We start from the raw sequence: 57,671 nt of genomic DNA on the forward strand, positions 1-57,671 counted from the left end.
CCAGGAGAAGTTGTTAGTAGATATGAGGCACCGCGCGGAGAGAATATTCATTATATCAAATCAAATGGCACAGATAAACCAGAACGCTTGAAAGTTAGGGCGCCGACACTGGCGAATTATCCGGCGACAATTTATATGTTAAAAAATGGATTTATTGCGGATATTCCGCTCATATTTGCAGCGATAGACCCGTGTATCTGTTGTGCGGAGCGGGTGATTCAGATTGATGACATAAAGACAAAAAAGACAAAGATTATGACGATGGCGGAATTGCGCAAATGGTCAATTGAGTTTTATAAAAAGAATCCACCGAAGAAGGAAGTAATATGGCCATTGTGATTGCAAGTTCTAAACAATATCGTACCAAAGGTTTTTGGTTTAGGTTTAGAAATGTGATAGGGCTTGGTTTGTGGGTTTTGTTGACCAGACAATTCCCTAAACCTGTAAACAAAATCCTATCCTGTTTCTTAACCCAAACCTTTAAACCATTTTTAAAGATTTGTTTGGGATTTGTCACATTAGGGTGGTGATTATGGCAACTATAAAGACGGTGTTATACTTATTCATATATCCAGGTTTCCTATTTCTATTTTTGTATTCCACCTTTGCTGAATGGGTGGATAGGAAATTCTATGCACGATTGCAGAACAGGATTGGACCATTATATACCGGTCCGCGTGGTGTGTTACAGCCGATTGCGGATTTTATAAAACTGATGGCTAAGGAAGATATCATTCCAGAAAAGGCAGATAAAGGGATGTTTTCAGCACTGCCGGTATTTTCCCTTGCATGTGTGGCAACAGCGGCAATGTATCTACCGGTCTGGCATTATGAATCCTGGGCTACTTTCAATTCATTCCAGGGTGATTTGATTGTGGTATTATTTTTATTAAGTCTGCCGACCCTTGCCTTTTTCCTTGCCGGCTGGCATTCAACGAATCTATTTTCTATTGTTGGTGGTGTCCGTGTCTTGACGATGTTATTTGGTTATGAGGTACCTTTATTCTTGGCAGTATTGAGCCCGGCAATACTTGCTGGTTCCTGGCGGATCATAGAGATAACCTGGTTCTTTCAGGAGAAACCACTACTTCTATTGGTGAATATAATTGGTTTCTTTATTGCGTTAATTGCCCTTCAGGCAAAACTGGAGCGTGTACCATTTGATGTTCCCCATGCGGAGACTGAAATTGTTGGTGGCACATTTACCGAATATTCAGGGAAAAAACTCGCATTTTTCAGATTGCTTTCAGATATTGAAATGGTCGTTGGTGCAGGACTGATTGCCGCAGTATTTTTAGGCGGATTTCCAGGTGGATTGATACCGGGGTTTATATTATTTATTATTAAGACCTTGATTGTGATACTTTTACTCTCGGCGATTCGTGCGGTCTGTGCAAGGATTCGTATTGACCAGGTTGTATCATTCTCCTGGCGCTATCTTGCCCCGCTTGCGGTTTTGCAGTTATTGATTGTGATAATCGTTAAATATTTTGTTTTATGAATGGAGAAATGAGAATGCCCGTATTTATTAGAAAGTCAAAATCCGAAATGCGGAATTTAGAAAAATGGTTAAACGTTTTGCGGTTGCGAAATGCGATTCGGTTTCAAAAAACAGCTTCGTTTAACGAACAACGACAAACGATACGCTTTTCGCAACCAACTAACGATAGAGTGTCAGTTGAATTATTGAAATTTGGAATTTGTTTCGGATTTCGTGCTTCGAATTTCGGATTTGGAGGAGTGGTATTATGAAAATTGCAGCATTCTTACCTGAGTTAGTTCGCCATATTTTCAAAAAACCTGCAACGGTAAAATATCCCTTTGAAAAACTTGAGGTGCCTAAGGGATTCAGGGGGACGCCGATTTTAACACCGGAAAAATGTATTGTCTGTTATGCCTGCCAGCGCGACTGTCCGGCAGAGGCGATTGAGATAACAACGGTCAATGAGGCAGAAAAGAAATTCAAAATGGTGATTCACAATGACCGATGTGTCCATTGTGAGCAGTGTGCAGAGAGTTGCCCGGTGGATGCGATAAAATTAAATACCGAGTTTGAACTCGCAGCCTTGAGTCGGTGGGACTTAAAGGAAGAATATATCTACACAAAGGCAAGCCCCAAGGCAAAGACCGAAACGAAATAATCCTGTAAAAATCTCGTTTTTTTCGTTATACAGTTTAACTGCCCGTATCGGCAATCGTTTTTGTTATACGAAAATAATGCAGGACAAGTCTCTAAAGATTTGCCCTACATTTATGGGATTATAGTATGGTAGGAGCGGTTTCCAACCGCGATAAAATATAGTGGAATCTTTATCTTTTTCTCAACATGTCAATCAAAAATCTTGATGGTAATTGCTGTCGGCCCGAACGGTATTTGGGATATAAAAGATAGAGCCTTTTCTGGGCACGGGTGACTGCCACATAGCAGAGTCTTCTTTCTTCTTCAAGGTCTCTTGGCTCAGATAAACTCTTGGTCATTGGAAATATCTCTTCTACAAGGTCCACGACAAAGACCACAGGAAATTCCATTCCCTTGGCACTGTGCACGGTCATCAATTTCACGGTATCCTTTGCCCAGTCAGCAAGGTCCATTTCTTGATACAATTTCAAATCACTCAAGAATTTTCCAATCCCTGTTTCAGTATAATTCTGGGCGAAATTTAAAAATTCTTCAAGATTCTCGGATTTTAATTTCAATATTCCGACCAATTCATTGATAATGGTGTAGGGTGATAATACATTTAGATTCTGGATATGGTGCTCGACAATCTTTTCCAATTTATTTTGCACGCTCTTTGTGACTCTGAAAATAGAAACCCCCTGGGTGATAGATTCTTGAGATATTTCAGCAGATTTGCAGATATTTAAAAATTCAAGGTATTCTATGATTGACTTGAATTCTTCTTTCTCATAAAATGTTGTGCCACGAATAGTTGTAAAAGGAATACCTGCCTTTGATAAACCTTCTTCATAACTTTTACCGAGATAATTCATGCGATAGAGAATGACAATATCGCGATAAGCAAAATCCAGTTCTGCAAGGTCTTTTATTTCTTTAACAATATAATCAATTTCGTCGTTTATTGAGTCCGCTGCATAGAAAATTACATCACCGGTCTCTAAGTTGGGAATGGCGGTCGTTTCTCGCTGCATCAGGTTATTGGCAATTTCAAGGATTGATTGGGGAAGGCGGAAACTTCGATTGAGATGGAATATTTTGACATCTTTGAAATCCCGGGCGACCCGATAAATGATTTCTTTGCTTGCGCCCCGCCAGCCATATATTGCTTGATCTTCATCACCAGTAAAGAAAAAGTTATCTCTCAATAGCAGGGAGATAAATTTATACTGGGCGGGATTTATATCCTGGAGTTCGTCAACAAAGATATATTCAAACATACTTTGATAATGTTCCCGTAGATCTTGATATTCTTCTAATAACTTTGTGGCATAAATAATCAGGTCGTCATAATCAAGAATATTGTTATCTTTCAGGTACTGCTGATATTCTTTATAAATTTTGAGACAGACCTTCTGCCATTCATTTGCCGGTGCAAATTTTTCCGGGGTAATTCCTTTTGCCTTGAGTATTTCGATCGTTCTGATTATCGCATTCATTTTATACTTTCCGGTTTCAGTCTTCAATAATGGAAATATTTTTCTTGGTTCTTCAATAATGAAATCTTCACAGATATCAAGCCGTTCGCAATCGCGACGAAGAATTCTCAGGGCAACGGTGTGGAATGTGCCAATCCAAAAGTCATACTGGGGCGACGGAACAAACTGGCTCAGTCGTGTCTTTATATCATTTGCTGCTTTATTGGTAAATGCACAGACAAGGATACGCGATGGTGGAATACCTTTCTCAATGAGTTTTAAAATTCCATAGACAAGGCTTGTAGTCTTACCGCAACCCGCCTGTCCCAGAACAAGTATTTTGCCATCAAGGTTGTTTATTATCTGCTCCTGGTCCGGGGTCAATTTTAATTCACCTTTCTTCTTTTCAGGGACACCTATCGTTGACTCAATTTTTATACCTTTTGTTTGTTTCTTTAAAATTTTCGTTATTGCTTCTGAATCAGGTCTTAATTCAGGATTTGTATTAAGGCATTTTATGATAATATCTTCAAGGTATCCAGGTAGATTTGGTCTTACCATACTCGGAATTAACAACTTACTCTTTTCAATCTTCTTTTTTAAACCATCAAGGTTGTCATCAAGAAAAGGCGGGATGCCAGTGAGTAGTTCATAAAAGATAACACCGATACTCCAGATATCAGACTTCTCGCTGAATTTTCCCGACCATACCTCGGGTGCCATATAGATTGGCGTGCCGGCAGTTGATGCCGCAATTGAGCCGGTCTTTAAAAAACGGGCAAGTCCGAAATCAGTAATCTTGATTGTGTTATTTTCGGTTATTAAGATGTTCTCAGGTTTTAAATCACGATGGAGCACACCAGTTTTATGCGCATAACTTATTCCATCAAGTATCTGCTGGGCAATATTTAAGAATTCATTTATCTCAATGCCCCCTTCTTTTATGATTTCTCTTAAAGTTTTGCCTTTTATGTATTCCATCACAAGGACAAACTTATTTTCAATGAAATCTATATTATAAAAACGGACGATATTGGGATGATTTAAAGAGGCAAGGAGTTTTGCCTCATCCTTGAGCATTACGATTTCTTCTTTGCGCATCCGGGAAATCTTTAAGGCAAATTGAGTTTCAAGGATTGTGTCATAAGCCAGAAAGACATCGCCGAATCGGCCGCCGCCGAGCCATTCAATGATTTCGTATTTACCGAGTTTTTTTAGAAGCATTGGATTTTTGCATCAGCAAGCTGATGCACTCCGGGGAAAGGAGCATCAGCAAGCTGATGCACTCCATAACTAAAATAATACCTGGAGTGCAGTAGCTTGCTACTGCGTTGTAGAAGAATGGAGTGCAGTAGCTTGCTATTGCGTTGCAGAAGAATGGAGTGCAGTAGCTTGCTACTGCGTGGTTTAACCCGGAAATGCAGAGATATGCACAGGGGCATTTTTATAAAAAACCATCTGACCGACTAACTTTCTACCTTTAAATCCTTTATGCCCGGATTTACTATCAAAACCAGTCTCAATTATAGTTTGTTTTAGATTTTTAAAAAAGTTTTCCACATGAGGTTTGGTCCCTGTACTCCGCTGGTATTCAATCGCATCCAGTGCATAACTGCGCAGCAATTTCTTTTCAAATTTATGATATATCTCAGAAGAAGCAAATATATCACAACCAAGTATAGTATGTCCAGCAACACCCAAAAATCCGACCGTATTATGATTTAACCCATCAAATCCCTCAACATAACGTTCAATCTCATCGTTAAGATTATCAAATATTTCATGCATAGATGAAGTTTTTGATTTTGTCCTGGTGACCGTCAATTTCCTATCAATTTCTTTCCATACTTGATGCTGAGTATCAGTTTTTTTACTATCCGAAGATGCAAGAATGGAGCGAATTCTCGGATACGAACAATAGCCCGTTCTGAATCCACCAATCTCTTCCCATCTTTTCTCTTCGGCACATATCACCGGTATTTGACTGCGCGAATGTGGTTGAGCAACGAATGATTGCGCAATTATACGGTTCTGCATAGAACCGGTTATTTCTTCACCATCAATCATCAGCACGGGAGAATCACCCTTGTTGTCAAATATTATTTTGTTTACATCAGGTGTGGCAAGTTCACAAAAACTTGCTATACCCGTAGCGATAAGATTATCAATGGTATCAATTTGTGCGTTTCCATTATTTCCATCATTTTTTACTGGATAGAGCATCAAATTTCTTAAAAATATTGGTTCACCGAGATTTAATTTCGTGAAATCCATAAGACCTCCTATGGAGCATAAAAAACCCCAAAATGCCAGGTGGTGGACCAATCTGTATACCAGGTCCACTTATGATTATAGGCGCGGACGCGCCAGAAATAAAAGCCATTTCTTGAAACTGTATATGCTGTGGAACATACTTCCGCATTTACCAGTGGAGCATAGGGTAAAGCGGTTGTATCATTCGCAACTTGCAATTGGTAGTATTCTACATCTTCAACAACGCTCCACTTTAATTTAACATCATGAGGATATGGTGTTGCAAACCAGATGGAAGTATCATTTCTTGGACTAATCAACTGTGGAGCAGAAGGTGGTGGATAAAGAGAATCAAAGGGCGGCTCGTATTCATTGGGATTTTTGCAACTGATATTAAAATTAAGGCAAATTATCATAATGGGAAGCAAAATACAACCCCCCATAATGATTTTAATTGCGGGAAATTTGTTTTTAATACCCATATTTTTCTCCTATCTTTTTATTTTTAGCACATAAAGATTATTTCTCATTAGATTATTCAATCTATAACCCCCAATCACTGCTGTTGAACCATCTACCAACAAAAAACGGCCATATTCATAAAGGTAATCTCCATAAGTTTTTTCTTTAATCAGATTACCTGTTTCATCAATACATAGAAAGTACAAGTCACTACCATTTATTCCTGCAGTGCCTACAATTAAATATTTACCGTCAGGACATTGCTCAACGGCATAACCGTTGTCGGTATAATTGGTGCCATAAGTTTTTTCCCAGACTTTATTGCCGTTGTTGTCTAACTTTAAGATATAAACATTGCCGTTGCCACCGACAACCATAAAACCATTATCACTGGTTTGTATCACCCTATTACCCACATCACTCCCTGCTCCACCATAATTTTTTATCCATTGTGCTACTCCGTTAGCATCAGTTTTAATTACATAGATATCACCATTACTTGCAAAAGAATAGGTATATCCGGCAATGATAAAGCCGTTATCATTACATTTTTTAACAGAATTCCCGCAATCTATATCCAGCCCGCCATATGTTCTTGTCCAGAGCGTATCTCCGTTAATATTAGTTCTGATTAACAACACATCATTATTCTGATAAGAGCCTGCCATACCTGTTATTATATATCCATCTTGCAATATATCTACATCATACCCGTTATCAGTTAGTGAAAATGTAAAAACTTTTTGCCACATAGAGTTGCCCTGATTATCAGTCTTTATTAAATAAACATCTCCATTGTCATCACCGAAGGATTTAGTTGTTCCTGTTATTATGAAACCTCCGTCAGTCGTGGTTTTAACTGAATATCCATAATCATCTAAACCACCGCCATATGTTTTTTCCCAGACAATTCCGCCAGTGGTATCAATCTTTATTAAATACACATCATATCCACCTGCACCGTAAGACTTTGTTGCGCCAACAATCACATAACAATTATCCAGGGATTTAGTAATTGAATAACCATAGTCATCATCATAACCACCGTATTCTTTGGTCCAGAACAGGTCGGTTCCGATGGTCAGAATATGTGGTTCAGACCATTCTGATTCAAGATTTTTTGTATCCTTTGCCTTTGCCCTTATTGCGTAACTGCCTTGCTCTCCATAAAAATGTATCATTGATACTGTATCACCAGAACCAACCAATGGACTCCAGTTTGATTCATTTCCATCACCCCAATCAAATTTTATTGCAATACTATCTCCATCAGGGTCCGAACTCCAGGTAAAGAAAGTATAATTATCAACAACACCAGAATCAGGGCCACTTGGAATTGATGGGGTCTCAGGCGGTCTGTTGGATTTACAGGTGGTTAACATTAAAGACTCTATTAGAAATAAAATTGCTAATAACCTAAAAAACTTCATTTTTACCTCCACTTATTGAGGAATTTTAAGGTAAATATCGTCAAAATCAACTTTCACGGATGTTCCCGCCTCGTGGCTAAACACATACAATCCCCAGTAACCATTTTCAAAGGCAGTATTTATTAAAGAGACAGGGAATAAATATATATCATCCAGATAAATAGGTAATGCATCACCCGCCTGAACTGCTTTGAGCGTATGGAATACGCCTTCTGTTGTTTCTCGTATCTTTGTATAAAAAACTGTTAACGAACCATTTTTCATTAGGCGATATTGCACCGAAGTTTTTGTAATTTTTATGGAATAAAAATTTAAACTATCCTGGTACCATAATAGAATTCCTGTTTCCCAATTTTGGCCGGAAACCGGGGATACCATGAATTTAAAACTAAATTTAAATGCATGCGTGCGGTTTCTAAAAAAAGTTATTGCAGGATTGGTATTATCAGTATCAGTTCCAGTATAAATATGATTGCCATTTGAATCCTCTGATATACGCCAATCCCCACTGACAGTAATAAACCCGTATGGTACAGAATTTATTTCATCGTCTTCAAAGTGGAAGGTGTTAAAAAAAATTCTATAATTCGTAAGTTTTTTTCCAGCCCAAAGACTTTCATTTTCAATTATAATATTGGCAAAGTATTTTGTTTGCGCAGTTATTTTATATATTCCTGGGTCTATCCTCGTAAAAGAAAAGCATCCATCAGCATCGCTCGTCTCCGCTTGGACGATGTTGTTATTGTAATTTAAAAGGTTTATTATTGCACCGGTGATAGTAAGAGAATCTGGTTCATAGACATAACCCTGCACTTCTGCCTTATCAGGATTTTTGGGGTCGTATTTGTTGCTGCGCGGTGCATTTATACAATGGGAGAATAATGAAATAAATATAACCAAAGGGATAGTAAGTATTTTTCTCATATCAAAATTTAATTTTGTATTCAATTTTTATGGATTTTTGTTCAGGAACAAAATATATGGAATTGCTGCCATCATTTGAAATATCAACTTTCAAATCAGCGAAGAGTGCATCCAGAATACTATAAAGGTAGAATCCTGCAAAGACCGAAGAACTTAAAAGAAATATATGATACGACCTGTTATAAGTATTATAGAATTCATCCATATATTCAACACTATCAGGTCCAAGTTCGAGATATTCGTTTTTTTTATTTTCTGTCTCCATCCACAAATATATTGATGAGGCAAGGCTCAAGGATGCACCGAGCATTATTAATTTTCCTTTTTTATCTTCACCTTTTATCAATTGTCCAGTCCCAGGTATAAAGCAGGAACACATTGCAGATTCTTGGGCAATCTCTTTTTTTGCATCATTTATAATTGCTATTACCGATGAATCGGCATCGTCTTTATTCAATTTAAATTTAGGATTGAGTTTTAGCAAAATTTTGAAATGCTCCTTAGCGGAAATTTTATCATTTATCTTAGCATAACTTAGTGCTAAGTATTTATGGGCATCAAGCTTTTCTATTTTGCTTAAATTTGGTAATACGACTTCAAGTGTTTTTATTGTGCCAACATAATTTTCTTTCTGGTAGCAATCCTTTGCAGTATCTATATAGTTATCTACTTTCTCGGTATCATTTTTCTGAGAGAATAACATGCCCAAAATTAAAAATACTGCACAAAAAACTCTGCTCATAGATTTATTTTTATACCAATCCTTGCCCGTCTTGGGGCAGTATATGCCGCAACCCAGTCATCGGTTGCAATGATTAATGCTCTAAAGGAATGGAATGTTTCGTAAGGAGTCATAATACCGTCATGATTGAAATCTGCAGCCGGGCTATAATATGGATTGGTCAGTGAAAGAAAGTCATTAAAATCTTCAGCCCTGATTTTTTCCAGAGACATTAAAGGATAATGAGGTGCAACTTCATAACGCTGATCAAGAAGATTGATTACTTCTAATTGTAGATTGAAAGATATTCTATTGATATTGAATCCTTTTGCTATTACACAATCAATCTGACGCTGGAAGGGTAGATGGAAAATATTGCGCTCTTCGTATTTACCCAAATATCCGGGCGGGGTGTAAGGAAAACCATTGCCAAAATAGGCAAGAAGATAGATATTTGTCCCTAAGGGACCTTTTAATCCACCTTGAATGAAAATACGGTGACGTTGGTCAAAGTTCAAATAGTAATCTTGTGTTGGTTTGCTCACAGAAGTATCTGCATACTCACCCGCATAAGAACTCGTACCTTTTGCCCAGGAAAGGGTGTATGAGATTTTTCCTGAGAAGAAATTGTTGCTATATTCTAAGATGGTTTCCATTCCTTTGATATTGGCATATTCAACATTATAATACTGAAAATACCCAAGGGGCAATTGCATAACATAGCGTGTGCCCGTCAAGTCTGAAACATCTTTGTAAAAAAGATTTGTTGTTGCAGTGAGATTTTCTTTGACCAATCCCTGAAATCCGATTTCATAACTCAATGTCTTCTCAGGTCTTAACTCAGGATTTCCCACAATTGATATGAAATTGTAGTATTGTGGTGCAAGAGGCAGAAGCTCATAAAAAGAATAGACATAATCATATAGGGGCGGCTGGACATATCTGCCGATATTCGCACGGAAAAGGAAATTTTCGGTTACCAGAAATGAGCAGCCTATTCTGGGTGAGATATTTATCTGGGGTTTCGCACCTTCAATATCCACCGCATAGTAGTCATAGCGTGCGCCAAGTTTCGCATAGAAACCTTTAATATCAACATTGTCCTGGACATAAACAGAATATTCCTTTGGTTGATGATTGTAAACATCCGCAATTGGATTCAAGGTATCAGTGCAGACAAAATATGTAAAATTATCAAGGTTCTGATAGATATATTCAACCCCGGCTTTTAATTCATGATACTGATGGAGTTGGAGGTTGGCTTTAAAGTTGATATTATACACTTCTGAATTCTTTTCCTGATACTGGGGATAATCACCTTCACTAATAACTTTATAATGAGCTACACCAAATGGATTCCTGTGGGTTCCCCGGGGCCATTTCAGTGTTCGGTAATCGCGAAATTTGAAATCATCAAATATCCCATAATTACCTGACTCACGCACACCATAAGTTTTTTGTGTATACAGTCTACTGACCGTGAGATTGAATAATTTTGTATTATCGGGCAGATAGTTTAAATTTATTGCGGCGAGTTCACCCTTGCGCATATCCGAACGATAATGGTCAAGATAGAATTTAAAAAATGGATCTGGACCCGAATATCGGTCAAATTGACTTCTTGATTTTGCCCCACTCACACTAAACTTAATCTTGCCTGAAGGTGTAAAGAGCCATTTGCTGTAGATTGAATAATCTCCTCTTTGTTTATGGGGCAATATATATAATCTTGGGTCCCAATCCTGGGTTTGCATAATATCTATTGAGGCAAGCCCCTGCAAGTTTCTTGTGGCAGGTAAATGAATTGTGGATTGATAATTCTCATAACCAAAGTCATAATAAAAAGGCATAATCTTTTCGGTCTTGGCATACAGATTTCCCTGTAACTTTTTCTGCGGTCTTTCTGAGATTAAATTCACCACCCCGGACATTGCCCGACCATATTCGGCATCAAAACCTCCAGGCAGAAATATCACTTCTTCAACAATCCCTTTTGATATTTCAATTGCGACATCCCCGGTCTGGGGATCAATAATTGAAACATTATCAACCATATACTGGACTTCAGTTGCCCTACCACCACGGACATGTAAGGCAGTATCGGTCTTTGCCACGGCTGCCTGGAATGTGATTACAGCAGGTGTATAATCAACAGGCAATGTGGCAATCTCGGCTTTACGCACAATCTGGGTTGTAGCGACATAATCCTTTTTTATCGTTGGAGTTTCTCCATAAACCGTAACCGGTGCAATCTCAATGGCAGTCTGTTTCAATGTGACATTGAGTCTTGTGGTTCGGTCAACTTCAACCAGGACATTTTCAATCCTCTTTGTCTGATAGCCCAGGCACGAGACTTCAATTGTGTACCTCCCTGAAGGCACATTTAAGATAAAAAAATTGCCATTGTCATCAGTTGCTGCACCCATTTCAGTATTTAAAATAATTACATCGGCAAAGGTAATCGGTTCTTTGGTATCTTCATCCTTTACTACACCCTGAATCTTGCCAGTAATGCCGGTAAAAAGAATTGTAATCAAGATAAAATTGACCATTTTTCCTCCACGATGTTCTAATTATAACTATGATTTTTTAAAAATCAAGTTGTTTGTAAGTCATTTACGCAATAATTTAATTGCTTACAATAACAATTGTAGTATTCAAACTATAGTTTCCTTTTTCCAACAGTACCAGATATACGCCTGAATTCAAATCCCTAAATGAGTAGTTTAATGCATATCTTCCTGCATTCTTAAACCCATTTTCAATTATCCTTACCAGCCTGCCATCAATGGAATAGACTTTTAAAGAAATATGCCCTGCTTCAGGAATAGTATAAGTAATCACCGCATTATCCCGCACCGGATTGGGGGAAATATTTAAAGAAAATTTTTGTGGTTTTTCCTGTTTCTGCTCTTGGATACCCGTAATCGCCTGCCTGCCCCAGTACCACCTTGCCGGATGAGAATACTGCCAGCCCTTCCAGCACATCCATATCGGGTCTAAATCCGCAACCATATCCTGACCAAAGACATAAAAGAATTGATTATTCTGGGTATCAATCCGCTTGGCAATTTGCGCCAGCCCATGCCGATAACCAAAACTGCCTGTAATATTACGCGGTGTATGCCAGTTCAACCCACCATCCGTTGAATAATTATAATACAGATTCCAAAACGCCAGTGAATCCTGTCCCGCTCCTGCCTGGGAATGCCAGAGACCAATGAGATAATCTCCACCCGTAGCAATCGTGGGATAGAAGTTCCTATTTAAGCCAGTAGATATTTCTCTACATACCTGCCCTGAACCCGGTGAGACATAGATTTTCCCAGTCGTTGGATAATTGCCAGCAATATAATCCTGATAATCAATATTATCAAATATCAATTTGGGCTCACCATTGTCCATAACCACGGCCTGGGTCCAGAAGACCAAATTGGAATCAAAGGGCTCAGGCCAGACCATATTGTAAACCTGTTCTGATGACCAGTTTATGCCATCGGTTGTCGTGCGGTAGTAGATATTCAAGAGTGTATCATAGTAAAAGATATAGGCAATACCATTATTAATATCAAATCCCCAGTATCTACGATAATCAGGATTGATATAACCACCCGCCAGATGGGTCGTGAGATTACAATTGTAGGTGCGATAGATAAGACGGATGCGCCCTGAAAGATCATTTTCAACCATTCCAATAAAGATAAGATTACCGTTGGGTAGTTGTTTGCCAACATTCCGCATTGTGTTTACAATACCTGGTCCTAAATCAGTTGGCGCATCCCAGTATGAGGACCACCAGCCACCGGTTTCAAATTGCGCAACCAATCTTGAAGAAGCTACATATCCGCAATTATAAGAGATATGTGGTCCACTTCCCGCGGTATTAAATCCCGAGGCAATTGAATTGGGATAATGACACGCACCAAATTGTCCAGTATATACGCCAAAGTCAGTTAGTGATAGAGTAAAGAAATTATCGGTCTGTGAAACACTTAAATTTAATCCCGATAGGTAACTTCTACACACAAACTGTAGTCCGGCAACCATTGGATTATATGACAAACATTCTTGTATTTGAGTCCACATTGACCAGGCTGTACCCGAGTCTATTACAAAAAAATCATTTGACATAATCACAGGTGTATGTGGTTGATTGTATAATCCTGGTGCTTCTGAAGACATCGGCTCATGACTCACAATATCTATCGGCAAGGTTATTGCTATAATTATATTAAACACAATCAGAAGCAAGAAGACAAGTCTCATCATTCCTCCTTAATTACACAATAATATTATACTCAAAAAAAAAAAATAGTCAAGGGTATAATGCAATAGGGTGGGAATTCTTCCCACCCTTGCAATGAAACCCGCACAGAAGATTATAAAATCGGGAAGCAAGCGCTTCCACAACAACCCGGATAGCATATCATGCTAATTTCAACTTCGGTTTCTCTATTTTTATCTTCCATACAGGTTATCGGTTGGATCAGGATTTCCATCTTAATCACCTCCTTTCATCACTTGCCCTTTATCCAGGGCAGTCTTTTCAAGATATTTATTTAATAATCCCCAGAAATGGTCGCATATTGCAGATTTCAACTCACTTTCAGTTTTGCATTTCTTTCTTATAACCTGGCATCCCCCCATACATAATGGCAATAGTTTACAGGATTTGCAGGGTTCTGTATCACAGGGATGCTTTTCAAAAAAGTAGTTTATATACTGCTGATTGGGGATGAATTTACCTTCTTTTATATAACCAACTTCATCTCCGATGTCTAAATGAGAGGTACATTTATAAACGCGGCTGTTTGGACCGACTGTGTATATACCAAAGACTTGTGCTCCACAATAAAAACTTCTTACCGGCAGCGCATTGGGAAATACTGTGTCAATATCTTCTTCTTTGTCACTTGTTATCTTTCTAATTGCTTCATATATTGCGTTATACTCGTGGGCAGAAAATCCTTTTTCTTGAGGTGCGAAATCTGCACATTTTTGAGTATAATCTCTTAATTTCCCGGGGCGTACTACAGTATTCTTACCATATAACCAATCTGTTTTTCTTAAGAATTCAAGTACAGCATTTGCGTTATCTCGGTCAATATTTAATCTAATATCAACATGGTCAAAATATTTTTTTGCGATGATTATTGCCTCTTTTATTCTTCCAAATGTTGGTTTACGGTTTTTAAGTGGCCGGCGTCGGTTATGAACTTCCTCGGGTCCATCAAGGGTTATCTGAATCAATTTTACATTGGAATTTATTAATTCTCGGGCTATTTCTTCGGTTAAAAGATATCCATTAGTAACAATATTCGCCTCATATCTAATTTTATTAGCAGAAGCAATATTTATTAATTCAGAGCTCAATTGTTTGATTCTATCATATGCCAGTAATGGTTCGCCACCATACCAAGAAATTGATATTCCTTCTGGTTTTACCCGTTGTATCTCCGAATTTATGAACTTTAATACATTGTTGCAGTCTTGGATAGTCATTGTTTCATTAATTTCGCTCTCAAAGCAATAAATACAACGAAAATTACATGCCCGAGTAGGGAGCATCGTGATAGAAAGATTTCGCCGTTCAAATGCACCTCTGAAGGCACGGAATTTTACAAATTCAATTTCATTTACATTATCTTCTACAATAAAACCACATTCAAACATTTTTGAAAAAAGATCGTCCCTGTTAGTTCTAAGAGTAAGGTTATTAGGATTTTCTAATAAGTTTGAGACATCACTCAGATCGCAGTTTCGCACAAAAGCCAGTGCTCCAGTATAAGTGTTGTATAAAAGATTAACCTTGCCGTCTGTACTTTTGTACCAATAATTATAGATTGATTGTTTATAATTTTTACTTGTCTTCATTGTTCGTCCCTGTTGCTTACATAAGTTTTTAATGCAAATTTCGTGCCCAGACAAAAATGTTGAAATTTCAGAAGTTTTAATTTTAACTTTTGGGAAAAAGTGTGAAAATTTATACACTATTTATGGACACCATCAAAAACTCACGAAATTTGATAGATTTGTGAAATACAAAAGTGTATACTATTTAAACTCATTTTACACTATTTTTACACCTTTGATTTATTTCTATACCCAGGCAATCATAATTGATCATTGCTGGAACACTTAATTCGTTCCGGGTTATGCTATTTTAAAAATGCAAAGAGACTGCTGGTGTTCCACTTTCCATTTTCAAGCATAAGCACATATATCCCGGCATTTAAATCATTGAATGAGCAGTCTAATTTATATCTTCCTGCATTCTTAAACCCATTTTCAATTATCCTTACCAGCCTGCCATCAATGGAATAGACTTTTAAAGAAATATGCCCTGCTTCAGGAATAGTATAAGTAATCACCGCATTATCCCGCACCGGATTGGGGGAAATATTTAAAGAAAATTTTTGTGGTTTTTCCTGTTTCTGCTCTTGGATACCCGTAATCGCCTGCCTGCCCCAGTACCACCTTGCCGGATGAGAATACTGCCAGCCCTTCCAGCACATCCATATCGGGTCTAAATCCGCAACCATATCCTGACCAAAGACATAAAAGAATTGATTATTCTGGGTATCAATCCGCTTGGCAATTTGCGCCAGCCCATGCCGATAACCAAAACTGCCTGTAATATTACGCGGTGTATGCCAGGTCAATCCTCCATCCGTTGAATAATTATAATACAGATTCCAAAACGCCAGTGAATCCTGTCCCGCTCCTGCCTGGGAATGCCAGAGACCAATGAGATAATCTCCACCCGTAGCAATCGTGGGATAGAAGTTCCTATTTAAGCCAGTAGATATTTCTCTACATACCTGCCCTGAACCCGGTGAGACATAGATTTTCCCAGTCATTGGATAATTGCCAGCAATATAATCCTGATAATCAATATTATCAAATATCAATTTGGGCTCACCATTGTCCATTACCACTGCTTGGGTCCAGAAGACTAAATTGGAATCAAAGGGCTCGGGCCAGACCATATTGTAAACCTGTTCTGATGACCAGTTTATCCCATCAGTGGTAGTGCGATAGTAGATATTCAAGAGTGTATCGTAGTAAAAGACATAGGCAATACCATTATTAATATCAAATCCCCAGTATCTACGATAATCAGGATTGATATAGCCACCAGCAAGCTGGGTCGTGAGATTGCAATTATAGGTGCGATAGATAATTTTTCTATCATCAGAATAGTTTTCTATAGTAACCGCAATAAATAATATGTTTCCATTCGGAAATTGCTTACCGATATTCCACCAGGCTTTATTTATTCCTGGTCCGAGGTCAACCGGTGGATCCCAATATGAAGACCACCAACCACCAGTTTCAAATATTCCTACCATTCTGGAATATGTTAGATAACCACAAGAAAGAGAGACATGAGGTCCAGAACCTGCAATATCAAAACCTGAGGCAATGGCAGATGGATATATAAACCCACCAAATTGACCTGTGTATACGCCGATATCAGTTAATGAAAAAGAAAAGAGGTTATCTGTTTGGGAAACATTCAAATATAAGCCGGTTCCAAATTCATGGCAAACAAATAATAGACTACCGACTAAAGCATTGTATGCCAGACATTCATGACTTTGTGTCCAAAGAGAGTAGGCGTAAACAGAGGAGTCAACAGGTGAAAAGGAATTTGAGTTAACTATCGGAGTGTGTGATAGATTGTAAGTTTTATGCTCTTGATTTAATAGCACTAGCTCAGGTGGATTAATAGGGATACTAATCGTCACTGCCCTACTAATTTGAATGAGAATAAGAAAGAAACAAATATTTCTCATAACTCCTCCTTATTACACAATAATATTATACCCCCCCAAAAAAAAGTCAAGTGGTTGGATAATCTTTTTGAAATTAGCAGAAGCATATTGACTTAAAGGTAAATATCAGTAATCTTAAAAAATGACAAAGAAAATTAGATTGATGAATGATAAACGTAAATCTGTAAAAGTGCCAGAGTTCATTATTCAGGGACATAATATCATTGACAGGATTTATGAAATCTTGCAAGAGCAGCATGTTCGTTTCAAAAAGATTCTTGTTTTATGTGACGAAAAAACATTTAAGATTGGCGGCAGAAGAATTGTCAAACTATTTAAGGAAAAAAATGTTTCAATTTCAAACAAGTTCATCAAAAAGAGCGATGAGAAGACTGTAAGATTGGTTGCAAATTTGATTAAAGAGCAAAAATTTGATTTAGTTATCGGTTTCGGAGGTGGTCGGGTTCTTGATGTTGCAAAAATTGCCGCAGGAAAGAACAGAATAAAATTTATAAGTATACCGACAATTCTATCTAATGATGGCATTGCCTCACCGGTTTCAGTGATCCTAAATAAAAAAGGAATACCAGTGAGCCATCTGACCAATCCCCCTTACGGAATAATCATAGATTTTAACATAATAAAAAAAGCACCAATAAGGCATCTGCGGTCAGGAGTAGGCGATCTGATCTCCAATCTTTCCGCCGTATTTGATTGTCGGCTGGCGAAAAGAAAAAAGAGAGAAAAAATCGATAATAAAATCCTGAGACTGGCGGAAATCGGTGCGAAGAAATTGTTAAAACTAAAAACGAAAAATATTAAGAGTCAGAAATTTCTTGAAGCGCTTTGTGATGGTCTGCTCAAAAGCGGTCTGGCAATGTGCCTTGTTGGTTCATCAAGGCCCGCAAGCGGGAGTGAGCATAAGATAAGCCATGCAATGGATTATTTATTCCCGGGGCGTGATGCCCTTCATGGTGAGCAGGTGGGGATTGCTACAATCTTTACAATGATGCTCCAGAAAAATCCATATTTAAAGGCGGTAGAACGGCTGTATAGAAATATCAACTTTCCCTGTGATATATCTTATTTAAAAATTAAATCTGACGATTTTATAAAAGTTGTTATATATGCAAAAAAAATTCGTCCCTTACGTTATACGATTTTAGAAGATAAAAAACCATCAAAAGAAGAAATCAAAAAAATTTTAATTCAAGACTTTTAGCAATATTATAGAACAAATTTTTTCCTCCAACATGTATTCATTCAATATCGCATTTTTGATAATTTGACTTTATTTTTATAATTCCGGCATTCTGGTAATTACCAGAATGCCGGAATGCTTATTGACAGAGCAGATAATTTTTATATAATGATACAATGAGAAGAAAAATGGCAGAGACCTATTATCGCGCTTCAAGATTCTGTAGGGTTTTGGGTAATCCCACCGCATATCAAATTTTGAAAATGCTGACAAAAGGAAAAATGACCCCGACCGACCTCAGTAACGAAATTGGCCTTTCTATTAAAACTATTTCAGATGTTCTTCGTAATCTGCGCCAGGTTGACCTGGTGAGGTATGATACATTTAGTAATCGTAAGGTGTATTATCTTAAGGACCGGGCGATTAAAAAAGTTCTCAGAAATTTAGAAACTTACGCTGATAAAATGAGGTTTAAAAAATGGTAGTCCGCATTCCGGTAATTACCAGAATACCAGAATTGGCAATTAAAATTAGGAATTAAATAATTAATATGAATGATTTGAATCATAATATGGAAAAATGGCAGCCAAATGAGGGGAAAAAACTCATAATTAATGTTGATGGGATTGATTATGCGCGATTGCCGGTAAAGACTCATATTATAACTGCTCAGGATGATATTTTTAAGATTGTTGAACAATATGTTCTTGGGCATTTAAAGGAAGGTGATGTGGTATTTTTAAGTGAACGAATAGTTGCAATCACACAGGGCAGGGCATTTCCAATTAAAGATATTAAACCATCGTGGCTTGCAAGGTTTCTTGTAAAATTTGTTCATAAATCACCTTATGGGATTGGTCTGGGTAGCCCCTGGACTATGGAACTGGCAATAAGGGAAGCAGGGATATTACGGATTCTTCTGGCGGCATTTGTTTCAGCTATTACCAAGCCTTTGGGTATAAAAGGTCTGTTTTATATTGTTGCGGGCAAATCAGTGGCTGCGATTGATGGACCCTGCCATTATACATTGCCACCATATAATGAATATGCAAAATTGGGACCGAAAAATCCGAATAAAGTTGCAGGACAATTAAAAGGAAGATTTAGATACGATTTTGTGATAATTGATGCCAATGATTTGGGTGTATCGGTGCTTGGTAAATCAGAGCCTAAAATAAGCGATGATTTCTGTAAAAAAGTATTTCGCGACAATCCTTTAGGACAATCAAGCCAGCAAACGCCGATTGCAATTGTACGAAGAGTTAAAAAATCTGATTAATATCCCTGTAATGCAGAGCGGTCAAGTTTTTCAAATTCATCTTCCCCATGTAATTTGGTTTCAAGTGTATGGACATCACAAGATTCTTTTGGCTCGGTACCTTTAATAAAAGGTTCTTCACGGGGTGTGGGACAGTATTCATTTGCAAGTAATCCAGATTTTGGACATATTTTACACCAAACAATTCCTTCAGGAACAGGAAAATCATCTGTTATAAGGGTGTCAATCCTTGATATTATCTCACCCCAGATCGGTGCTGAAACCACGCCACCGGTTGCACCCCGGAAAATTGTTTTGTTATCATCAAATCCGACCCAGACCCCTGCAGTATAATGGGGTGTAAAACCAATAAACCAGGCATCAGAATAATTATCAGTAGTCCCTGTTTTACCTGCAGCAGGACCTTTGTAGTATTTTCTTATTTCATACCCCGTTCCACCATCTACAACTGAACGCATCAAATTGACCATAAGATAACATGTTTGTTCAGAAAGTTTTTTCTCAGTGGCGGGTTTATTCATTTCAATGATGGTGCCATCTTTATTAACAATCTTCCTGATCATTATTAAAGACTTCTCTTCACCAAGATTGGCAATCGTGCTGAATGCTTGTGTTAGTTCAGCAAGGCTTACTTCACAGGAACCAAGTGCGAGTGACACCACCGGTAAAAGTTTTGATTTTATGCCTAAGCCATAGGCATACTTTACTACGAGATCCGGACCAACGATACGAATCAATCTTACCGCAACAAGATTTCGTGACAAAGCAAGTGCCTTTCGCATTGTTATGGGACCCAAAAACTTATGGTCATAATTCGCTGGACGATAGATACTGTCAGGTCCTGCGACTTCAAGGACAATCGGTAAATCAAGGACGAGATCCGCAGGTGTAAAGCCGTTATCAAGTGCTGCAAGGAATACAAAGACCTTGAATGAACTACCAGTCTGGCGTTTTGCCTGCGTTGCCCGGTTGAATTTGCTCTGGCTAAAATCTCTGCCGCCAATCATTGCTTTTATTTCCCCTTTTCTATGGTCAGCAATTATCAATGCACCCTGTAGATAGGGTGTGTTGTTTAATGTGTCAGGGATACCTGTGGAATCAATCTTGGCCTTTGTTATTTTAAATTTATAATCTTTTTCAATCGTCTTTAAATGTTTTTCCAGAACTTCTTCTGCAACCTCCTGGATATTTCTATTGATTGTAGTATAGATACTTGCACCACTACGATAAAGAAATTCCGCACCATACTTTAATTCAAGATGTCTTCTTAGTTCCTCAATGAAATATTCACCTACTGAATGTCCCTTTTTACGTTCCGCTACATTTAATGGTTCGTTTATTGCCTTGTTGTATTCTTCCTCAGTTATAATATGGTCCTTAAACATCTGTTTTAATACAAGGTCTCTTCTTGCCTTTGCCCTTTCGGGATAACGATAAGGAGATAAGTATTCCGGTGACTTAGGAAGGGCAACAAGCAGTGCCGATTCACTCAAAGTTAAATCCGAGATATTTTTATTGAAATAATAACGCGCGGCAGTTGCCACACCGTATCGCCCCTGACCAAAATTTACCTGATTTAAATATCGTTCAAGAATTTCATCCTTGGTATATGCCCTTTCAATCCTTAGTGCTAAGGCAATTTCTTTTAATTTACGGAGAATAGTTTTTTCCTGGGTAAGAAACATATTTCGTGCAAGTTGCATCGTTATTGTACTAAATCCCTGGGCAGCCCGAAGATGGAGTATATTCTGAATAACCGCTCGGAATATTGCCTTAACATCAACACCCCAGTGTTTATAAAATGTTTTATCTTCAATACATATAAAACCTTTTTTAAGATAATCAGGTACATCGCTTAAATTTGCTAACTCTCTTCTTTCAATAAAAAATTCAGTAAAAAGGCTGTCCTGGTCGTCATATACTTTTGTTGATACTGGTGGTGCATAAAAAGATATTGCTTCGGCAGGTGGAAGGTCATGGATAATCTGAATGTATAGTCCAAGGGCGAAACCAGCAATTACGGATAAAATTATAATTATCGCCCAGCGCAGACGGTGAGTTTTTTTCTTTTTATCTGAGGGCATCTTCGGTTTTGGCATCAAACAAGTATAATTTTTCCGGAGAAACTTTCAAGATTAACGATTCGTCAATTCTTGGTTTATATGTTTCGGGCACCTTTGCATGGACAGTAGTATTGTTAATTTTGCCATAGATATATGTATCTTCACCTATCGGTTCAATGATTTCCACCATGATTTTGAATTCAATACCGGATGCATCTGTAAAATCGCTTGGTCTAATACCCATTACGACATCACGATTTGCAAATTTTTCAAATTCAGAACTGAGTTTAATTGTAATATCCGAGTTTATAAATTTTATTTCATTTAAATCTTTTTTAATAACACCACTGATGAAATTCATTGGCGGAGAGCCAATAAATCCCGCAACAAATTTATTCGCGGGTTTTTTATAAAGGGTGATCGGGTCACTTATCTGTTGAATTTTGCCATTATTCATTACAACCACTTTTTCGCCAAGCGTCATTGCTTCAATCTGGTCATGGGTGACATAGACAATTGTGGCATTTAAAGTTTTATGTAGTCGTGATAATTCTCCACGCATTTGCACCCTTAATTTAGCATCAAGATTAGAAAGGGGCTCATCAAAGAGGAACAACTTTGGATTCCTGACAATTGCCCTTCCGAGTGCAACACGCTGACGCTGACCACCAGATAATTGTCTCGGTTTTCTATTTAAAAATTCTTTTAATCCAAGAGTATCGGCTGCCTTTAAAACCCTTTGTTCAATCTCTGATTTAGGTATTTTCCTGACACGCAATCCAAAAGCCATATTTTCAAAGACTGTCATATGGGGGTAGAGTGCATAGTTTTGAAATACCATTGCGATATCCCTTTTATCCGGGCTAATACCATTTACGCAAATATTATCAATGAATATCTTACCTTCTGATACTTCTTCCAATCCCGCAATCAATCTCAATATAGTTGTTTTGCCACAGCCTGAGGGTCCCAGTAATACAACAAATTCCTTATCATTGACCTTGAAATTTATATCCCGAACAGCAATTATGTTTTTATCATATATTTTAGAAACATTTTCCAATCTTAATTCAGCCATTTATGTTAAATGTGATTGTCAAACTGAAATTTTTCTCACTGAACTTTACAAATTATCTTCAGCAACCTTATCAGCGTATTGCGTAAATCGGTTCTGGATACAAGGAGGTCAATCATTCCGTGTTCCAGCATAAATTCAGAACGCTGGAATCCCGGAGGCAGTTTTTCCCCAATTGTTTGTTCAATAACCCTGGGACCTGTGAATCCTATGAGTGCACCAGGCTCGGCAATAATTATATCGCCCAGTGATGCATAGGATGCCATAACCCCAGCCATTGTTGGATGGGTAAGGATTGAGATATAAGGCATTCCTTCTTTTGCCAGAAGTGCAAGTTCGGCAGATGTCTTGGATAATTGCATCAAGGAAAATATTCCTTCCTGCATTCGTGCCCCACCGGATGTGGAGAGAATTATTAAAGGTTTTTTCTCGGTCCGTGCGAGTCTTATTGCCCTCGCTACCTTTTCACCTACCACCGAACCCATACTGCCACCCATAAAGGCAAAGTCCATTGTTGCAAAAATAACCGGTATTCCACCAATCTTAGCCCTTCCATATACTAATCCATCTTTTAATTTTGTAGATTGTTGAGCCGATTTCAATTTTTTCTTGTAATCAGGAAAATCAAGAGGATCGAGCGGTTCCATATCCGCATCAAGTTCTTCTATCATTCCTTCATCAAGCAAAAGGGCAATATAATCACGCGAGCCTATCCGGAAATGGAAATTACATTTTGGGCATATCCATATGCGCTTTTCAAGTTCAGTTTTATAAAGAATTTCACCGCAACTTTCGCATTTTACCCAGAGTCCTTCTGGCAATTCCAATTTTTCTTCGGGTTTTGCCTGGATTTTCTTTTTAAACCACATTAAGTTCCCCTTTTATCATAATAATTCAGCAATCTGGACTACATTGAGTGCAGCCCCTTTCCTGATATTATCTGCAACTATCCACATTGTTAATCCGTTCTCAAAGGCAAAATCTTTGCGAATCCGGCCAACAAAGACTTCATCTTTACCTGCAACTTGAATAGGTACTGGATAATCCTGGTCGTTTTCGCATAATATAACACCCGGTGCATTCCTTAAAATTTCTTTTGCCTCTGCTACTGAAATGGGATTTTCAAATTCTACACTCACTGCCTCACTATGTCCATAGAAAACTGGAATTCTGACACAGGTTGGACTTACAAGTATAGAATCATCATCAAAGATTTTTCTTGTTTCGTTAAGCATTTTCATCTCTTCGCTTGTATAACCAAGTTCATTGAACCTACCAATTTGTGGTATTATATTCGCCCCAATTTGATGTGGAAATACACTGTCTTCGAACCCTGGTACAGCCTGGTCCGCGGCGATATATTCAAGTTCTAATTTTAATTGTTCAACTGCAGACTTACCATATCCAGATACTGATTGATAGGTGGCGACAAATATGCGTTTAATTTTTGCCTTTTTATGCAGTGGGTATAAAGGTACGAGCATTTGAATTGTAGAGCAGTTTGGATTGGCAATGATTCCTTTATGCTCTTTGATTTTTTGGGGATTTATTTCAGGGATTACAAGCGGAACATCGGGGTCCATTCTAAATGCCGGAGAATTATCAATGACTATGCTTTTATCTTTGAATTTAGGAATGATTTCTTTAGAAAGGGGTTCATCTAAACAACCGAACACGATATCAACCTTTCCGATAAAGTCTTCGTATGTAGAGAAAACCTCATACTCACGGTCGCGAAAATGTATGGTCGTTCCTTCGCTTCTCTCCGATGCAAAAAGAAACAACTCTCCTATCGGAAAGTTGCGCTGTTCTAATATCTTTAAAACTTCCTGCCCAACAAGGCCAGTCGCACCAAGAATCAAAACTTTTTTCATAAACAATATTATATCCATAAAAATTGTCCAGTCAAGTGCCGCACATTTAATTCTTCACAAATTACGGGGTCTCTTGCCCAACGATAATGCAACAAGCATTATTTTTAAAATTTTTACGAATAAAAGCTGAGAACCGAATTTAGATAGATTGAAAACCTCTGTCTTGACATAAAGAAATATATGGTTATAATTATAATGTTATGAGCCAGAGATTTACTATAATCATCCTGGGTCGCAATAATTTTTTAGGGAGCATCTCTGTCTCAGGGCGTCTTCTCATTTCAATTTTTATTTTTTTTGGTATAATTACGCTCAGTTCTATTATCCTTTTTATCCATAATACCAGAGTATCTATTTCTGAAATTAAACAGAATATTGCTGAAGAACAGCACAGAGACCTTTCAAAAAGAATTGAGGAACTGAAAAATCGCATTACCGCATTAAGAAGGGCTTTGAGTGACCAGATTACAATTGATAATAAACAGCGTAATTTTCTTCAACTTGCCTCAATACACCCTGATATCTGGTCAATGGGTATTGGTGGCAGTAATCTTCCCAAAAGGTCAACAAATCTTTCTATCTACAATGCAAAACTCATTGAAAGTTTATATGAATCTATTGATGTTTTAAAAGGTCAAGCCAAATTGAGAGAAAAGAGTATTTGCGAACTTGAAAATAAAATATCTCAGAATTTTGATCTCTGGCGTCATATTCCTTCAATAAATCCTGTTCCTGGGGCAGAGATCAGTTCGGGTTTTGGTTATCGGGTTGATCCATTTGAGAAAGATGTGCGTATGCATGAGGGTGTGGATTTTAGTGCATCGCGGGGAACCCCGGTATATGCCACGGGTGATGGGATTGTGGTTTTTGCTGACTGGAATATGGGTTATGGTTATGTCGTTGATATTGATCATGGCTATGGATTTGTAACGAGGTATGCCCATCTCTCAAAAATTTTGGTTAAAGAAGGTGAAACAGTAAAGAGGGGGCAGATTATTGCAAGAGTTGGAGGAACAGGGAGGGCAATCTGCCCTCATTTACATTATGAGGTCATTGTTGCCGGGATAAAAGTAAATCCGATAAATTATATAGATTTCAGAGATATAATTATTGATTGAAATAATTATTTTAATTTTTAAATTCAATAAGAACTCCTAATGAATAACATTGTTGGAATGATTCTCGCTGGTGGCAGGGTTGATGAACTGCTCACCCTCACTGAAAAGAGACCAAAGGCAGCGGTTCCGGTATTTGGAATTTATCGGTTTATTGATTTTGTTTTAAGCAATATGATGCATTCAAAGATTGATAATGTAGGCGTTTTGTCGCAATTCAGACCATACAGCCTTATGCGTCATATTGGCAATGGTGAACACTGGGATTATATAGGTAGGAAGCGAGGAATTAGGATGCTGCCACCGTATAAGGGACTTAAAGAATCAGATTGGTACCGGGGAACTGCAGATGCAGTATATCAAAATATCTCTTTTATTGAAGAATTCAACCCTGAACATGTGCTAATCGCCGCTGCGGACCATATCTATTCTATGGACTATAAAAAGGTCTTTGCCTTTCATAAAAAGAAGAGGGCAGATGTTACCGTTTGTTTTACAAAGATAAAAAATAGATATCCCTGGTTCGGTTATGGTATTATGGAGAAGGATGGTAGACTCATTGAATATAAAGAGAAACCAAAGGAGCCAATGTCTGATTGGGTATCAATGACAGTCTATATTTTCCGAAAGGATATACTCTTTGATTTATTGAAAGAAAATTCCCATGCTGATTCTCATGAGTTTGGTAAAGATATAATTGCCTATTTACCCGGGCGCTGTGCAATTTATGGATATAAGTTCTATGATTACTGGTTTTATGCACGAACGATTGATATGTATTATAAAACAAATATGACATTACTTGAAGGCAAAATTAAATTACATAAATGGCAGGTATGTACTAATCTTATAGAAGGTTGTGCACTGAAAGATCGTCTGCCCGCGCGCATAGAGGGCAGGGTACTGAATTCTTATATTAGTGATGGCTGTGTGGTAAAGGGAACGGTTATAAACTCAATAATTTCACCGGGAGTAGTAGTTGAAGAGAATGCCGAAGTTATTGATTCTATTATATTCCATAATAGTATTATAAAAAGTAATGCCCGATTAAAAAAAGTTATATGTGATAAATTTTGCGAAATTGGAAAAGATGTAGAGATTGGACTTTTTGGCGCAAATATTCCATCAAAAGAATACAGGGAATTGCTCAACACAGGTATTACGATAATAGGAAAGGGAGTTAAGATTGCCCCTGCGGTAAGAATTGGTGCAAATACTGTTATATATGCGGATAAAGATATAAAAGAAACACTAATTGAACCGGGAAGTACACTGCGATGAAAAAAGAACTTATTGCTTTAATCCTTGCCGGCGGCGTTGGTTCGCGTTTGAGCATACTTGCACGATTGCGTGCCAAACCTGCAATCCCCTTCGGTGGCATTTATAGAATAATTGATTTTACAATGAGCAGTGTCGCCAACTCTAACATTGATGTTGTTGGTGTTCTTACTCAGTATAAACCATTATCATTAATGGAGCATATTGACAACGGTAGGCCATGGGATCTATTTGGAAAGACGAGGTTGGTTGAGATTTTACCACCGAAGACCGGAGAGGAAGTATCCGATTGGTACAAGGGAACATCAGATGCAGTCTATCAAAATCTTGGCTTTATTGAAGATTTTTCTCCAGAGATGGTAATAATTCTCTCAGGTGACCATATATACTATATGGATTATAACGACATGAGAGACTACCATATGAGAAAAAAAGCAGATGTTACGATCAGTTTTATTCGCGTTCCTTTTGAGCAGGCACATCATTTTGGTATAGCGAGATTAGATAAAAATGGCAGGATAATTGAGTGGATGGAAAAACCTAAAAAACCAAAATCTAACCTTGCTTCAATGGGTATTTATATATTCAATACAAAAATATTAAAAAATGCCTTAATAGAATCTGCAGGGAAAGGGGGGGGTGATTTTGCAAAAGATGTTATCCCTTTGATATTAAAAAATAAACTAAGGGTCTTTGGTTACGAATTCAATGGTTATTGGCGTGATGTGGGAACCATTGATGCATACTGGAATTGTAATATGGATTTATTAAGAAAAGGTTCGGGATTGGATATAGAATACTGGAATATAAGAACCAATCTTTTTGTGCGAGGTGAAATTGGTGCCAAACCATCAGCCTATATTGGTAGATGCTCAAGTGTATCCAATTCTCTAATTTCTTCGGGTTGTTTAATTGAAGGTATCGTTGAAAATTCAATCCTGTCGCCGGGGGTAGTTATTGAAGAGGGTGCGAGGGTGATTGATTCGGTTATTTTTCATAATACAATTGTGAAAAAGAATGCGGTGGTAATAAAGGCAATAATTGATAAGAATGTAAAGATTGGTAGAAAAGCATTCATCGGTTACGGAGAATCTTTGCCTAACACAGCCCTGGGTATGAATTTATCGACCGGGATCTCTGTTATCGGCAAGAATGCGGTTATTCCTGAAGGAATAATTATTGGAAAAAATTGTATCATCTCATCTGGAATTGATTTAAGCAAATCCAAAATAAAAAAAATTAAATCCGGCTCAACATTGTGATATTCTTGTTTTATCATCAAAATCTAACTTATAATTTTTTACAAAAAGTTCTTCAAAATCATAGACATCTTTAAAATCTTCAATCTTATCTTCCTCAGTTTTACTTAATATCCCTTCGTTTACCATATTAAATACGATATTGCCGAAATCAATAGTTTTTTTGACACCCCAGTATTCAAATACCATTTTTGCCATAGGTCCAAATCTTTTTAACCCCAACTCTTTTATACCTTCAAGTAGCTGCCTTCCGGTGACATGTTTTTCAACTTTGAATTTCTCACGTGCGTAATACAAAGCTTCAAGCACAAATATATACGCCTCAATCTTATAGCGGGGGTCTTTTTCAATAATTTTATCAAAATGTGAATTTTTAGCCATTGATAAAAATATATATATATTTATAGCTCAGTCAAGGGCACAAAATCTACTACTATTGACAATCCATTTTATTTTTGTAATATCTTTATCGGGAACAAATATGAAATTAGGAATTGCGTTGGGTGGCGGTGGTGCCAAAGGGCTTGCCCATATTGGTGTGCTTGAAATGCTTGAGGAAAATAGAATAAGATTGAATTATGTTGCAGGGACATCAATTGGCGCAATGGTGGGCGCAATATATTGCTTACAAGGGAGTGCAAAAAATCTAAGAGAAATTACCAAAAGTATCGTTGAATCTGAAGAGTTTAAAAAACTTGAAATTGATAAATTTTATTCACGGGGTGCCAATAAATTTGAAACCTTTAAGAAAAAATTATTTGAGAAATATTATTACGGTACACTGTTCTTCAAAAAATCAATTCTTAAAATAGAGGCAACCGAAAAATTATTGAAGCGAATTTTTGCGGACAAGACATTTAGTGATTTGAAAATTCCTTTTGTTTGCAATAGTCTTGATATCAATTCAGGAAACGAAGTCATATTTACTACAGGTCCGCTTTACAGGGCGGTATGGGCAAGTTGTGCCATTCCCGGTGTTTTTCCTGCATTATACAACGATGATAAGATTCTAATTGATGGAGGAACGATAAATAATATTCCAATAGAACCGTTGAAAGAGATTGGTGCGAAGATTATTATTGCGGTGTATCTTGGTGATATTCCCAGGTTTGAAAAAGAACCCGACACCGGTTTTCTGATCACCCAGCGTGCCCTTTCTTTTATGAAATATCATCTTGATAAAAGAATTTTAAAACTTGCAGATTGTGTTATAAAACCAGAACTAAATGAACATCACTGGGCTGATTTTACTGCTCGTGAAGATTTGATTCAAAAAGGCAGAGAAGCAGTACTACAGAATATTGATAAGATAAAGGAAATCACAAGATTCTGGTATAGGTTAAGAAAGAGTTTTCTGCAAAAATAAAGTCTTTAAAAATAAAAAGGGGCTGATTTCCAGCCCCTTTTAAACCAGCGTCTCAACTCATTAACCGCCAACTGCTTTCTTCTGATATTCATTCCAGCGATTTTCAAGATTGGGATCAGCCATTGTTTCAAGAATGTAGTCACAGAATTCTCTACCTGTGGCACCAGTCGCCCTTCCGGTCATTATCAGTTTCTTTTCAAACTGTCCGCAGATATCAAGCGCCATCTCAAGCTTCCTGCCCAGTTCTACATAGCCAATGTGATTTAAAAGCATCGCGCCAGCACGAATTACACTGCTCGGGTCAGCGTACTGTGTTCTTCCTTCAGTAACCATCCTTGGTGCACTTCCATGGATTGCCTCAAACATTGCATAGCGTTTTCCAATATTGGCGCTTCCTGCTGTGCCTACACCACCCTGGAATTCTGCTGCCTCGTCGGTGAGAATATCACCATAGAGATTGGGCAACACGAGCACCTGGAATTCAGTCCGTCTTTTTGTATCAACAAGCTTTGCAGTCATAATATCAATGAACCAATCATCGGCATTAATTCCGGGATATTCCTTGGCAATCTCATAGAATGTTTTTAAGAATAATCCATCCGTTGTCTTTACAACATTTGCCTTTGTTACTGCGGTAACCCGCGTTTTATTATTTCTTTTCGCATGTTCAAATGCAAGCCTGATTATTCTGTCGCTTCCCGGCCTGGTTATCATTTTGAAATCTATTGCCAAATCGGGTGTTACCTCAATGCCAAATGGTCCGAGTGCATATACATCCTCGGTATTTTCCCTAAAGAATATCCAGTCAATACCCTGGGATGGAACACGCACTGGACGGACATTCGCAAAGAGGTCAAGTTCTTTTCTGATTGCAACATTAGCACTTTCAATATTGGGCCAGGGGTCGCCTTTCTTTGGAGTTGTTGTGGGTCCTTTAAGTAATACATGGCATTTTCTAATTTCTTCCAGAACTTCATCAGGGATTGCCTTCATAACTTCCGCACGGCGCTCAATTGTACATCCTTCAATCACCCTGAATTCAATCTTGCCTTTTTTTACTTCGTCTTTTAATAGATGCTCAAGCACGCGCTGTGCCTCACCTGTGATATAGGGACCTATGCCATCGCCACCAATCACTCCTATTATTATTGGTTTTACTTTTGAATAATCAATCCAGTCTTCTGCCTTTTTTATTGTTTGAACTCTTTTTAGTTGTTTTACCAATATCCCACCGAAGTGTTCCATTGCCTTTACAACGGAACGGGGATATTCTACTTTCTCAGCTTTTTTTACAGCCTTTTTCTTGACCGCTGGTTTCTTCTTTAATTTTTTTGTCTTTTTTGCCATATATAACTCCTTTTAATCTAATTTAAAATCTCCGTGTTTCTCAATGTGGGCTAATAGACCTCCATCATTGAGAATATTTATCATTGCCTTGGGTAGCGGATGGACCTTTAATTCAATATTTTTGGTTAGATTTTTAACCAACCCTTTTTGAAGATCTACTTCAAGTTCATCACCTGTATCAATCTTATCGGTATCACACTCAATAAGGGGCAGACCGATATTGATTGCATTCCTATAGAAGATACGTGCGAATGATTTTGCCAGCACCGCACTTACACCGGCAATCTTTATTATCGTTGGTGCATGTTCCCTTGAACTGCCTAGACCGAAGTTATTCCCAGCGACGACAAAATCTCCCTTGGACATTTTTTGAACAAACTGCGGGTCGGCATCCTCAAGGACATGTTTTGCAAGTTCTTCAAGATTGGACCTGAGATGGAAATACCGGCCCGGACAGATTAAGTCCGTTGATATATCATCACCGAATTTCCACGCCTTTCCCTTTAGAACCATTTATTCCTCCACTATCCTTTCTTCACGGTCTCCTTTACCCATTTTGTGGTAACAGATTTCGGTCTTTCAATCGCTTCACCAAGCGCTCTACTGACAATCAACTGGGCACACATACCCATTGCCCTTGATACACCAAAGAGCACTGTATAATACTCAAATTCTGTAAGTCCAAAATGGTAAAGAAGACATCCGGATGCCGCATCAACATTGGGCCAGGGGTCTTTTACCTTACCTTGCTCTTTCAAGACTTGAGGCACTACCTTGAATACCTTGGCAACAATCTGATAGAGCTCATCTTCTGGGCAGACCCTTGCACCAAACTCATGGAATGCATCAAATCTTGGGTCAGTAATTCTCAGTACTGCATGTCCATAACCAGGTATTACCTGTCCTGCATTAAGTGTATCCCAGGCAAATTGTCTTAAATCCTGATCACTCGGGACACCGCCGAATTTTTCCCTTACTTTTATAATCCAGGCAAGACATTCCTGGTTTGCAAGTCCATGGAGTGGACCGGCAAGTCCGTTTAAACCGGCAGATACTGCATAATATGGGTCTGATAAGGCAGAACCAACACAATGGCAGGTATGGGCACTGACATTTCCACTTTCATGGTCTGAATGCAAAACCATATAGAGTCTCATTAAATTCTTGAATTCACCGGTTGGATCTGGTATTCCCAGCATATGTGCATAATCACCTGCCCAATCAAGGTTAGGGTCAGAATCAATCAGGGGTCCTTTATTGAATCTCATCCGGTATATTCCCGCAGCGATTGCCGGTAGTTTGGCAATCAGATTCAATGAATCCTCAAGCGTCCATTCCCAGTATTCTTCTTTTTTCATTCCTTCGGTATATTTTTTTCGGAATAGAGAGTCCCTTTCCATCGCCAGTATCGCAAGGCTGAACATCGCCATAGGATGCGAATCTTTTGGCATTGCCTTCAGGACATCCCATACATAATCAGGTACTTTGGAGCGCCTCTTCAAATCTTTTTTCACTTCCTCGGTAGCCTCTTTGTCTGGAAGGTCACCAATGATAAGGAGATAAAGAACCTCTTCGGGTAGTTTATTTTTTAATTGTACGATTGGTATTTCCCGTATTATCAATCCCTTATCTGGCGGAACTTCGGATGTATCACATATCAATGCCTTTACGCCCCGCATTCCACCATAAGCCTGGCTTACTGTGACTTCAGATATGACCTTGTCACCGTACTCCTTTACCAAATTTTTTATTTCATCTCGCCATAAAGGAATCTTTTCTTTTAATTTTAATTTAATTATATCCATAAATTACTCCTTTCTTTTTGTTTTTTTCTTTTTTAAAATCTCTCTCGGGTCGCTGATAACCCCTTTGATTGCTGAATATGCAGCAGTTGCTGGTGATGATAGATAAATAAAACCTTCGGGATTACCCATTCTTCCTTTAAAATTACGGTTGGCAGTTGAAAGGCATACTTCACCATCTCCAAGAATACCTTCATGGACACCAACACAGGGTCCACAGCCAGGACCGAGGATTATTCCGCCTGCTCGGACAAATACATCCAGAAGGCCGAGTTTCATCGCTTCAAGGAATACCATTCTTGAGGCCGGAACGACGATCAACCTGACCCCAGGGGCAACCTTTTTGCCTTTCAAAATGCTCGCTGCAATCTTTAAATCCTCAATCCTTCCGTTTGTACAGGTGCCGATGAATACCTGATGAATCTTTGTTCCTTTTAATTCTTTAACCGGCTTGGTATTGTCAACTGTATGAGGACAGGCAACTTGTGGCTCAAGTTTACTGGCATCTATCTCAATAATCCGCTCGTATTTTGCATCTTTATCAGGTGCAAGTGGACGCCAATCCTTTAATCTCCCCATTCTTTTTAGATATTCACGGGTTATTTTATCAGAGGCGATTAGCCCAGTCTTTGCACCTGCTTCAACCGCCATATTGGATAATGTAAAGCGTGATTCCATAGACATATTATCTATTGTCTCACCACCAAATTCTAATGCCTTATAGGTAGCACCATCAGCTCCAATCATACCAATGAGATATAATATCAAATCCTTGGCACCGACCCCAGGCTGGAACTTGCCTTTAACTTCGATTCTGAATGTTTCAGGAACCTTGAACCATGTTCTACCCATTGCCATTCCAATCGCAACATCGGTTGACCCCATGCCTGTGGCAAAGGCACCCAGGGCGCCTGAGGTACAGGAATGGGAGTCTGCGCCAATAACAACATCACCGGGTTTGGCAAAAGATTCAACAAGCCTTTGATGTATAACACCATCACCCACTTCGGAGAGGATTGCGCCTGATTTGGCACAGAATTCACGCAATAACATATGGTCGTTGGATAGTTCCTTGCGCGGGGAAGGTGCAGCGTGGTCAATAAATACAATAGATTTTGGTGCACGGACTTTTTCAACTTTGAGTTTCTGGATCTGGCGCACTCCAAGCGGACCGGTCCCATCCTGGAACGCCGCCACATCTACCTTGGCGATTACAATCTGACCTGCATAGGCATCCTGACCGCTTTTTTCGGATAAAATCTTTTCAGCCAATGTTTTTCCCATTATTCAACCTCCCGATTTATAATAACATTGCCAGGATAATGAATCCGGGCTACTATTATAAAAAATGTTAGACAATTTTAATATAACTTGCTTTGTAATCCCAGAATGTAATTATATAAAAATTTTGTTCAGAGTCAAGAATGAAGTTAAAAAATATGGGGTAGCAATCATTTGCTACCCCATCAATGTTCACCAAGATTCCATTATTATTTTAGCATTATTGCCTTTTCCACGATTTTCTCATTGTCGGTCTCGAGTTGGACAAAATAGACACCCGCAGGTAGTTTACGACCTTCGTGGTCTTTTCCATTCCAGAGAATGAATGCGTTTTGACTGAGCTCGTTGTAAGTCCATTCTCTCACAAGCCTGCCTGTTGCGTCAAATATCTTGATTATTGCTGAAGACTGATTTTCTGGTACTACATAGTGTATGCGTAATTTCCCAGTAAATGGATTTTGGGAGAAAGTGAGTCGCGATATATCTGTTTTATTGCCAGACTCAGAGATTCCGACATAACTTGAAAGATTTCCGACTTCCCAATCAAGCAATGCGGGATTGTTCGGCGATTTTGTCAGACGATAGAAAAGCCCTTTTAATCTTATCGTGTTATATGTCACAGTGTCAGTCATCAGGTTCAATTTGACCGTATCAACCGCATTGTGGCTGAATTTTCCGGTTGAATTACCAGGAATGATGGAGTTAGGAACTAATTGCCAGGTAGAACCGGTGTAATATTCAACCTGAATACCTATGGAATCGCCACCTGTTGCCTTGCGCCAGATAATATCGCCCCAGCGTGAACGGGCATAGGTTTTTGAAAGCTCGGAATAGACGACTGGTGGGCTATATAGGACACCTGAATTGTTCTGGTAAGTGTAAGAATAGGAGAGAATCACATTATCGGTTCCGCATGCCCAGCCCCAGTGAGATGATGTGGTACTATCACTGAAGAACCACTCAAATTGGACCGAATCGCAAGGTAATTGGGAAGTTAGGTCTATGTCGGCAGTCCCGTTAACACTGGTGGTATATTCAGCAATATTTGTCCAGCTTGTCCAGGTGCCACCGGTTCTTTTGCGGAATTTTACACGGAGTTTTTCACCGGTCTCATAGACTCTAAATCCATATCCATAACGAATTCTTAAGTTTGCTGCAGTCGGAGGAACATAGACCTTCGGTGAAATCAGTTCCTCATTATAGTTGATCACACCGCTGCCCGCATCATCATCTGAATAGTATGCATAGGCAGTGCCATAGTTGGGTGGAGTGTAAGAACCCAAATCGGTCGTTGTACCTGTTGTCCAACGGTATCCATCATTATTGCCATCAACCCAGGTCCAGCCTGCAGGCATTCCGGATTCAAAATTAGCAGTAAGGAGGGTATCTTCTACATAACCTACTGGCACAAGCACTACACTATCACCCTGAACCTGTGTGCCATTGAATGTACAACCTAAGAATTGTGCATAGGTTGTCTGGAACCAGGAACAAGTTCCAGATGGTATATCAGTCTTTATTGTGAAAGACCTTCGTGCAGTAGGTGCAGACCACATTCCACTTGTGGTTGAATCAGCGGCTTTAACTTTCCACCAATAAGTAGTGTTGTTGGTTAGAGAAACAGGCAGGGTATAGGTGATAGTTGCACCACTTGGATATAGTCCGGTTGTTATACTATCCTGGTTTGTAAATGCGGTATCAGTTGACCAGTAGATTCTGTATTTTACCATATCATTCTGTGGGTCAGTAGTTGTGAGTTTAAATATCGGGTTCAATGTTGCAAATTTTGCATAGTTGAATGGAGCGATGATTGTAGGTGTAAATGGTGTGCCGGGTAATGGTGTGGCATTGACGGCAGCGAGTGCATCAATTCTACCCGCACCAAAATCATTATCCTTTCCTGAAGGACCAAGGTCAACAGCAGTAACCTGGAGAATACTATCTATCTCACGGCGGGAAAGATATGGATTCTTCTGAAGCATCAATGCAACAGTTCCTGCAACATGTGGTGTTGCCATTGAAGTTCCATTCCAGCCGTCAAGATAGCCAGTATTATTATTATAGGCACAGGATTTGATATTCACACCCGGTGCTGAAACATCGGGCTTGGTTAATCCTGGTGGGTAGGGATAGTCATTGTAACCAGTGACTGTATCCCACCTAACAGGCCCAGGTGAAGAGAATGAAGCTATAGCATCGTTTATATCAGTTGCACCAATACTTATTACATTTGATTGGGCACCTGTTGCTCCATTCTGTGGATGGCGCCAAGGTGAAGGAACACTTCCCGGGCATCTCAGGGCATAAGGTGGAAGGTCAAAACCTCTTTCATTACCGGCAGCAACGATCATCACGATCCCTGCGGCACCGACATTATTGCAGGCGGTGCGCCACATTGCAACCCTTGGTGACCAGGCATATCGCCAGCCGAGGGACATTGTTATCAAATCACCACCATGGGTTGGTGAAAGTGGTGGTGAGACAACAAACTGCATCGCCTGCCAGACTTGATTCTCGGCTGTACTATCAGCAACCGTCCTCACACGACAGCATAACATCTGGGCATCTGGTGCTACACCACACTGGGAACCAGCAGTCCCATCGGATGCAACAGAGCCTGCACAATGGGTACCGTGTCCCTGGGCATCCATCGGGTCGTTATTATTCAACTCAAAATTCCATCCATGATTTGGGTAATTCGGGTCGGTCCAGATATGGTCAGCAAGGTCAACATGGTTGTAATTCACACCGGTATCAATGATACCGACAACAATACCTTGACCCGTATAGCCCAGTGCCCATACTGCTGGAGCATTGATTTTGCTCACACCCCAGGCAATCTCTCTTTCTTGTGATGTCTTGTCTGCAGGCGCAGGGAATTGCTCTGGCTTTTCTATATCAATGGGCTTCAGGTCATAATCAATATAGAAAATATCCCGATTATTATCCAATTCTGCAATCACATCCTTTGTTGCTTCACAATAGATCGCATTTACAATCCAGATTGACACAATATTTTTAACCTTATTCTGTTTTTCCATCCTTGCGAGATATTCAAGAACAGGTTTCTGGTTTTCCAGCGAATAAGCACGCAGTATCTCGGCAGTCCTTGCCCTTCTTTCAGGTTTTGGTAATCCTTCAACTGCCCTCGTTAGATCATTCACATCCATCTGTTTTTTGAAGACAATGTCTATAGGAATAAAATCCGATGAACGTGCATTGGTAGTAACATTTTTAAGTTCCGGGCTTATCAACGCAAAACCTGGGATTATCAAAACAAACAATAAAAGTATGTTAATGAGTTTCATAAAAACCTCCCCTTTTCACTTTTAGACAAAGAAAGAAACTTATTTATTTTTATTTTATTTCTACCACCCCCTTTCATATCTATATTATATTTTCTTTTTTAGTAATGTCAAGACTTAAGTTTAAAATAGATTGAATTATTATAATAAATATTTAATTGACTTTGGGTAAACTTTGGCTAAAATTCTATAAATAAAATGGCACGAAGAAAAGATACTTTCCTTTGGATATTTTTGGTGATTTATACCATTTTATCACTTCTTCTTTTTGACCCCAAATTATTCACCGGCGGTGATAATGCTGTTTATGTAAATCTTGCTGAATCTATTACTACGGGAAAAGGATATAAAAATATATATTTGCCAGATGAATTACCACATACTCAATATCCACCAGGTTTCCCCCTGCTATTATCAATCCCGTTTATCATTTTTGGTAAGAATATTTTGATATTTAAAATAGTTATCTTTCTAACTGGACTGGGTGCATTTGTATTCTTTTATCTGATCACCAGAAAAATCTTCAATGAAAATTTTATGATTCTAATTTTTTTCTACCTCTCAGTCCCGATATTTATAATATACAACCACTGGATTCTTTCTGAAATTCCATTTCTGTTTTTCTCACTTGGTGCCTTATATTTTCTGTTGAAATTTTTTAATAAAAAAACTTTTTTAAATTTTTTGATTGCTTCATTATTTGCGATCTATGCCTTTTTCATAAGAACCGCAGGCATTTCATTGATTCTCGGTTTCTTGCTGTTTTTGATAATAAAAAAAGAATACAAATATTTTATAATATTTTTAGCATTATTTTTGCTTTTCTTTATTCCCTGGGAAGTTAGAAATGCAGGGATACCTGATAATACGGGTTATTTAAGACAACTGCTTGCAAAAAATCCTTATCAAATGGAACTTGGCACGATAGGAACTTCTGATTTCATTATGCGGATATGGGATAATTTTATCCTATACACCTTTACCATACTCCCTGCAACCCTTCTGCCAATACTACATTCTCAGGGATTGTCTTTCATTCTGGGGCTGATATTTATCGTGTTTTTGATAATTGGATTTATTACAAGATTAAGAAATTTTAACATTATTGAGACATATTTTATCTTTGGTATAGGGGTATTACTTGCCTGGCCCAGGGTATGGTCATCAGATAGATTTCTACTACCTTTGATGCCGGTGATATTAATCTACATATATTATGGTTTTATCTGGCTTCAGGATAAATTGAAAATTAAATATTTCGTATCTGTGGTATCTGGGTTGATAATTATTCTAAATATAATCTGGATGATTTCGCAGTCAAAGACATCAATTAATTACAATTTAGACTACATAAAAGGGAATAAATATGCAGGTTATCCTTTGGATTGGCGCCGTTATTTTGAGACACTTGAATACATAAGAAAAAACATTCCGGAAGAAAAAATAATAATGGCACGTAAGCCTGAGTTTGTCTATCTGCTTTCAAAACATAAATCATTTTGTTATCCATTTACTACAAATAAAAATGAAATAAAAGAATCAATAAAGAAAGCGGATTATATAATTTTTGATAGTTTCCAGTGGACCGGCACCACCATGCGTTATTTATTGCCTTTTATACAGGAGCATCCTGAGAGTTTTGAAATTATCTACAAAACCAGTTATCCCGAATTTTTCCTGTTAAGGGTAAAGAAAGAAAATTTTTAATGCAGGTTTTTAGTCTTTATTTCAACGATTGTTTTAATGCCACCCCTGGGATTGAATTCACCGCGCACAATTGCCCAGCGTGGCTTTACCGCCTTAACAAAATCCTGGAAGATTCTGTTCACCGCATTCTCATAAAAAATCCCTAAATTTCTATAAGCAAGGATATACATTTTTAGTGATTTTAATTCTACAAAATATTTATTCGGTTCATATTCTATTGTGATCGTTCCCGTATCAGGTAGTCCAGTTTTGGGGCAGACTGAAGAATACTCAGGGATAATTATTGTTATCTTATAATTCTTAAATTGATTGGGGAGAATATCAAGTTTGGGCAATTCTGCCTTTAATCCAGCAATGGCATGTTTTTTTGTGTAATTTTGCATTGTCTCTCCTATTCAAAAGAATGCTCTTTATCAGGATATATGCCAACTTTTACTTCATTTATATAGGTCAGCACGGCCTTTTTTATCTCAAATCCAACATTTGCATATCGTTTAACGAACTTTGGTTTAAAATCTTCATAAAAACCAAGCATATCGTGCAATACAAGTATCTGCCCATCACAATATGGACCAGCGCCGATGCCGATCGTGGGAATCTTCAACATTTTAGTGATTCTCTTTGCAAGTTGCATAGGAACTTTTTCAAGGACTATTGCAAAACACCCTGCAGATTCAAGTTGTTTAGCATCCTTTATTATCTGTCCAGCCTCCTTTTTTGTTTTTCCGCGCAATTTATAACCACCGAATTTATGGATTGACTGGGGTGTCAGGCCAAGATGTCCCATTACTGGAATGCCGAGTTGCACAAGTCTTTCAATCGTCTTCAAAATTGGACCCGCACCTTCAATCTTAACACCTGCTGCACCCATTTTCAAAAAACTTCCAGCATTCTTCACTGTCTCGTCTATGCTACACTGGTATGATAAAAATGGCATATCTGTAATCACCAGCGCATTTTTAACGGCACGGGCAACGACCTTTGTATGATAGAGCATATCAGACATTGTTATCGGTAGGGTATTTTTTTCCCCGGCAACGACATTTGCTGCAGAATCGCCGACCAGAATTATTTCAATCCCTGCCTCATCAAGTATTTTTGCAGTAGGATAATCATAGGCAGTTAGACAGGCAATCTTTTCTTTCTTCTTTTTCATCTGGATAATTGTTTCTGTAGTAATCATTCTTTTGATATAATTTTTCGCGGTGTCTTCAATTGTATGATTTCGCGATAAATCAAATCAAGGTCCGTGCTCGTTAAAAAGTCAAAGCCCTTGATGTTGACAATCAAAAGAAGGCTCGTGTTGTAGTGTATAAAAAATGAATTATACGCCTCGCATAGTTTTACAAGATACTCATATTCAATATTCCGTTCGTATGGGCGGTCACGCTGTTTTATCCTTTTATACAATAAATCAGGGGTAGACTGGAGATAGACCACCACATCCGGCCTGGGGATCTCTTTTTCAATGAGCGAATAGATTTTATCGTATAATGAGAATTCATCTTCGGTCAGATTGACTTCGGCAAAGATGCGATCCTTGGCAAATAGATAATCGCTGATCAGCCGTGAATGGAAGAGGTCCATCTGGTTGATTTTTCTCTGCTGACGGTATCTGGACATAAGAAAATATAACTGCGTATGGAATGCATAATAACTCGGGTTGGAATAGAATTTTGCCAAAAACGGATTATCATCAAATTCTTCAAGAATCAATCCGGCATGGAACTTATTTGCTAAACCTTTGGCAAGGGTAGTCTTGCCTGCCCCGATTACGCCTTCAATCGCAATATATCTCAATTCCCTCATTCTTTACTCCTGCTTTCATTTCTTTAATGCTTTTATTTTGGGCAGGGGGTATGAAATTCGGGGCAATATCTGCCATTGGAATGATTGCGAAATTACGTTCAAAAAAATATGGATGGGGAATTTTTAAATCAGGTTCGTTGACAATGCGATTTCCATAAAAGATAATATCAATATCAATTATTCGCGGTCCCCATTTTTCAGTTTTTTCTCTTTTCAATTTCTTTTCTATCTCTTTGATTTTTTGTAATAATTCTTCTGGAGTAAAATCGGTCTCTGCTTCAACTGCCATATTCAGAAAATCAGGCTGGTCTTTTTTTCCCCATGGTTTGGTTTTATAGATTTTTGATTTCTTTAGAATTTTTATACCATTTTTTGATAATTCATCAACTGCATTCATTAAATTTTCTTTTAATTTGCCAAGATTTGTGCCTAAAAGGAGATAAACCCTTTCCATCTTTTCAATTCTATCCGAAATATCTATTTTGTCAAGGTGAGAGGGGTTTGATATTTCTTATTGACATTTAGCTGGATTTTTGTATTTTTATACGAAAAATATGGTTTTTAGAAACAAAAATAAATATAAAAAAAGGGGGTAATATGATGAATCTATCGTTCTTTGCTTTTATCTTTTTTATAACATCCACTGGAGTTATGTCTGGTTTCAATTCTGTAATTCAGGAGCCAATTTATTTTATTGCCAATAAGGGACAATGGGATGAAAAGGTGAAATTTATAGCCACTATCAATGGTGCTAAATACTGGTTTATGAATGATGGATTTATCTGTCAGACACTTGTGGTGAACAGTGATGAGAAAATAGATAATCCTAAAGAATTTTTTCCCAACAGACAAAATGCATTGCGTCGCCCAGAGATTAAATCAATTAAATGGACGTTAGAGAATGTATCAAAAGAAGTTCAAATTATTGGTTTGGATACCATGCCTCATTATTCAAATTATTTCATTGGTAATAAGCCGGAAAAATGGAGGACAGAAGTTCCTCATTTCAAAGCCATTTTTTATTCGGGTATTTATCCTGATATTGATCTAAAATTTTATGCGTGCGCTGATAATATTAAATACGATTTTATAGTCAAACCCGGTGCCGACCCTTCCAGTATTAGCATTCGATATAGTGAAATTGGGGCATTGAATGTATCAGAAGATGGGAAGTCAGTGATAGTCGCCAATGGAAATTTGCACAATGAGTTTGATTTACTTGTATATCAGGTTAGAGGTGGAAAAAAGATTGAGATAGATGGGCGGTTTAAGATTTCAAATAAAAATTCGTTAGGATTTGAAATTGGCGAATATGACAAAAGCCTGCCGTTAATTATCGACCCCAGGGTTTCTATTATCTACAGCACCTATCTCGGCGGTTCTTCTTATGAAAGTGGTAATGATGTGGTTGTAGATACCCTGGGCTGTGCTTATGTGACAGGCTATACCTTATCCACAAACTTTCCCCTGCAAAATCCATACCAGAATAATAATGCCGGTGGTTTTGATGTCTTTGTGAGTAAATTTTCTTACAATGGGAATCAATTGCTTTATAGCACCTATTTGGGTGGGACGGATGAAGATGTAACTTATGGAATTGCTATTGATAGCCTCGGAAATATCTATATTGCTGGCCGAACATCTTCAACCAATTTTCCGGTGATAAATTATTATCAGCAGTATTATGGAGGTGGTTTATATGATGCTTTCGTCACGAAAATTAGCGCCAGTGGTACCCAGCTTTTATTCAGCACCTATCTTGGTGGGTCAGGTGATGACCAGGCAATGGATATTGCTGTTGATCCGAATAGTCATTGTTATGTCGTAGGTAAAACTTCTTCTACCAATTTCCCTTTACGAAATCCTCTACAACCCAACTATGGTGGAGGTTATTTTGACTGTTTTATAACAAAATTTTTACCTTCAGGAAATCAACTTGCCTTCAGCACCTATTTAGGGGGCTCGGTTCTGGATGAAGGTTGGGGTCTGGCATTGGACAGTGCTAATAATATTTATACGGTTGGTTATACTTCTTCGCCTGATTTCCCTGTTCAGGATCCATTTCAGCCCAATCCGGCCGGTGCAAATGATGGCTTTGTAACCAAATTATCAGCGGCGGGGAATGCGCTCATTTATAGTACATATTTTGGGGGTGAATTATACGACTATTGTCAGGCAGTATGTGTTGATAGATTTGGTCATGCCTATGTGACTGGCGGCACTGAATCTGACAATTTCCCCATTTATAATCCGTATCAAAATATTCACTATGGGGTTGACGCCTTTGTATCAAAATTCAGTGTTAATGGAACAAATTTAGTTTTCAGTACTTTTTTAGGTGGCACGAGTTATGAATATGGACAGGACATCGCCGTGGACTCATATCAATGTGTTTATGTAACCGGATATACTGGTTCAGGAAATTTCCCCTTGAGAAATGCATTCCAGAATTTTTATGGTGGTGGTTATTATGATGGATTTATTACAAAATTTGTTTTTGCCGGTAATCAATTGAGTTATAGTTCCTATCTTGGTGGTAATAGCGATGATGTGCCGTATGGACTAGCCATTGACCAGAGTGGTTGTGCGTATGTAACCGGTAATACTCTATCATCTAATTTCCCAGTTATGAATCCTTTTCAGGGAATCATAAATGGTCCGGCCGATGCATTTTTGACTAAATTGAGTATGGATAATACCGGTTATATGGAAATGCCCGCAGTAAAAATGCCGGTTTTATTTAATATCCAGCCCAGCATTGTTTATGACATTATCAATATGGAGATAAAAATACCCCAATCCGATAAATTAGTAATTTCAGTATTGGATGTCAATGGCGGTAAAATTACCGAAATTTGTCCGCAAAATATTAATCCGGACAGGATGACAATATCCTGGAGTGCAAAAGACCTGCCAGCAGGCATATATTTCATTAAGATTGATATCGGAAGGGATTATTCAGGGGTGCGTAAATTTGTTAAATTGAATAACTGATAGACACTTGATCAAAATAATTAACATATCCAAATAATGTATTGTAGTATATTTGATTGTCTCTTATCTTTATTATTAATCAGTCGTTAAAAAGTATGTTCTGGAATTCCGGTAATTACCAGAATTCCAGAATAAATGAAGGCATTGCTAATGATGGTGAAAATCTATCTAATTACAATTTTCCCTGAAGTGATTTTACTAAAAGTGGTGAATATATAAAAATAAATCCCGGGATTTACTTTCTTCCCAGCCTTGTCTTTTAAATCCCATTCAACGATTTTGATCTCATTTTTTGCCGCAATTCCCTTGAATTCACGCAATTTTTTGCCGGTGATATCAAAGATTGAAATGCAGTAGGGTTCTCCTATGCCCTGGTTGAAAATGAATGTGGTATGATCAACGCACGGGTTAGGAATGGGAATAACTTCTGTGCTGGTTGGCTTTTGAGAAATCATCTCTCCTATACCCGTTAAATCTGTTACCTTGACGATCCCGGCCTGCCAGATCTCTTTTGTAGAATCAGGAAGCATTGTATCACACTGAATCCAGGTAACGATTTCGCACTTATTTACATTCCAATCTGGTTGGATTGTAAAATTCCGGCTCACGATTACCGAATCACCAGGATTAATTGTGACTGCTGTTCCACCAGTATCCGGCAAATAATCCCTTGCTACATGGTTATGCCAGTTATCGCCATTGGGTGCGGCAAAATAGACGCTGTCTTCAGTCAAAACAAAACGAATTCTGCCGCTGAAGGTTATTGTTGAATCATTGCGAAATTTCGCATAGACAATCCCACTGCCAGTATTCTGATTGTAAATTCCCCACATTGAGCAGGTAAACGGAGCCGGCCGGGTCATGGCATTCAAAATTTTTGTGCGCCAGGTGGGATAAACATTCGTGCCATGTTTATTTCCGTCATACCATAGCCATGGGCTAATATACCACCAACCATTTGAATACCAGGGTGGCGTGTAAAAATTATAAAGGCGTGCCCTTGCTTCTGGCGAATAAAGGGGATATTCATTGTCATAATGCATCTCAACGACCACAACTCTTCCCGGATAATCTATTGCAATTTTTGCCAGTGTACAACTGGCAGGATAACAGGAGCCTCAGTCTTCCTGGTACATTTCTTCACACACTACCATTCGCTGGACGCTGAAACTGAAATTTATTAAAAAAGTTATAGTTATTACTAAACAAAGTAAATATTTTTTATTCATACGGCACCCCGCGTACACAATTATAAATTATATCTTAGTTTTTCTTTTTGTCAATTATAGTATAACGCCGTTAATGTAATTGTAGAGTAATCTCTGCCACTGTAATTTAATCCCCCTGTTTCCCCCCTTTAGAAAAGTGGAATTAGTCCTTTCGCTTGCTCAAAATATTCTGCTCGTATTTTTTTATTGCGCCAAGCCAGTCCGGGTCAAGTGGGACATTGGAGATAAAACAGAAATAATCCCAGACTGCACTGAAAGGCAGTGTCTTTAACGCTTCATAAATACCGAGCCTGGAGATATAATCTTTTCTTTCTTCAAATTTCTTTAACATCTTTATCGGTTCAAGCATGGCGTATAATAGTGCCTTCTGGACTGAACGCGCACCCAGGACCCAGGCGCCGATACGGTTGAGGGTTGCATCAAAATAATCAAGCCCGATATAAATTCTTGAAAGTGCATCGCACCTTATGATTTCTGAAAATAACTCTCTGAGTGTATCATCAAATAGTGGTATATGGTCGCTGTCCCAGCGCACACCCCGGCTGATGTGAAGCAGAATGCCTTTGATAAATAAAAGCAGAGATGATATTTTATCCGCAATAGATTCAGTTGGATGAAAATGTCCGAGGTCAAGACAGAGCATTAAATCATTCTTTAAGGCATAACTCAGATAAAATTCAAATGAACCCGTAACAAATGATTCGCTTCCGATTCCGAAGAGTTTTGGCTCCAGGGAATCTCTTAAAAATTTTTCTGGATATTTTTTTGAATATATTTTATCAAGGGAATCTTTGAGCAGACTCCGATAACCGATACGGTCAACACAGATGTCCTTCATTCCATCAGGTATCCAGAGATTATGGACCGAGGGCATTTTTAATTCCCTGCCAAAATAGGCTGCGATCTCCCGCGAGCGGCGGACATGCTCAATCCAAAAATCCCTTATCTTTTTATTTTTACTGCTCAAGGTAAATCCATCTTCAGACAAAGGATGAGAAAATAGTGTAGCATTGAAATCAAGCCCTAATTTTCTTTCTTTTGCCCAGTCAACCCAGGATTGAAAATGCTCAATGCCGATCTCATTCCGCTCAACCTTTTTGTTCCCAAAATCACCATATATCGCATGGAGATTGATGCGGTGTCTGCCCGGGATTAAAGAGAGTGCCATTGCTAAATCCTGGCGCAATTCTAAAATATTCCTTGCCCTGCCTGGATAATTTCCCGTGACCTGTATCCCGCCCGAAAGTGGTGAACCCTGCATTTCAAATCCCTTTACATCATCACCCTGCCAGCAATGGATTGAAAGGCTTATCCGCGCAAGTTTTTTTATTACCTGCTCGGTATCAATCCCAAATTTTTGATACCTTTCCTGTGCATATCTATATTGTTCAATGATCTTATTCTTCATCTATTCTCCTTTGCGATTTTTTTCTGAGATCTTTTGATATTTTTCTTCATATCTATCCCATTTTTCTTTTTCCGCGGGATCATAAACTTTGATTGCAAACGAATCCCTGACAATCGCACGCAATTGCTCCAGAGATTTTATTCTACCTTTTGCCCTTGCCTGGACCAGAAGATTACCAATAGCAGTTGCCTCAACTGGACCCGCATATACGGTTAGTCCCGTAGCATCTGCAGTGAACTGGCAGAGCAGAGAATTCAAGGCACCACCACCGATTATGTGCAGAGCAGGATAATCCGCATTATGTATTTCCTGGACTTGTTTCAACACTCTCCGATATGCAAAGGCAAGACTCTCCAGAATACAACGCACAAACTCGCCGATATTTTCAGGAATTTTCTGACCGGTCTCTTTACAAAACGAGATTATCTCCTGGGTTAAATTATTACTATATAGAAATCTTGGATCATTGGTATCAATCAAGGAACGAAATCCTTCTGCGCTCTTTGCCAATGCAATCAGTTCTTCATAAGAATAAATTTTATCCCTGTCCCATTCCTTTTTGCAATTATGCAATATCCCGAGCCCGAATATATTCTTTAAAAGGCATATCTTTCTTTCTACACCACCTTCATTGGTAAAATTATAATGATAGGCTGTATCATTTATTAATGGCTTTTCAACCTCTATTCCGAATAATGACCAGGTGCCAGAGCTGATGTAGATAAAATCTTTATTTGTTGCCGGGACTGCGGCAATCGCAGAGGCAGTGTCATGTGAGGCAACGGCAATCACCAGGGTATCCTTCAATCCGGTCATTGATGATACAGCATTCTTTATACTGCCGATCTTGTTGCCGGGCTCAATGACCTCGGGAAATATTATAGAGTTCACTCCAATCGCCTCAATGATTTTTTCGTCCCATTCGTTTTTATTGATATTATAAATCTGGGAGGTCGTCGCAAAGGTGAATTCAGAAAATTTTTCTCCGGTTAAAAAATAATTTAATATATCGGGTATGAATAGAAGTGTTGATGCATTTTTGAGCAGGGGACTTTTGTTTACCTTCATTACATAGAGTTGATACAGGGTATTTATCTCCATAAACTGAATTCCGGTGCGTTGATAAATCTCTTTTTTAGAGATCTTTTTTGTGAATTTTTCAATCATTCCTCTGGTGCGCGAGTCGCGATATGAGAATGGCGGTGCAAGCAGATTGCCATTTTTATCAAATAGCCCAAAATCAACACCCCAGGTATCAATCCCGATTGATGTCGGTCTTTCGGTTATCTCCCTCGCGCAGATGGACAGACCTTTTAAGATTTCACGATAAAGATTTTCCATATCCCAGTGCAAGCCATCTGAGAGCTGAACAGGCTCATTGGGAAAGCGATACAGTTCTTTTATTGTTAATCGGTCTTTTTGGTCAAGTATCCCCGCAATTACCCTGCCACTACCGGCACCAAGGTCAATACCGAGATATGTATCAGGCATAGTCTTTGAGATTGAATCTTTTTATCAATTCCTTTATTTGTTTTTCAGAAAGTCCTTCGGGTTCAAATCCGGCATTTTTACAGATAAAAAATATCTCACAGGATTTGTTGACGGTATCAATCAAATCAAATGCCTCAAAAATATCTTTGCCAATTGCCACACAGCCATGCTTTTCCCAGACCACAATCCGGTGATTCTTCAATCTCTTTATTGTCTCTTTGCCAAGTTCTTCTGTGCCCGGGCATTTATAAGGCACAAACCCTACGCCTTCAGGAATGACCACCTTTACCTCAGGATGGATAGACCAGACAAGCTTGTTGAAATTTTTCTCATTTGCATATTCCTTTATATGGGTCAGGGCAATGATATGATTGGGATGGGTATGGAGAATTGCCTTTTTATCACTTTTGTTTTTTAATAAAAAGGCATAAATCAAAAGGTGGCTGATAAATTCGGATGTAGAAGGCCTATCGGTTTTATTTTCATTCAAGATATAGTAGCCATTAAGTTTCCTATCAATCATCACCAGTAGTATATTATCAGATGGATATTTTTTTATATCGCGTAGCCGTGCACCGGTAGCAGTGACGAGATAAAAGCGGTTTCCTAAAATCGGGTCAGGAACAGGAAATGGGAGTTTTTTGCTTTTTTTTAAAGATTTGATTCTATTATGCAACAATTCAGTGACATCAACTGAGAGATTGCCGGCATTGCGCTCTGCCCAGCCCTTTTGCCAGAGAAATGTACCCACTTCGCCGAGTTGATAAATTATCTTTTTCAATTCAGGAACTTCCAAAAACAATTCATCCCTCCTGGGGCGCGATTTTTAGGACAATCCCGTCTTTTCTATTGATATGCCAGTATATAAAATTCTGGTGTTGAAAATCGACCATCTCGGTCTTGTTTAATACCAAATCAGTTACCTGATAAATGCCTTCCAATCCCAATTTAATCGTGAATTTGACCCCTGATGGATTATTATTGTTATTCACCGCAAAGAGATAATAAGTATTATCGCGTTTAAATAATGCCGAATGGATATTATTTTCTTCGGCACGGCAATAGACCTTTATTTCTAATCCTTCCAAAAGCGCAGTAATCAGTCCAGCCTCTGGTTTCAAACCAATGAATGTCAATCTTCCCTTTCCTATATTCTGGGTATAGCCGACGATATATTCACTGCCCAAGGGTAAATTCGTAAACCAGAATGTAGTATTGAGACATTTCGCCATTATCGGCACTCCAGGAACTTCCTTAAAATAATAGATATAAGGTGATTGGGTATTGATTTCTCTATTGCCGAGTCTGAGCAGGAGTTTTCTGGGGCTCAATTCATAGCCGATAATACCTTCAGGTGTCGGTATATTTAGTATGTTTGCTTCCTGGAAATTGTCATCAAATAAGAATGGTTTGCCAATTATTATAAAATGTCCACCATTCTGGATGTATTTTAAAATCCTGTTTTGATAATCAGCTGACAACCATTCTTCACCTGCATAAAAAAGGACTGGTTTATCACATTCGTTATAATTCAGGTCAAAGAATTCAAAATCTATACCTGTATCATAAAAGGGTTTTAATAAATCTGCACCTGCATAAATGCCAGAGGTTATCTCATTCTGTTTATTACAAACTGCCTGCTGGAGAAAATCAACGGCTATTCCAATATCACAAAGTCGTTTTAAATCAGGTGGTTTTAGTTCATAATAGACCTCAACAATTTTTTTGAATACGGAAAATAGTTCTGGACGCTCTATGCCCCATTCATTTATCGGGCTCATATACCAGTTATCACGATTCACAAGCATATACCAGTTCCAGCCGACTGCACCAGCGAGTAATGCAGAAAGGCATAATAAACGATAATGATTGGCACTCAGGGCACCGGTTTGATAATGCCAGCCATGCCATATCCCGGATTCTAATTCCGCAATAAATGGTAATCTTGAATAAGAAGCGACATAACGAATGGAAAAGAGAAAATGGCGGTGTTCATCCGGACGCCCTACAAATTCATTCGTTGGATAATAATCCGGGGCAGATATATCAGCGACCTTTTCCAGCAGGGACCAGGGCTGGACACCAATTGTATCAACATTGAAATAGAGCGGTATATCAACACCACATTTCTGATAGATTTCTTTATTCCATCTGGCGACCTCTTTTGTATACCACAATAAAAATCTCACGACATCTATTCTTCTACAATCAACTTTTGATACATCATCAAATGCCCGGACATCAGAAAACCTTGAATAATCGCTTTTCCATAATTTGTTCAAATTTGTAATATCACGGTAGCGCTTCTCCAAGAATTCCTGAAACATACCCGGGGTATTACCAAGCCCGAGTTGTTCACCATAAAAATTTATGAATGGATGGATTTCATTATCCGGCTGTAAAAGGATTATTCTTCCACCATTCGTGGCAAAGTATGGTTTCAAAAATTCGGCTATTTCCCGAATCCAGCAGGCTGCCTCTTTCTTAAATTCTAAATGGAGCCGGTGATAAGGGACAAGGCGCTCGGGTACACCAAAATTTATCCATTCTGAATAGATATAAGGACCAGGTCTGATAATAATATAAAAATCCATTTCGCTAAGTAGTTCTAAGAAAGATTTTAAGTCTCTTCTCGGGTCGGTCTTACCAGTAAAATCATATTTATTGACTTCAAACTCATGGAACTGCCAGCAGATATATGTTGATACAATTTGAATTCCAAGTTCTTTGACCTTTTCAAGAATCACCTTCCAGGATTGGGGTGCGAGCCGCCAGTAATGGACCTCACCGCTGAGCAAAGGAATCGCCTTTTGGTCAAGATAGATTTTTTTGTCTTTTATAGAGAGACTAAACAATATTTACTCCGCAATTTTGCTTAAATCCCTAAAATATTCCCTGACTGCCGGATAGAGTGCCCTGTATAATTTGTAGCATTTTTGATATATTTCCGCATTTTTATCCGGTTTTGTAATTCCTGTCTCATAGATTGTCTTTCTGCAACCTTCTTTTGCATCCTTATAGACCCCGGTTCCCACACCGGCAAGGAGTGCGGCGCCGAATGCGGCGCCCTCGGTTGCATTCACAGTTACAATATCAAGGTTAAAGACATTCGCCATTATCTTACGCCATAACAAAGATTTTGCACCACCACCTGATACCCGAACCCGTTTGAATCTTATTCCCATACCATTTAATAATTCAAGGCAGTCCTTTAAACCAAATGTTATACCTTCAATCACCGCTCGTGTCAGATGGGGTCTGCTGTGTTTCAATGATAATCCAAAGAATACGCCACGGGCATAGGGGTCAGGATGGGGTGTCCTTTCACCGGAAAGATAAGGGAGAAAGAGCAGCCCTTCAGCACCAGGTGGAATTGTGCCAGCCTCTTTAGTAATCAAATCATAGATATCAATCCTCACTTTTTCGGCATAGCGTTTCTCATTTTTGTATAATAAATCCCTGCACCATCTCAGGCTTCCTCCAGCAGAAAGCATCACACCCATCAAATGCCACATATCAAATGTAGCATGGCAATAGGTGTGTAATCTTCCGGTTGAATCATATTGATATCTATCAATCGCCGCAAATACAACACCGGATGTACCAATTGTTACGGATACAGTGCCGGGTTCATAGATCCCGGTTCCGATTGCCTGCGCCGCCTGGTCACCAGCACCGGCAATGACCGGTGTACCTTGTTTTAAGCCGGTCAATTTTGCGGCTGATTTGCTAATATATCCGCATACCGCCGGTGATTCAAAAATAGGTGGCAACCAGTCTCTATTTATCTTCAGTCCGTTTATGATTTGTTCTGACCAGTCTCTCTTTGCGACATCAAATAGACAGGTTCCTGAGGCATCTGCAACATCCATACCAAGGTTTCCAGTGAGTTTGAATCGCACATAATCTTTGGGCAAAAGGATATGGGCAATTCTTTTATAGATTTCTAACTCATTATTCTTTACCCACAGGATTTTACCTGCAGTAAAACTTGGCAGGCAGGGTTTTCCAGCAATCTTAATCATCCTTTCTGGACCAATAAGTGAATTTATTTCTTCACACTCTTTTACTGTGCGCTGGTCATTCCAGAGGATACAATTTCTTAAAACACTTTTTTTATTATCAAGGATGACCAACCCGTGCATCTGTCCGGTCAGTCCGATTCCTGCGATATGGTTCGGATTGGTGCGGGATTTTTTTAATACCTGTGTTATTCCCTTTATTGTCGCCTTCCACCAGTCTCCGGGATTCTGCTCAGACCAATTTGGTTTTGGTATGTATACAGGATATTCGTTTGTAGAAGTGGCTATAATTTTACCATCCGGAGCGAGCAAAACAACCTTGGCTCCGGTCGTGCCAATATCAATCCCCAGCAATAACTCTTTCATTTAATTTTGAGTCTGGGCAATTCTGGTAATATCTCCGGTCTCAATGCCCTCATTCGTATCAGGTATGCCTCAATCCAGCCACGTGCCTTATCAGGATTATTGATTGCATACACTATTGATTCATGGTCAAGTTCATTTATCCGGTCATTTGCGGACCTTATTGCATCAATAGAAATCTTTATTGCGGTTTGGACATCCACCCTTTCTGGATTTATATCAATCCCGAACCATCCATTGTATGAATGCATCTTTAAGACATATAAGAGTGCCTCAAATTGCTCGGGTGAGACGACCCCGATATTCAAATCCTGGTCAAAATTTCCAAGGGGCTGGCTATTGAGATGCATATGGGCAAGTCGGGCTTCGCTCAAGGGTAGTGAATAGGCATAGGCGAGGTCTTCATAAGCCATAAGTGCATGTCCAACTTCCGGATTCATACAGCACAACTTATGCCCCTGTTTCAATAATACAAGGTTCTTTTTGTTCTTTAAAAGGGATTCCACTTTGTGGCACAAGAGCAAACCTTCTGCAGTGGTGCCAAAAAGTATTCTGCCCCGTGGCTCATAAGGTTTTGGTTCAAATGCAATCCGCACACCCGGGACTGTATCCATTGCTTGTGCAAGCCCCTGGGCAAATCTATCCCACATTTGAAAGAAATCAATCCCGAATGGATTTTCATAACCATCAATACCGGGCCAGACAACCGCAAAATCCGTATCAAGTTCTTTATTCAAGCGTAGGGTTTCTATGGTAAGTTCAATCGCCTTTTTCCGGTATTTTTCTATGGGATTTGACAGAGAGCCGAATTCAAAATCCTTATCCCGGAATAAAAGGGGGACGATTGTGACGAGTTTCATTCCAGTTGACCTCAAAAATTTCTTCCACAATTCAAGATTTTTTTCGTTTATTTCATTGGGATAATGTGCCTCAATGCCGGTAAGTCCATAATCCAAAAGCTTATCAGCGATATCAAGCCGTTTTTTTATACTTAACTCTTTTTTATATTTATCATGAAATCTTGAGTCCGGGGGAGAGAAATACCAGATACCTGCGGAAAATTTTAAATTGAGTTTAAAATTTTTCAAATGTTGAATGAGTTCTTTTGGGCTCCGGCGTTTTGCCTGTTCCCGCAGATCAACAATTGCCATTTAACCTCCTGGGTTTTTGAAAAAATTAAATTTGCAAGAGCTCTTTTGCTTGATCTATCAATCCTTTTGCCTTTCTCTTATCATTTGCCTCAGCAATTATACGGACAATCGGTTCGGTATTTGATGGACGGATATGGATCCATTCATTCCTTGTGGTTATTCTGATACCATCGGTAAGGTCAACTTTACCCTTGAATTGTTTTAAAATCAATTCTTTCTTTTTCTCAAAATCTTTAGTTGAGATATCAACCTTGTCTTTGAGCATAAAATAATCAGGATAAGATTTTACTATTTCTGAAATTTTTTTATTACTCTTTTTAAGCATTGCTAAAATTATACCGGCGCCGGTCAATGCATCACGGGTGCGATTTATCTTGGGATATATCACACCACCATTCCCTTCGCCACCAATCACTGCCTTTACTTCATTCATCTTTGATACTACATTTGCCTCACCGACCTTTGCGCGATATACTGGACATTTGTGCTTACGGGCAATGTATTCAATCAAACTTGATGTAGAAAGATTTGTAGCAACTGGTCCTTTTTCTTTGTTTAATATAAAATCCGCAGCAAGGGCAAGGGTTTTTTCTTCGCCAATCGCATTTCCTTTTTCATCAACGATTGACAGCCTATCTCCATCCGGGTCAAGGGCAAGACCCAGATCAAGGTTATATCTTTTTACAAGTTCGCATAATTTGGTGATATGTTCAGGCGTTGGTTCCGGTGGTCTTGGAAAGCGTGGTTTGAAATTACAATGTATTTTATACACCTTACAACCCGCCATTTCAAGGAGCGAAGGCAGGGCTTTTGAACCCGCACCACAAACTGCATCAACGCCAATTTTCAATCCGAGTTTTTTTAATTTAAAATGATTGATTATTTCTTTTATGTGTTCTTCATAAGGATTTTTATAATCAGTGCATTCACCAAAATAGCCCATAAACTCAATTATCTTATCAGGGTAAAGGTCAAAAAAATCAATAAATACTGAAAATCTTCTGAATTCCTGTTCATTAATAAATTCACCCCTTGAGGTAATAAATTTTATCCCATTCCATTCCGGTGGGTTATGACTGGCAGTTGCGACCGCTCCACCATCTGCCTTTAGTTTCTTGACCATAAAGACGACTGTTGGTGTGGGAACAATCCCGAGGTCTATTACATTACATCCCATCATATTAAATCCATCTATGACACCACCACCTATCTGTGAATGTGAATCTCTTGCATCATATCCCACAACCAATTTTTTTGCATTTAAGAAGAATGCATATACCTGTGCATAGAAACCAGCGCTTGCATATCCTAAATCCTTAAACGCAATCCCTCTCAATCCTGAGACAGAAAAAATTCTTGGCATGAATTATTATATAAAAAAAATAAAAAATGTCAATTAAACAGATTGAGAATCAGGAGGAAGGATGGTTGGCGGTGGTATTACAAGATTTATATCTTCCAATTTTACATTACCCTGTTTACTTACCCTCAGAATTATTGCCTGATACGGTTTGAATTGTAAATTTATTTCGTTTCGGTGCCCTGCATAATTTATTACAATTTTTATATTCATATCGGTTTCACAGAAAGATTGCCCGTAACGCATTGGATAGGTTATTGACCTTGTCATTGGATGGCTGAAGAAAAGTATGAGTTCATCATCCACTTGCCGACACCAGAATTCAGGTATAAAAGATCCCTCAATCAATGGTGGTTTTTGTGCGGTCTTCTGTAATATCCCGCTCACACTTTTCTGAGAAAAGAGTTCTCTGAGAAGGTCGTCATATCTTTTATCTTTGTTAAAACCAGGCTGGCTCGGTTTTTTTATGATACATATCGGACAACCCATTTTTGCAAGTTTTATTAAATTTTGTAATGCCTTAATATCAAGCCAGTCAAGTTCAATATACAAAAAGTCAAAATCCATTCGTCCGATTTTCAGACGGCCATCAGTATATTCTGAATTTTCAAGGAAATGATTGGTCACCCATATTGGTCTGAATCCTCTTAAATCTTCAGGAAATTTTACATACTGCAATTCCCAGTGGTAACGGGCGCTCGGACGCTGTAGTTCCTCAGGCAGTTCATTCTGTATCCATGTATCTTCAAGGGGTAGGTAGACTGCAACCGGACCATAAGGCTTTCCTGAACGCATCAAATTACTCACCTTTTCAAGATATTGATTGAAATCAGGAAGTTCTTTTACAAAATTGCAATTCGGTCCGGTATGGACTGTAGCATAAAACCGATTTTTGCCACCAGGTGGGTTATAAGGCATCCCGTGCCAGACAATGAAATTTATTCCGTTGGCAAAAAGCGCATCAGCAAGGAGTTTCAAATCCGCAATCTGCTCTTTTTCCTGATATGGACCGGGACCAGGATAAGGTAGCCAGCCATAGATACAGGTAAATGCTTCAGCCGAGACTATATCTTTACCGCTCAATGCACCGGCTGAGGCAGGAATCTGGGAAAAGTGGGGGTCAAATAGCAATGACTCACTCTCGGGCACATCCACGACTGAATACGCTGCAAGTAGATCGGCCGGTGCACCATGACATTGGACACGGGAGACACAATCGAGTCTGTGGCATATTTCGGTAAATGGTAAGTAAAATTCATTGATAACCAATCGGGAAATGAGTTTGCGATAATCATAACGCACCGATTGTCTTTTGCTCAAATCCCTGATATACAATCTTATATCGTAACCAAATTCATCCATAAACAAATTTTCAAATCCATCAGTCCATAACAATTCGGTATCCACTTCCCAGGAATCACAGAATAATGCCGAAGGGCTTATTTTTAATGCGGGCTCAAGTGCCCTGCCCATTTTTTCGGCGTACCTTTCAAGGGCATAGTGGTCAAGATGGTTCAAGATGAAACCCTGTTTTGAATGGGCAATCTCCCAGGATTTTTCCAGACGCTGGGGAGATAGTCCATAAAAATTCTTTGCCGCATCCTTTTCATCAATAAATGAACCACCAAAGGGCCATGAAGTTCCAAAGGTAAAATCGCAACCCAGACCAATATTTGTAGCATATTCTTTGGCAAAGGCGACGACCCTACTCCATTCTTCAGAGAGCCATTCTGGTCCGGGCTCAGAATTGGGCAGGGGATACATAAAAGCGATTTCCACACCACCGAAGTTATTTTTCTTACACCAGTCAAGTTGATATTTGACTACTTCTGGCTCAATCTTTCCAGAAAACCACCACCAGCGGACATAGGGTTTGGAATTTTTGTAAACTTCTTTTACCGCGCTCATCAAAACTTATTATACACCTATTTATCCTGGTGTCAAGGAAAATACCTCTTACTTTTCCTCTCCTATATATTTTTATTATCTTCTAAACTGACTATTGATTTGTAATCAAAAATGATTACAATTGTTATCAAAAAAGGTGTCAAGATATGGATCCTGTAAAGAAGATTTTGGGTAATCTCAGTGTGTAAGATTTCTTAAATAATCAACATGGATAATCCAAAAATATTTTTGATTGGAGACGATAATGACTTACGATGAATTTATTGCGGCTTATCTTGCCAAGGGCTTGATAAAGAAACAAAAAGCAGATTTAAAGGAAGTGGTGAAGGTTCTTAAAAGAGCCCGAATTGACTTGAAAATTGCAAAGGTTAATATCGAGATTGATGAAGGCATCGTCTATTCGGTTGCATATCTTGCTATGCTTAGAGCGGGGCGGGCATTGATGTTATTCAAAGGATTCCGTCCTGACGATGGCAATCAACATAAGACTGTAGTGGAGTTTACTGCATATTATTTTGGGTAATAAATTTAAGACGCTCGTTGCACATTTTGACCGAATGAGGCGCAAGCGTAATATATTTATGTACGATATTGAAGTATCCATATCTGGCTCAGAGGCGAATACAGTTTTTGAGACAGCGGTAGAATTCGTTAATCTGATAGAAAAAAAGATTAAAGAAGAACAACCACAAATAGAACTTGAATTTTAGTTAAAATTATCAAATTGAGATAAACATCTCGCCCGTTTTGTCCGCAAGAAAGAGTGGCGGACTTTTCAGTTCAGGGCGGGACACCCTGCGGACTAACTACTTTTAAAAT

At 38.6% G+C, this 57,671-nt stretch carries 47 protein-coding genes; 14 read left to right on the forward strand and 33 right to left on the reverse strand.

Features of this window, described 5'->3' with window-relative positions:
• From ABIL69_05670 to ABIL69_05680, 3 genes are all read left to right on the forward strand, one after another.
• Window positions 1–339: NADH dehydrogenase subunit (locus ABIL69_05670; protein MEO0123477.1), on the forward strand; the 339-nt coding region annotated here is incomplete at its 5' end.
• A 193-nt stretch (window positions 340–532) separates the two neighbouring features.
• Entirely contained in the window at window positions 533–1,501 is a 969-nt protein-coding gene (locus ABIL69_05675; protein ID MEO0123478.1) for a complex I subunit 1 family protein, read from the forward strand.
• Between the two features lie 247 nt (window positions 1,502–1,748).
• Window positions 1,749–2,141 (forward strand): 4Fe-4S binding protein, encoded by a 393-nt coding sequence (locus tag ABIL69_05680; protein ID MEO0123479.1) that lies wholly within the window; start codon window positions 1,749–1,751, stop codon window positions 2,139–2,141.
• Between the two features lie 169 nt (window positions 2,142–2,310).
• On the opposite strand, the gene ABIL69_05685 is transcribed toward ABIL69_05680, so the two are convergent.
• From ABIL69_05685 to ABIL69_05730, 10 genes are all read right to left on the reverse strand, one after another.
• Window positions 2,311–4,821 (reverse strand): UvrD-helicase domain-containing protein, encoded by a 2,511-nt coding sequence (locus ABIL69_05685; GenBank protein MEO0123480.1) that lies wholly within the window; start codon window positions 4,819–4,821, stop codon window positions 2,311–2,313.
• A 183-nt stretch (window positions 4,822–5,004) separates the two neighbouring features.
• Window positions 5,005–5,871, reverse strand: coding sequence for a DUF6569 family protein (locus ABIL69_05690; protein ID MEO0123481.1), 867 nt, complete (start codon window positions 5,869–5,871; stop codon window positions 5,005–5,007).
• 8 nt (window positions 5,872–5,879) lie between these two features.
• Entirely contained in the window at window positions 5,880–6,332 is a 453-nt protein-coding gene (locus tag ABIL69_05695) for a hypothetical protein (protein MEO0123482.1), read from the reverse strand.
• Between the two features lie 9 nt (window positions 6,333–6,341).
• On the reverse strand, window positions 6,342–7,742 hold the full coding sequence (locus tag ABIL69_05700) for a hypothetical protein (protein ID MEO0123483.1): 1,401 nt from the start codon (window positions 7,740–7,742) through the stop codon (window positions 6,342–6,344).
• 12 nt (window positions 7,743–7,754) lie between these two features.
• A complete protein-coding gene (locus tag ABIL69_05705; GenBank protein MEO0123484.1) occupies window positions 7,755–8,666 on the reverse strand; it encodes a carboxypeptidase-like regulatory domain-containing protein in 912 nt (303 codons plus the stop codon).
• Between the two features lies 1 nt (window position 8,667).
• A complete protein-coding gene (locus tag ABIL69_05710) occupies window positions 8,668–9,408 on the reverse strand; it encodes a hypothetical protein (protein MEO0123485.1) in 741 nt (246 codons plus the stop codon).
• Window positions 9,405–11,939 carry a TonB-dependent receptor gene (locus ABIL69_05715; GenBank protein MEO0123486.1) on the reverse strand — a complete coding sequence of 845 codons (2,535 nt, stop codon included), beginning with the start codon at window positions 11,937–11,939 and terminating at the stop codon, window positions 9,405–9,407. The genes ABIL69_05710 and ABIL69_05715 overlap by 4 nt, the downstream gene beginning before the upstream one ends.
• Before the next feature lie 76 nt (window positions 11,940–12,015).
• On the reverse strand, window positions 12,016–13,653 hold the full coding sequence (locus tag ABIL69_05720) for a T9SS type A sorting domain-containing protein (protein ID MEO0123487.1): 1,638 nt from the start codon (window positions 13,651–13,653) through the stop codon (window positions 12,016–12,018).
• A 234-nt stretch (window positions 13,654–13,887) separates the two neighbouring features.
• A complete protein-coding gene (locus tag ABIL69_05725; GenBank protein MEO0123488.1) occupies window positions 13,888–15,261 on the reverse strand; it encodes a radical SAM protein in 1,374 nt (457 codons plus the stop codon).
• Window positions 15,262–15,545: 284 nt separating this feature from the next.
• A complete protein-coding gene (locus ABIL69_05730) occupies window positions 15,546–17,186 on the reverse strand; it encodes a T9SS type A sorting domain-containing protein (protein ID MEO0123489.1) in 1,641 nt (546 codons plus the stop codon).
• A 121-nt stretch (window positions 17,187–17,307) separates the two neighbouring features.
• Between ABIL69_05730 and ABIL69_05735 the strand changes: the two genes are divergently transcribed.
• The 3 genes from ABIL69_05735 to ABIL69_05745 all read left to right on the forward strand — a co-directional run bounded on the left by ABIL69_05735 (window position 17,308) and on the right by ABIL69_05745 (window position 19,645).
• A complete protein-coding gene (locus ABIL69_05735; GenBank protein ID MEO0123490.1) occupies window positions 17,308–18,387 on the forward strand; it encodes an iron-containing alcohol dehydrogenase in 1,080 nt (359 codons plus the stop codon).
• Between the two features lie 155 nt (window positions 18,388–18,542).
• A complete protein-coding gene (locus ABIL69_05740) occupies window positions 18,543–18,851 on the forward strand; it encodes a winged helix-turn-helix domain-containing protein (protein ID MEO0123491.1) in 309 nt (102 codons plus the stop codon).
• Between the two features lie 65 nt (window positions 18,852–18,916).
• Complete coding sequence (locus ABIL69_05745; GenBank protein MEO0123492.1) at window positions 18,917–19,645, forward strand: coenzyme F420-0:L-glutamate ligase; 729 nt, start codon at window positions 18,917–18,919, stop codon at window positions 19,643–19,645.
• Here ABIL69_05745 and ABIL69_05750 read toward each other — a convergent pair.
• The 4 genes from ABIL69_05750 to ABIL69_05765 are packed head-to-tail and all read right to left on the reverse strand — an operon-like array spanning window position 19,642 to window position 24,657.
• Window positions 19,642–21,744 (reverse strand): PBP1A family penicillin-binding protein, encoded by a 2,103-nt coding sequence (locus ABIL69_05750; protein ID MEO0123493.1) that lies wholly within the window; start codon window positions 21,742–21,744, stop codon window positions 19,642–19,644. The genes ABIL69_05745 and ABIL69_05750 overlap by 4 nt on opposite strands.
• Window positions 21,716–22,786 (reverse strand): sn-glycerol-3-phosphate ABC transporter ATP-binding protein UgpC, encoded by a 1,071-nt coding sequence (ugpC, locus tag ABIL69_05755; protein ID MEO0123494.1) that lies wholly within the window; start codon window positions 22,784–22,786, stop codon window positions 21,716–21,718. Before ugpC ends, ABIL69_05750 begins: the two co-directional genes overlap by 29 nt.
• Window positions 22,787–22,821: 35 nt before the next feature.
• The gene (gene accD / locus ABIL69_05760) at window positions 22,822–23,652 is read right to left on the reverse strand and encodes an acetyl-CoA carboxylase, carboxyltransferase subunit beta (GenBank protein MEO0123495.1); all 831 of its coding nucleotides are present in this window, start codon (window positions 23,650–23,652) and stop codon (window positions 22,822–22,824) included.
• A gap of 15 nt (window positions 23,653–23,667) precedes the next feature.
• A complete protein-coding gene (locus tag ABIL69_05765; protein MEO0123496.1) occupies window positions 23,668–24,657 on the reverse strand; it encodes an aspartate-semialdehyde dehydrogenase in 990 nt (329 codons plus the stop codon).
• Window positions 24,658–24,857: 200 nt separating this feature from the next.
• Here ABIL69_05765 and ABIL69_05770 point away from each other — a divergent pair, with 200 nt between their 5' ends.
• The 3 genes from ABIL69_05770 to ABIL69_05780 are packed head-to-tail and all read left to right on the forward strand — an operon-like array spanning window position 24,858 to window position 28,312.
• On the forward strand, window positions 24,858–25,775 hold the full coding sequence (locus tag ABIL69_05770; GenBank protein MEO0123497.1) for a M23 family metallopeptidase: 918 nt from the start codon (window positions 24,858–24,860) through the stop codon (window positions 25,773–25,775).
• A 39-nt stretch (window positions 25,776–25,814) separates the two neighbouring features.
• Window positions 25,815–27,053, forward strand: coding sequence for a sugar phosphate nucleotidyltransferase (locus tag ABIL69_05775; protein ID MEO0123498.1), 1,239 nt, complete (start codon window positions 25,815–25,817; stop codon window positions 27,051–27,053).
• Complete coding sequence (locus tag ABIL69_05780; GenBank protein MEO0123499.1) at window positions 27,050–28,312, forward strand: sugar phosphate nucleotidyltransferase; 1,263 nt, start codon at window positions 27,050–27,052, stop codon at window positions 28,310–28,312. Before ABIL69_05775 ends, ABIL69_05780 begins: the two co-directional genes overlap by 4 nt.
• On the opposite strand, the gene ABIL69_05785 is transcribed toward ABIL69_05780, so the two are convergent.
• On the reverse strand, window positions 28,301–28,690 hold the full coding sequence (locus tag ABIL69_05785; protein MEO0123500.1) for a Minf_1886 family protein: 390 nt from the start codon (window positions 28,688–28,690) through the stop codon (window positions 28,301–28,303). The genes ABIL69_05780 and ABIL69_05785 overlap by 12 nt on opposite strands.
• 100 nt (window positions 28,691–28,790) lie before the next feature.
• Between ABIL69_05785 and ABIL69_05790 the strand changes: the two genes are divergently transcribed.
• A complete protein-coding gene (locus ABIL69_05790) occupies window positions 28,791–29,675 on the forward strand; it encodes a patatin-like phospholipase family protein (GenBank protein ID MEO0123501.1) in 885 nt (294 codons plus the stop codon).
• A 60-nt stretch (window positions 29,676–29,735) separates the two neighbouring features.
• Here the strand turns inward: ABIL69_05790 and ABIL69_05795 are convergent, their stop codons facing one another.
• From ABIL69_05795 to ABIL69_05815, 5 genes are all read right to left on the reverse strand, one after another.
• Window positions 29,736–30,920, reverse strand: a complete 1,185-nt coding sequence (locus ABIL69_05795) for an isocitrate/isopropylmalate family dehydrogenase (GenBank protein ID MEO0123502.1) — start codon at window positions 30,918–30,920, stop codon at window positions 29,736–29,738.
• 114 nt (window positions 30,921–31,034) lie between these two features.
• Window positions 31,035–31,535, reverse strand: coding sequence for a 3-isopropylmalate dehydratase small subunit (locus ABIL69_05800; GenBank protein ID MEO0123503.1), 501 nt, complete (start codon window positions 31,533–31,535; stop codon window positions 31,035–31,037).
• 11 nt (window positions 31,536–31,546) lie between these two features.
• Entirely contained in the window at window positions 31,547–32,827 is a 1,281-nt protein-coding gene (locus tag ABIL69_05805) for a citrate (Si)-synthase (GenBank protein ID MEO0123504.1), read from the reverse strand.
• A gap of 3 nt (window positions 32,828–32,830) precedes the next feature.
• Entirely contained in the window at window positions 32,831–34,108 is a 1,278-nt protein-coding gene (locus ABIL69_05810; GenBank protein MEO0123505.1) for a 3-isopropylmalate dehydratase large subunit, read from the reverse strand.
• A 206-nt stretch (window positions 34,109–34,314) separates the two neighbouring features.
• Window positions 34,315–37,413 (reverse strand): S8 family serine peptidase, encoded by a 3,099-nt coding sequence (locus ABIL69_05815; GenBank protein ID MEO0123506.1) that lies wholly within the window; start codon window positions 37,411–37,413, stop codon window positions 34,315–34,317.
• 195 nt (window positions 37,414–37,608) lie between these two features.
• On the opposite strand from ABIL69_05815, the gene ABIL69_05820 reads away from it, so the two are divergent.
• Window positions 37,609–39,117, forward strand: a complete 1,509-nt coding sequence (locus ABIL69_05820; protein MEO0123507.1) for a glycosyltransferase family 39 protein — start codon at window positions 37,609–37,611, stop codon at window positions 39,115–39,117.
• Here ABIL69_05820 and queF read toward each other — a convergent pair.
• From queF to folK, 4 genes are read right to left on the reverse strand one after another with little or no spacing between them, the layout of a single operon-like run.
• Window positions 39,114–39,500, reverse strand: a complete 387-nt coding sequence (gene queF, locus ABIL69_05825) for a preQ(1) synthase (protein ID MEO0123508.1) — start codon at window positions 39,498–39,500, stop codon at window positions 39,114–39,116. The genes ABIL69_05820 and queF overlap by 4 nt on opposite strands.
• 8 nt (window positions 39,501–39,508) lie before the next feature.
• Window positions 39,509–40,300, reverse strand: a complete 792-nt coding sequence (gene panB / locus ABIL69_05830) for a 3-methyl-2-oxobutanoate hydroxymethyltransferase (GenBank protein ID MEO0123509.1) — start codon at window positions 40,298–40,300, stop codon at window positions 39,509–39,511.
• Window positions 40,297–40,926 (reverse strand): deoxynucleoside kinase, encoded by a 630-nt coding sequence (locus tag ABIL69_05835; protein ID MEO0123510.1) that lies wholly within the window; start codon window positions 40,924–40,926, stop codon window positions 40,297–40,299. The genes panB and ABIL69_05835 overlap by 4 nt, the downstream gene beginning before the upstream one ends.
• The gene (gene folK, locus ABIL69_05840; protein ID MEO0123511.1) at window positions 40,898–41,380 is read right to left on the reverse strand and encodes a 2-amino-4-hydroxy-6-hydroxymethyldihydropteridine diphosphokinase; all 483 of its coding nucleotides are present in this window, start codon (window positions 41,378–41,380) and stop codon (window positions 40,898–40,900) included. Before folK ends, ABIL69_05835 begins: the two co-directional genes overlap by 29 nt.
• Before the next feature lie 143 nt (window positions 41,381–41,523).
• Between folK and ABIL69_05845 the strand changes: the two genes are divergently transcribed.
• Entirely contained in the window at window positions 41,524–43,920 is a 2,397-nt protein-coding gene (locus ABIL69_05845; GenBank protein MEO0123512.1) for an SBBP repeat-containing protein, read from the forward strand.
• Between the two features lie 164 nt (window positions 43,921–44,084).
• On the opposite strand, the gene ABIL69_05850 is transcribed toward ABIL69_05845, so the two are convergent.
• The 9 genes from ABIL69_05850 to ABIL69_05890 form a co-directional block, all read right to left on the reverse strand.
• Complete coding sequence (locus ABIL69_05850) at window positions 44,085–44,975, reverse strand: Omp28-related outer membrane protein (GenBank protein ID MEO0123513.1); 891 nt, start codon at window positions 44,973–44,975, stop codon at window positions 44,085–44,087.
• Window positions 44,976–45,291: 316 nt separating this feature from the next.
• Window positions 45,292–46,557 (reverse strand): L-rhamnose isomerase, encoded by a 1,266-nt coding sequence (locus tag ABIL69_05855; GenBank protein ID MEO0123514.1) that lies wholly within the window; start codon window positions 46,555–46,557, stop codon window positions 45,292–45,294.
• Window positions 46,558–48,048, reverse strand: a complete 1,491-nt coding sequence (locus ABIL69_05860) for a rhamnulokinase family protein (GenBank protein MEO0123515.1) — start codon at window positions 48,046–48,048, stop codon at window positions 46,558–46,560.
• A complete protein-coding gene (rhaD, locus tag ABIL69_05865; protein MEO0123516.1) occupies window positions 48,041–48,850 on the reverse strand; it encodes a rhamnulose-1-phosphate aldolase in 810 nt (269 codons plus the stop codon). Before rhaD ends, ABIL69_05860 begins: the two co-directional genes overlap by 8 nt.
• A gap of 1 nt (window position 48,851) precedes the next feature.
• A complete protein-coding gene (locus tag ABIL69_05870) occupies window positions 48,852–50,903 on the reverse strand; it encodes a beta-galactosidase (protein ID MEO0123517.1) in 2,052 nt (683 codons plus the stop codon).
• A gap of 3 nt (window positions 50,904–50,906) precedes the next feature.
• On the reverse strand, window positions 50,907–52,436 hold the full coding sequence (xylB, locus tag ABIL69_05875) for a xylulokinase (GenBank protein MEO0123518.1): 1,530 nt from the start codon (window positions 52,434–52,436) through the stop codon (window positions 50,907–50,909).
• Window positions 52,433–53,584, reverse strand: a complete 1,152-nt coding sequence (locus tag ABIL69_05880) for a TIM barrel protein (protein ID MEO0123519.1) — start codon at window positions 53,582–53,584, stop codon at window positions 52,433–52,435. Before ABIL69_05880 ends, xylB begins: the two co-directional genes overlap by 4 nt.
• Before the next feature lie 25 nt (window positions 53,585–53,609).
• A complete protein-coding gene (gene glmM / locus ABIL69_05885) occupies window positions 53,610–54,947 on the reverse strand; it encodes a phosphoglucosamine mutase (protein MEO0123520.1) in 1,338 nt (445 codons plus the stop codon).
• Window positions 54,948–54,980: 33 nt separating this feature from the next.
• On the reverse strand, window positions 54,981–56,852 hold the full coding sequence (locus tag ABIL69_05890) for a glycosyl hydrolase (GenBank protein MEO0123521.1): 1,872 nt from the start codon (window positions 56,850–56,852) through the stop codon (window positions 54,981–54,983).
• Window positions 56,853–57,096: 244 nt separating this feature from the next.
• Between ABIL69_05890 and ABIL69_05895 the strand changes: the two genes are divergently transcribed.
• Entirely contained in the window at window positions 57,097–57,375 is a 279-nt protein-coding gene (locus ABIL69_05895; protein ID MEO0123522.1) for a hypothetical protein, read from the forward strand.
• Between the two features lie 58 nt (window positions 57,376–57,433).
• Complete coding sequence (locus ABIL69_05900) at window positions 57,434–57,562, forward strand: hypothetical protein (protein MEO0123523.1); 129 nt, start codon at window positions 57,434–57,436, stop codon at window positions 57,560–57,562.
• Window positions 57,563–57,671 lie beyond the last annotated feature (109 nt).

It is taken from the genome of candidate division WOR-3 bacterium (assembly GCA_039802005.1).
Classification (GTDB): Bacteria; Hydrothermota; Tepidihabitantia; order SM23-42; family JAOAFX01; genus JAOAFX01.

What these genes read in the sequence shown, in the direction of transcription:
- ABIL69_05675 (MEO0123478.1), top strand. Translation starts at nt 533, where the DNA reads ATGGCAACTATAAAGACGGTGTTATACTTATTCATATATCCAGGTTTC.
- ABIL69_05680 (MEO0123479.1), top strand. Translation starts at nt 1,749, where the DNA reads ATGAAAATTGCAGCATTCTTACCTGAGTTAGTTCGCCATATTTTCAAA.
- ABIL69_05685 (MEO0123480.1), bottom strand. Translation starts at nt 4,821, where the DNA reads ATGCTTCTAAAAAAACTCGGTAAATACGAAATCATTGAATGGCTCGGC.
- ABIL69_05690 (MEO0123481.1), bottom strand. Translation starts at nt 5,871, where the DNA reads ATGGATTTCACGAAATTAAATCTCGGTGAACCAATATTTTTAAGAAAT.
- ABIL69_05695 (MEO0123482.1), bottom strand. Translation starts at nt 6,332, where the DNA reads ATGGGTATTAAAAACAAATTTCCCGCAATTAAAATCATTATGGGGGGT.
- ABIL69_05700 (MEO0123483.1), bottom strand. Translation starts at nt 7,742, where the DNA reads ATGAAGTTTTTTAGGTTATTAGCAATTTTATTTCTAATAGAGTCTTTA.
- ABIL69_05705 (MEO0123484.1), bottom strand. Translation starts at nt 8,666, where the DNA reads ATGAGAAAAATACTTACTATCCCTTTGGTTATATTTATTTCATTATTC.
- ABIL69_05710 (MEO0123485.1), bottom strand. Translation starts at nt 9,408, where the DNA reads ATGAGCAGAGTTTTTTGTGCAGTATTTTTAATTTTGGGCATGTTATTC.
- ABIL69_05715 (MEO0123486.1), bottom strand. Translation starts at nt 11,939, where the DNA reads ATGGTCAATTTTATCTTGATTACAATTCTTTTTACCGGCATTACTGGC.
- ABIL69_05720 (MEO0123487.1), bottom strand. Translation starts at nt 13,653, where the DNA reads ATGAGACTTGTCTTCTTGCTTCTGATTGTGTTTAATATAATTATAGCA.
- ABIL69_05725 (MEO0123488.1), bottom strand. Translation starts at nt 15,261, where the DNA reads ATGAAGACAAGTAAAAATTATAAACAATCAATCTATAATTATTGGTAC.
- ABIL69_05730 (MEO0123489.1), bottom strand. Translation starts at nt 17,186, where the DNA reads ATGAGAAATATTTGTTTCTTTCTTATTCTCATTCAAATTAGTAGGGCA.
- ABIL69_05735 (MEO0123490.1), top strand. Translation starts at nt 17,308, where the DNA reads ATGACAAAGAAAATTAGATTGATGAATGATAAACGTAAATCTGTAAAA.
- ABIL69_05740 (MEO0123491.1), top strand. Translation starts at nt 18,543, where the DNA reads ATGAGAAGAAAAATGGCAGAGACCTATTATCGCGCTTCAAGATTCTGT.
- ABIL69_05745 (MEO0123492.1), top strand. Translation starts at nt 18,917, where the DNA reads ATGAATGATTTGAATCATAATATGGAAAAATGGCAGCCAAATGAGGGG.
- ABIL69_05750 (MEO0123493.1), bottom strand. Translation starts at nt 21,744, where the DNA reads ATGCCAAAACCGAAGATGCCCTCAGATAAAAAGAAAAAAACTCACCGT.
- ugpC (MEO0123494.1), bottom strand. Translation starts at nt 22,786, where the DNA reads ATGGCTGAATTAAGATTGGAAAATGTTTCTAAAATATATGATAAAAAC.
- accD (MEO0123495.1), bottom strand. Translation starts at nt 23,652, where the DNA reads ATGTGGTTTAAAAAGAAAATCCAGGCAAAACCCGAAGAAAAATTGGAA.
- ABIL69_05765 (MEO0123496.1), bottom strand. Translation starts at nt 24,657, where the DNA reads ATGAAAAAAGTTTTGATTCTTGGTGCGACTGGCCTTGTTGGGCAGGAA.
- ABIL69_05770 (MEO0123497.1), top strand. Translation starts at nt 24,858, where the DNA reads ATGAGCCAGAGATTTACTATAATCATCCTGGGTCGCAATAATTTTTTA.
- ABIL69_05775 (MEO0123498.1), top strand. Translation starts at nt 25,815, where the DNA reads ATGAATAACATTGTTGGAATGATTCTCGCTGGTGGCAGGGTTGATGAA.
- ABIL69_05780 (MEO0123499.1), top strand. Translation starts at nt 27,050, where the DNA reads ATGAAAAAAGAACTTATTGCTTTAATCCTTGCCGGCGGCGTTGGTTCG.
- ABIL69_05785 (MEO0123500.1), bottom strand. Translation starts at nt 28,690, where the DNA reads ATGGCTAAAAATTCACATTTTGATAAAATTATTGAAAAAGACCCCCGC.
- ABIL69_05790 (MEO0123501.1), top strand. Translation starts at nt 28,791, where the DNA reads ATGAAATTAGGAATTGCGTTGGGTGGCGGTGGTGCCAAAGGGCTTGCC.
- ABIL69_05795 (MEO0123502.1), bottom strand. Translation starts at nt 30,920, where the DNA reads ATGGAACACTTCGGTGGGATATTGGTAAAACAACTAAAAAGAGTTCAA.
- ABIL69_05800 (MEO0123503.1), bottom strand. Translation starts at nt 31,535, where the DNA reads ATGGTTCTAAAGGGAAAGGCGTGGAAATTCGGTGATGATATATCAACG.
- ABIL69_05805 (MEO0123504.1), bottom strand. Translation starts at nt 32,827, where the DNA reads ATGGATATAATTAAATTAAAATTAAAAGAAAAGATTCCTTTATGGCGA.
- ABIL69_05810 (MEO0123505.1), bottom strand. Translation starts at nt 34,108, where the DNA reads ATGGGAAAAACATTGGCTGAAAAGATTTTATCCGAAAAAAGCGGTCAG.
- ABIL69_05815 (MEO0123506.1), bottom strand. Translation starts at nt 37,413, where the DNA reads ATGAAACTCATTAACATACTTTTATTGTTTGTTTTGATAATCCCAGGT.
- ABIL69_05820 (MEO0123507.1), top strand. Translation starts at nt 37,609, where the DNA reads ATGGCACGAAGAAAAGATACTTTCCTTTGGATATTTTTGGTGATTTAT.
- queF (MEO0123508.1), bottom strand. Translation starts at nt 39,500, where the DNA reads ATGCAAAATTACACAAAAAAACATGCCATTGCTGGATTAAAGGCAGAA.
- panB (MEO0123509.1), bottom strand. Translation starts at nt 40,300, where the DNA reads ATGATTACTACAGAAACAATTATCCAGATGAAAAAGAAGAAAGAAAAG.
- ABIL69_05835 (MEO0123510.1), bottom strand. Translation starts at nt 40,926, where the DNA reads ATGAGGGAATTGAGATATATTGCGATTGAAGGCGTAATCGGGGCAGGC.
- folK (MEO0123511.1), bottom strand. Translation starts at nt 41,380, where the DNA reads ATGGAAAGGGTTTATCTCCTTTTAGGCACAAATCTTGGCAAATTAAAA.
- ABIL69_05845 (MEO0123512.1), top strand. Translation starts at nt 41,524, where the DNA reads ATGATGAATCTATCGTTCTTTGCTTTTATCTTTTTTATAACATCCACT.
- ABIL69_05855 (MEO0123514.1), bottom strand. Translation starts at nt 46,557, where the DNA reads ATGAAGAATAAGATCATTGAACAATATAGATATGCACAGGAAAGGTAT.
- ABIL69_05860 (MEO0123515.1), bottom strand. Translation starts at nt 48,048, where the DNA reads ATGCCTGATACATATCTCGGTATTGACCTTGGTGCCGGTAGTGGCAGG.
- xylB (MEO0123518.1), bottom strand. Translation starts at nt 52,436, where the DNA reads ATGAAAGAGTTATTGCTGGGGATTGATATTGGCACGACCGGAGCCAAG.
- ABIL69_05880 (MEO0123519.1), bottom strand. Translation starts at nt 53,584, where the DNA reads ATGGCAATTGTTGATCTGCGGGAACAGGCAAAACGCCGGAGCCCAAAA.
- glmM (MEO0123520.1), bottom strand. Translation starts at nt 54,947, where the DNA reads ATGCCAAGAATTTTTTCTGTCTCAGGATTGAGAGGGATTGCGTTTAAG.
- ABIL69_05890 (MEO0123521.1), bottom strand. Translation starts at nt 56,852, where the DNA reads ATGAGCGCGGTAAAAGAAGTTTACAAAAATTCCAAACCCTATGTCCGC.
- ABIL69_05895 (MEO0123522.1), top strand. Translation starts at nt 57,097, where the DNA reads ATGACTTACGATGAATTTATTGCGGCTTATCTTGCCAAGGGCTTGATA.
- ABIL69_05900 (MEO0123523.1), top strand. Translation starts at nt 57,434, where the DNA reads ATGTACGATATTGAAGTATCCATATCTGGCTCAGAGGCGAATACAGTT.